Annotated in this window: 54 protein-coding genes (2 of these 54 only partly in view); 27 read left to right on the forward strand and 27 right to left on the reverse strand. The window is 68.0% G+C overall.

Annotated features, from left to right (window positions below):
- The 3 genes in view from KIH07_RS22015 to KIH07_RS22025 are tightly spaced (at most 20 nt apart) and all read right to left on the reverse strand, a layout consistent with a single transcriptional unit that may run on beyond the window.
- A protein-coding gene (locus KIH07_RS22015) for an HAD family hydrolase (RefSeq protein WP_226494004.1) crosses the window boundary here: on the reverse strand, positions 1 to 68 show its 5' portion. 655 nt of this gene lie to the left of the window's left edge; 68 of the gene's 723 nt are visible here — the first part of the coding sequence; its start codon is at positions 66 to 68; its stop codon lies off the left edge, out of view.
- Positions 65 to 751 (reverse strand): DnaA regulatory inactivator Hda, encoded by a 687-nt coding sequence (hda, locus tag KIH07_RS22020; RefSeq protein ID WP_226494791.1) that lies wholly within the window; start codon positions 749 to 751, stop codon positions 65 to 67. Before hda ends, KIH07_RS22015 begins: the two co-directional genes overlap by 4 nt.
- A 20-nt stretch (positions 752 to 771) precedes the next feature.
- Positions 772 to 1,887, reverse strand: a complete 1,116-nt coding sequence (locus tag KIH07_RS22025; protein ID WP_226494005.1) for an AI-2E family transporter — start codon at positions 1,885 to 1,887, stop codon at positions 772 to 774.
- 196 nt (positions 1,888 to 2,083) lie between these two features.
- Between KIH07_RS22025 and purM the strand changes: the two genes are divergently transcribed.
- The 11 genes from purM to KIH07_RS22080 all read left to right on the forward strand — a co-directional run bounded on the left by purM (position 2,084) and on the right by KIH07_RS22080 (position 13,530).
- On the forward strand, positions 2,084 to 3,121 hold the full coding sequence (gene purM, locus KIH07_RS22030; protein WP_226494006.1) for a phosphoribosylformylglycinamidine cyclo-ligase: 1,038 nt from the start codon (positions 2,084 to 2,086) through the stop codon (positions 3,119 to 3,121).
- Positions 3,122 to 3,433: 312 nt separating this feature from the next.
- Positions 3,434 to 5,200 carry a type IV secretion system protein gene (locus tag KIH07_RS22035; RefSeq protein WP_226494007.1) on the forward strand — a complete coding sequence of 589 codons (1,767 nt, stop codon included), beginning with the start codon at positions 3,434 to 3,436 and terminating at the stop codon, positions 5,198 to 5,200.
- Between the two features lie 13 nt (positions 5,201 to 5,213).
- On the forward strand, positions 5,214 to 5,825 hold the full coding sequence (locus KIH07_RS22040; protein ID WP_226494008.1) for a hypothetical protein: 612 nt from the start codon (positions 5,214 to 5,216) through the stop codon (positions 5,823 to 5,825).
- Complete coding sequence (locus KIH07_RS22045) at positions 5,822 to 7,525, forward strand: phospholipase effector Tle1 domain-containing protein (protein ID WP_226494009.1); 1,704 nt, start codon at positions 5,822 to 5,824, stop codon at positions 7,523 to 7,525. Before KIH07_RS22040 ends, KIH07_RS22045 begins: the two co-directional genes overlap by 4 nt.
- A gap of 76 nt (positions 7,526 to 7,601) precedes the next feature.
- Entirely contained in the window at positions 7,602 to 7,955 is a 354-nt protein-coding gene (locus tag KIH07_RS22050) for a hypothetical protein (protein WP_226494010.1), read from the forward strand.
- Positions 7,956 to 7,958: 3 nt separating this feature from the next.
- Positions 7,959 to 8,711, forward strand: coding sequence for a hypothetical protein (locus KIH07_RS22055; protein WP_226494011.1), 753 nt, complete (start codon positions 7,959 to 7,961; stop codon positions 8,709 to 8,711).
- 6 nt (positions 8,712 to 8,717) lie between these two features.
- Positions 8,718 to 9,257 carry a hypothetical protein gene (locus KIH07_RS22060; protein WP_226494012.1) on the forward strand — a complete coding sequence of 180 codons (540 nt, stop codon included), beginning with the start codon at positions 8,718 to 8,720 and terminating at the stop codon, positions 9,255 to 9,257.
- A gap of 56 nt (positions 9,258 to 9,313) precedes the next feature.
- Entirely contained in the window at positions 9,314 to 10,045 is a 732-nt protein-coding gene (locus KIH07_RS22065) for a hypothetical protein (RefSeq protein ID WP_226494013.1), read from the forward strand.
- Between the two features lie 3 nt (positions 10,046 to 10,048).
- Positions 10,049 to 11,740 (forward strand): hypothetical protein, encoded by a 1,692-nt coding sequence (locus KIH07_RS22070; protein ID WP_226494014.1) that lies wholly within the window; start codon positions 10,049 to 10,051, stop codon positions 11,738 to 11,740.
- Between the two features lie 154 nt (positions 11,741 to 11,894).
- The gene (locus tag KIH07_RS22075; RefSeq protein WP_226494015.1) at positions 11,895 to 12,449 is read left to right on the forward strand and encodes a cysteine hydrolase family protein; all 555 of its coding nucleotides are present in this window, start codon (positions 11,895 to 11,897) and stop codon (positions 12,447 to 12,449) included.
- Positions 12,450 to 12,546: 97 nt separating this feature from the next.
- The gene (locus KIH07_RS22080) at positions 12,547 to 13,530 is read left to right on the forward strand and encodes a GlxA family transcriptional regulator (RefSeq protein WP_226494016.1); all 984 of its coding nucleotides are present in this window, start codon (positions 12,547 to 12,549) and stop codon (positions 13,528 to 13,530) included.
- Positions 13,531 to 13,533: 3 nt separating this feature from the next.
- Here KIH07_RS22080 and KIH07_RS22085 read toward each other — a convergent pair whose 3' ends face one another.
- The 5 genes from KIH07_RS22085 to murJ form a co-directional block, all read right to left on the reverse strand.
- Positions 13,534 to 14,166, reverse strand: a complete 633-nt coding sequence (locus KIH07_RS22085; RefSeq protein ID WP_226494017.1) for an NAD-dependent dehydratase — start codon at positions 14,164 to 14,166, stop codon at positions 13,534 to 13,536.
- A 71-nt stretch (positions 14,167 to 14,237) separates the two neighbouring features.
- On the reverse strand, positions 14,238 to 15,140 hold the full coding sequence (locus tag KIH07_RS22090) for a PA2778 family cysteine peptidase (RefSeq protein ID WP_226494018.1): 903 nt from the start codon (positions 15,138 to 15,140) through the stop codon (positions 14,238 to 14,240).
- Positions 15,141 to 15,196: 56 nt separating this feature from the next.
- Positions 15,197 to 15,592 (reverse strand): PA2779 family protein, encoded by a 396-nt coding sequence (locus KIH07_RS22095; RefSeq protein ID WP_226494019.1) that lies wholly within the window; start codon positions 15,590 to 15,592, stop codon positions 15,197 to 15,199.
- A gap of 176 nt (positions 15,593 to 15,768) precedes the next feature.
- A complete protein-coding gene (locus KIH07_RS22100) occupies positions 15,769 to 16,626 on the reverse strand; it encodes a SirB1 family protein (protein WP_226494020.1) in 858 nt (285 codons plus the stop codon).
- 41 nt (positions 16,627 to 16,667) lie between these two features.
- Positions 16,668 to 18,233 (reverse strand): murein biosynthesis integral membrane protein MurJ, encoded by a 1,566-nt coding sequence (murJ, locus tag KIH07_RS22105; protein ID WP_226494792.1) that lies wholly within the window; start codon positions 18,231 to 18,233, stop codon positions 16,668 to 16,670.
- A gap of 120 nt (positions 18,234 to 18,353) precedes the next feature.
- Between murJ and rpsT the strand changes: the two genes are divergently transcribed.
- Entirely contained in the window at positions 18,354 to 18,653 is a 300-nt protein-coding gene (gene rpsT / locus KIH07_RS22110) for a 30S ribosomal protein S20 (protein ID WP_226494021.1), read from the forward strand.
- Positions 18,654 to 18,774: 121 nt separating this feature from the next.
- On the opposite strand, the gene KIH07_RS22115 is transcribed toward rpsT, so the two are convergent.
- A complete protein-coding gene (locus tag KIH07_RS22115) occupies positions 18,775 to 19,260 on the reverse strand; it encodes an AAC(3)-I family aminoglycoside N-acetyltransferase (protein ID WP_226494022.1) in 486 nt (161 codons plus the stop codon).
- The gene (locus tag KIH07_RS22120; protein ID WP_226494023.1) at positions 19,253 to 20,068 is read right to left on the reverse strand and encodes a TIGR00266 family protein; all 816 of its coding nucleotides are present in this window, start codon (positions 20,066 to 20,068) and stop codon (positions 19,253 to 19,255) included. The genes KIH07_RS22115 and KIH07_RS22120 overlap by 8 nt, the downstream gene beginning before the upstream one ends.
- A gap of 281 nt (positions 20,069 to 20,349) precedes the next feature.
- Here KIH07_RS22120 and KIH07_RS22125 point away from each other — a divergent pair, with 281 nt between their 5' ends.
- On the forward strand, positions 20,350 to 21,537 hold the full coding sequence (locus KIH07_RS22125; protein WP_413465784.1) for an MFS transporter: 1,188 nt from the start codon (positions 20,350 to 20,352) through the stop codon (positions 21,535 to 21,537).
- A 30-nt stretch (positions 21,538 to 21,567) separates the two neighbouring features.
- Here KIH07_RS22125 and KIH07_RS22130 read toward each other — a convergent pair whose 3' ends face one another.
- Positions 21,568 to 21,894 carry a DUF3579 domain-containing protein gene (locus KIH07_RS22130; protein WP_068174010.1) on the reverse strand — a complete coding sequence of 109 codons (327 nt, stop codon included), beginning with the start codon at positions 21,892 to 21,894 and terminating at the stop codon, positions 21,568 to 21,570.
- Positions 21,895 to 22,175: 281 nt separating this feature from the next.
- Between KIH07_RS22130 and KIH07_RS22135 the strand changes: the two genes are divergently transcribed.
- The 8 genes from KIH07_RS22135 (at position 22,176) to kynA (ending at position 28,965) form a co-directional block, all read left to right on the forward strand.
- The gene (locus KIH07_RS22135) at positions 22,176 to 23,381 is read left to right on the forward strand and encodes an aspartate aminotransferase family protein (RefSeq protein WP_226494024.1); all 1,206 of its coding nucleotides are present in this window, start codon (positions 22,176 to 22,178) and stop codon (positions 23,379 to 23,381) included.
- Positions 23,378 to 24,325: an ornithine carbamoyltransferase gene (gene argF / locus KIH07_RS22140; RefSeq protein ID WP_226494025.1), complete on the forward strand. Its 948-nt coding sequence runs from the start codon at positions 23,378 to 23,380 to the stop codon at positions 24,323 to 24,325. The genes KIH07_RS22135 and argF overlap by 4 nt, the downstream gene beginning before the upstream one ends.
- 8 nt (positions 24,326 to 24,333) lie before the next feature.
- Entirely contained in the window at positions 24,334 to 24,645 is a 312-nt protein-coding gene (locus KIH07_RS22145; RefSeq protein ID WP_226494026.1) for a YkgJ family cysteine cluster protein, read from the forward strand.
- A 4-nt stretch (positions 24,646 to 24,649) separates the two neighbouring features.
- Complete coding sequence (locus tag KIH07_RS22150; protein ID WP_226494027.1) at positions 24,650 to 24,970, forward strand: YkgJ family cysteine cluster protein; 321 nt, start codon at positions 24,650 to 24,652, stop codon at positions 24,968 to 24,970.
- Between the two features lie 2 nt (positions 24,971 to 24,972).
- Positions 24,973 to 25,890: a class I SAM-dependent methyltransferase gene (locus KIH07_RS22155; protein ID WP_226494028.1), complete on the forward strand. Its 918-nt coding sequence runs from the start codon at positions 24,973 to 24,975 to the stop codon at positions 25,888 to 25,890.
- Positions 25,891 to 26,004: 114 nt separating this feature from the next.
- The gene (kynB, locus tag KIH07_RS22160) at positions 26,005 to 26,667 is read left to right on the forward strand and encodes an arylformamidase (protein WP_226494029.1); all 663 of its coding nucleotides are present in this window, start codon (positions 26,005 to 26,007) and stop codon (positions 26,665 to 26,667) included.
- A 141-nt stretch (positions 26,668 to 26,808) separates the two neighbouring features.
- Positions 26,809 to 28,083, forward strand: a complete 1,275-nt coding sequence (kynU, locus tag KIH07_RS22165) for a kynureninase (protein WP_226494030.1) — start codon at positions 26,809 to 26,811, stop codon at positions 28,081 to 28,083.
- A gap of 12 nt (positions 28,084 to 28,095) precedes the next feature.
- Positions 28,096 to 28,965, forward strand: coding sequence for a tryptophan 2,3-dioxygenase (gene kynA / locus KIH07_RS22170; RefSeq protein ID WP_226494031.1), 870 nt, complete (start codon positions 28,096 to 28,098; stop codon positions 28,963 to 28,965).
- A gap of 102 nt (positions 28,966 to 29,067) precedes the next feature.
- Here the strand turns inward: kynA and KIH07_RS22175 are convergent, their stop codons facing one another.
- Complete coding sequence (locus tag KIH07_RS22175; protein WP_226494032.1) at positions 29,068 to 29,214, reverse strand: hypothetical protein; 147 nt, start codon at positions 29,212 to 29,214, stop codon at positions 29,068 to 29,070.
- Positions 29,215 to 29,429: 215 nt separating this feature from the next.
- Here KIH07_RS22175 and KIH07_RS22180 point away from each other — a divergent pair, with 215 nt between their 5' ends.
- On the forward strand, positions 29,430 to 30,521 hold the full coding sequence (locus tag KIH07_RS22180; protein ID WP_226494033.1) for a DNA glycosylase AlkZ-like family protein: 1,092 nt from the start codon (positions 29,430 to 29,432) through the stop codon (positions 30,519 to 30,521).
- Between the two features lie 107 nt (positions 30,522 to 30,628).
- On the opposite strand, the gene KIH07_RS22185 is transcribed toward KIH07_RS22180, so the two are convergent.
- The 10 genes from KIH07_RS22185 to KIH07_RS22230 all read right to left on the reverse strand — a co-directional run bounded on the left by KIH07_RS22185 (position 30,629) and on the right by KIH07_RS22230 (position 41,728).
- On the reverse strand, positions 30,629 to 31,600 hold the full coding sequence (locus tag KIH07_RS22185; RefSeq protein WP_226494034.1) for a Bug family tripartite tricarboxylate transporter substrate binding protein: 972 nt from the start codon (positions 31,598 to 31,600) through the stop codon (positions 30,629 to 30,631).
- Between the two features lie 146 nt (positions 31,601 to 31,746).
- Entirely contained in the window at positions 31,747 to 32,970 is a 1,224-nt protein-coding gene (locus KIH07_RS22190) for an FAD-dependent monooxygenase (RefSeq protein WP_226494035.1), read from the reverse strand.
- Between the two features lie 73 nt (positions 32,971 to 33,043).
- Positions 33,044 to 34,111, reverse strand: coding sequence for a VWA domain-containing protein (locus KIH07_RS22195; protein ID WP_226494036.1), 1,068 nt, complete (start codon positions 34,109 to 34,111; stop codon positions 33,044 to 33,046).
- Positions 34,108 to 35,235, reverse strand: a complete 1,128-nt coding sequence (locus KIH07_RS22200; RefSeq protein WP_226494037.1) for a DUF58 domain-containing protein — start codon at positions 35,233 to 35,235, stop codon at positions 34,108 to 34,110. Before KIH07_RS22200 ends, KIH07_RS22195 begins: the two co-directional genes overlap by 4 nt.
- Before the next feature lie 13 nt (positions 35,236 to 35,248).
- The gene (locus KIH07_RS22205; protein ID WP_226494038.1) at positions 35,249 to 36,250 is read right to left on the reverse strand and encodes an AAA family ATPase; all 1,002 of its coding nucleotides are present in this window, start codon (positions 36,248 to 36,250) and stop codon (positions 35,249 to 35,251) included.
- A 16-nt stretch (positions 36,251 to 36,266) separates the two neighbouring features.
- Positions 36,267 to 37,199 (reverse strand): S1C family serine protease, encoded by a 933-nt coding sequence (locus KIH07_RS22210; RefSeq protein ID WP_226494039.1) that lies wholly within the window; start codon positions 37,197 to 37,199, stop codon positions 36,267 to 36,269.
- A 62-nt stretch (positions 37,200 to 37,261) separates the two neighbouring features.
- Positions 37,262 to 40,165, reverse strand: coding sequence for an aconitate hydratase AcnA (gene acnA, locus KIH07_RS22215; protein WP_226494040.1), 2,904 nt, complete (start codon positions 40,163 to 40,165; stop codon positions 37,262 to 37,264).
- A gap of 177 nt (positions 40,166 to 40,342) precedes the next feature.
- Positions 40,343 to 41,200, reverse strand: coding sequence for a hypothetical protein (locus KIH07_RS22220; protein ID WP_226494041.1), 858 nt, complete (start codon positions 41,198 to 41,200; stop codon positions 40,343 to 40,345).
- A complete protein-coding gene (locus KIH07_RS22225) occupies positions 41,200 to 41,358 on the reverse strand; it encodes a DUF3309 family protein (RefSeq protein ID WP_226494042.1) in 159 nt (52 codons plus the stop codon). The genes KIH07_RS22220 and KIH07_RS22225 overlap by 1 nt, the downstream gene beginning before the upstream one ends.
- A 37-nt stretch (positions 41,359 to 41,395) precedes the next feature.
- Entirely contained in the window at positions 41,396 to 41,728 is a 333-nt protein-coding gene (locus KIH07_RS22230; protein WP_226494043.1) for a collagen-like protein, read from the reverse strand.
- 373 nt (positions 41,729 to 42,101) lie between these two features.
- Here KIH07_RS22230 and KIH07_RS22235 point away from each other — a divergent pair, with 373 nt between their 5' ends.
- Entirely contained in the window at positions 42,102 to 42,890 is a 789-nt protein-coding gene (locus KIH07_RS22235; RefSeq protein ID WP_226494044.1) for a Crp/Fnr family transcriptional regulator, read from the forward strand.
- A gap of 22 nt (positions 42,891 to 42,912) precedes the next feature.
- On the opposite strand, the gene KIH07_RS22240 is transcribed toward KIH07_RS22235, so the two are convergent.
- Complete coding sequence (locus KIH07_RS22240) at positions 42,913 to 45,261, reverse strand: penicillin-binding protein 1A (RefSeq protein WP_226494045.1); 2,349 nt, start codon at positions 45,259 to 45,261, stop codon at positions 42,913 to 42,915.
- A gap of 177 nt (positions 45,262 to 45,438) precedes the next feature.
- Here KIH07_RS22240 and yegQ point away from each other — a divergent pair, with 177 nt between their 5' ends.
- The 4 genes from yegQ (at position 45,439) to KIH07_RS22260 (ending at position 49,316) form a co-directional block, all read left to right on the forward strand.
- Positions 45,439 to 46,827: a tRNA 5-hydroxyuridine modification protein YegQ gene (gene yegQ, locus KIH07_RS22245; protein ID WP_226494046.1), complete on the forward strand. Its 1,389-nt coding sequence runs from the start codon at positions 45,439 to 45,441 to the stop codon at positions 46,825 to 46,827.
- A gap of 132 nt (positions 46,828 to 46,959) precedes the next feature.
- Complete coding sequence (locus KIH07_RS22250) at positions 46,960 to 47,706, forward strand: MgtC/SapB family protein (protein ID WP_226494047.1); 747 nt, start codon at positions 46,960 to 46,962, stop codon at positions 47,704 to 47,706.
- 34 nt (positions 47,707 to 47,740) lie between these two features.
- Positions 47,741 to 48,334 carry a DUF1566 domain-containing protein gene (locus KIH07_RS22255; RefSeq protein WP_226494048.1) on the forward strand — a complete coding sequence of 198 codons (594 nt, stop codon included), beginning with the start codon at positions 47,741 to 47,743 and terminating at the stop codon, positions 48,332 to 48,334.
- A gap of 115 nt (positions 48,335 to 48,449) precedes the next feature.
- Complete coding sequence (locus tag KIH07_RS22260; RefSeq protein ID WP_226494049.1) at positions 48,450 to 49,316, forward strand: Rossmann-like domain-containing protein; 867 nt, start codon at positions 48,450 to 48,452, stop codon at positions 49,314 to 49,316.
- 86 nt (positions 49,317 to 49,402) lie between these two features.
- Here KIH07_RS22260 and KIH07_RS22265 read toward each other — a convergent pair whose 3' ends face one another.
- From KIH07_RS22265 to KIH07_RS22280, 4 genes are all read right to left on the reverse strand, one after another.
- The gene (locus KIH07_RS22265) at positions 49,403 to 51,337 is read right to left on the reverse strand and encodes a DUF3592 domain-containing protein (protein WP_226494050.1); all 1,935 of its coding nucleotides are present in this window, start codon (positions 51,335 to 51,337) and stop codon (positions 49,403 to 49,405) included.
- 117 nt (positions 51,338 to 51,454) lie between these two features.
- Positions 51,455 to 54,043 carry a bifunctional aconitate hydratase 2/2-methylisocitrate dehydratase gene (gene acnB / locus KIH07_RS22270; RefSeq protein ID WP_226494051.1) on the reverse strand — a complete coding sequence of 863 codons (2,589 nt, stop codon included), beginning with the start codon at positions 54,041 to 54,043 and terminating at the stop codon, positions 51,455 to 51,457.
- Entirely contained in the window at positions 54,037 to 54,627 is a 591-nt protein-coding gene (locus tag KIH07_RS22275; RefSeq protein WP_226494052.1) for a hypothetical protein, read from the reverse strand. The genes acnB and KIH07_RS22275 overlap by 7 nt, the downstream gene beginning before the upstream one ends.
- A gap of 14 nt (positions 54,628 to 54,641) precedes the next feature.
- Positions 54,642 to 55,613: the 3' portion of an HpcH/HpaI aldolase/citrate lyase family protein gene (locus KIH07_RS22280; protein WP_226494053.1), read on the reverse strand. The gene runs 33 nt beyond the window's last position; the window shows 972 of its 1,005 coding nt (coding positions 34-1,005); its start codon lies off the right edge, out of view; the stop codon is at positions 54,642 to 54,644.

Genomic DNA, 55,613 nt, shown 5'->3' on the forward strand with positions numbered 1-55,613 from the left:
AGCGCGAGCCGCAGCCCTGCGGAGGATGGCTCGCCGGGCGTCCGCCCGGCGGTCGTCGTGTCGGTCATTCGTTTTCCAGCATGGACTTGATCAGCGGAATGGTGATGGCGCGCTGGGTGCGCAAGGCATAAGCGTCGAGCTGGTCGAGCAGCATCATCAGGCTGGAGAGATCGCGCGAGAAGCGGGTGAGCATGAAATCCATCACCTCGTCGCCCAGGAACACGCCGCGTTCGTCGGCGGCGCGGCGCAACACGGCGCGGCGCTCGGTTTCGCCCAGCGCGTGCAACTGGAACACGTGGCCCCAGCCCAGGCGGGTGCGCAGGTCCTCGCGCAACTGCAGATCGGCCGGGGGCCGGTCCGCCGCCGCCAGCACCCAGCGCGCGGGGCCATGGGCCGGGCTCTGCGCATTGACGAACCAGTTGAACGCCGCGGCCTGCTGCTCGGCGGTGTAGATCTGGCAATCGTCGAACAGCACGGCGTCCCAGTGTTCGTCGTATTCGACGGGGTGCAGCGTGGTCGCGTCGATCCAGCCCACCCGGCTGCCGTGGTCGCGCAAGGCCTCGCGCACCGCGCGCAGCAGGTGCGACTTGCCGCTGCCGCCCTCGCCCCACAGGAAGGTGGGCACGGGCGAGCGCATGGGGTTGCCGGCCCACAGCCGCAAATGCTCCAGCGCAGCCTCGTTGCCCGCGGCCACGAAATTGCTCAGCGTGGACACCGGCGCCAGGCCGATGTCCAGCGCCATCTGTTTCATGGGCGGCTGCTTGCCTGTGCTCATGCCAGGTCGTCCTGCGCGGGGGCGGCTTGCGCGGGCGACGCCGGGCGCGAGCCTTCCAGATACAGACCACTGCTCATGTAGCCGCCTTTGGCGCGCCGCATGGCCACCAGCAGCACCGCGCTGACCGGCAGCGCCACCAGAATGCCCACGAAGCCGAACAGGTGGCCAAAGGCCATCAGCGCGAAGATCACGGCGATGGGGTGCAGGCCGATGCGCTCGCCCAGCAGTCGGGGCGTGACGTACATGCTCTCGACCACCTGCCCCACCGTGTAGACCAGAGCCACCAGGGCCACGCCCGTGAGCGCCTGGAACTGCAGCACCGCGGCCAGCAGCCCCAGCACCAGGCCCAGACCAAAGCCCAGGTAGGGCACGAACACCGCCAGCCCGGTGAACACACCGATCGGCAGCGCGAGTTTCAGGCCCACCAGCGCCAGCCCCACGGTGTAGAACACCGCGAGCACGCCCATGACCAGCAACTGGCCACGCAGGTACTGACCCAGCACGCCGTCGGTCTCGTCCAGAAAGCTCTGCACGCTGGCGCGCCAGCGCGGCGGGATCAGCCCTTTGCTGCGCTCCACCAGATTCGTCCAGTCCAGCAGCAGGTAGTAGGCCACGATGGGCGCCAGGATCAGGTTGCCGAACACCGCCGCCAGCGCGCTGCCGCCGATGCGCAGCGACGACAGCAAGCCGTCGATGAGTTCGCCCTCGTGGCCGCTGATGAGCTTTTGCATCCACCCGCGCACCAGCGTCACGTCCACCTGCAGCTCGATGCCGAAGCGCGCCAGCAGCGGCACCAGCCGGGTGTTGACGCTATCGAACAAGGCGGGCACCTGCTCGCGCAGCAGCGGCACCTGCTTGGTGATCACCGGCACGATCAGCAGCAGCACCGCCACCAGCACCAGCGAGAGCAGCGAGATCGCCAGGCCCGCACCCAGCCAGCGCGGAATGCGCCGCGCTTTCAGCCGCTCCACCAGCGGGTGCAGCGCATAGGCCAGCACGGCGGCCAGCAGAAATGGCATGAGCACCGGCGCCAGCAGCGACAGCAGCAGCCAGATCACGAGCGCAATAAGGCCCCAAGTGGCGGCGCGGATCTGGTTCGGTGTGAAGGTCATGGACAGCAACGTCGGGGTGAACGACCGGGCCGCGGAGGCAAACCCTTAAAATCTGGGGCAAATTCTAGTCCGCCGCCTCTTGCGGCACCGCAACCGCCCGCCAGACACCGCCGCCCATTCCATCTGGCGGGGCGCCCACCGCCCGATCCGACCGCTCACACGACACCCCCGGCCTCACCGCCGGCACCCGCACCCCATGACCTCCAGCACCACCCCCCTCTCCTACAAAGACGCCGGCGTTGACATCGACGCGGGCGACGCGCTCGTTGAACGCATCAAACCCCTGGCGAAGAAGACCATGCGCGAAGGCGTGCTCGCCGGCATCGGCGGCTTCGGCGCGCTGTTCGAAGTGCCCAAGCGCTACCAGGAGCCGGTGCTGGTCTCCGGCACCGATGGCGTGGGCACCAAGCTCAAGCTGGCCTTCGAATGGAACATGCACGACACGGTGGGCATCGACCTGGTGGGCATGAGCGTGAACGACGTGCTGGTGCAGGGCGCCGAGCCGCTGTTCTTCCTGGACTACTTCGCCTGCGGCAAGCTCGACGTGGACACCGCCGCGGCCGTGGTCGGCGGCATCGCCAAGGGCTGCGAACTCTCGGGCTGCGCGCTGATCGGCGGCGAAACCGCGGAAATGCCCGGCATGTACCCGGCCGGCGAATACGACCTGGCCGGCTTCTGCGTCGGCGCGGTCGAGAAAAGCAAGATCCTCACCGGCCAGAACGTGAAGCCCGGCGACGTGGTGCTGGGCCTGGCCTCGCACGGCGTGCATTCCAACGGTTTCTCGCTGGTGCGCAAGTGCATCGAACGCGCCGGCAGCGAGCTGCCCGCCACGCTGGACGGCCAGCCCTTCAAACAGGCCATCATGGCCCCCACCCGTCTGTACGTGAAAAACGTGCTGGCCACGCTGGCCAAACACCCGGTGAAGGCGCTGGCCCACATCACTGGCGGCGGCCTGCTGGAGAACATCCCCCGCGTGCTGCCCGAGGGCACGGCCGCCCACCTGAAGAAGGGCAGCTGGCCGCAGACCGAGCTGTTCGCCTGGCTGCAAAAAACCGCCGGCATCGACGACATCGAGATGAACCGCACCTTCAACAACGGCATCGGCATGGTGGTGGTGATCGCCGCCGAGGAAGCCGCCGCCTGCGCGGCCACGCTGCGCGAGCTGGGTGAGACGGTGTATCAGATCGGCGTGATCGCCGCCAAGGGCGAGGGCGCGGCCGTCACGGTCAACTGAAGCCCCTCCGCTTTGCATTCAGGAAGGCCCGGCAACGGGCCTTCGCCGTTTCCGGGCCCCAATCCCCGCCTCTGTTTCCAGCGCTGTCAGGTCTGACAGGGGCCGGCTCGGCCGCATGCACGCTTTCGATCTACATTCGGCGCGCGCACCCCACGGTTGACAGCGTGCGAGGGCATGTCAACAGAACAAGAAAAATACATCTAAAGATTTATTATTAGAATCAGAATTGGGACTTAATTGGCCTTGGTTTAAAACAAAAATGCCAACCAAGGCGATTCGGTCAATCCAACAAAAACGCTCAGGGAAACATACATGCCATCGTCCGATCTGGGGTTCCTGTCATCGCCCCCGACCTGCAGCCCATTCAATCTGGGCGACGACTACTTCACCAACTTCGCCATCAATTCGGTGGTGTCGGACGCTCTCACGGCCATCCTGCCCGAGCGCTATGTGAACGCCCTGCAGGACGCCACCTTCTTCTGCAATCTGAAGAAGTTCATCCTCTACGACGCCATCCTGGACAAGTGGATGTTCTTCGTGGTGAACAACCTGGCCAAGGTGATCATGGCCGCGTCCGTCGCCTTCGTCACCGTCTGGGTGCTGCTGGCCGGCCTGCGGATCATGACCGGAAGCCAGCGCGAACCCATCGTCCAGCTGCTGTTGCGCGGGGCCAAGATCGTCCTGGTGATGTCGCTCATTTCGGCCCTGACCAAAAACACCGACACCGTGATCCACACGGTTCTGGGGCTGGAACGGTCGATCACCCAGATCGTCACGGGTTCGAGCCTCACGGTGGACCGCCTCATCGACATGAACCTGGCCATCGGGCAGTTCATGAACATGGTGGTGGAAGACGTGACCAATTCGGTGGCCGACCAGAGCAGCCGGCGCGGTTCGTTCACGGTGTTCGCCGGCGCGCTGGGGCAGACGGGTCCGGCCATCCTGACGTCCATGCTGGTGATGCTCTCGCAGATCGCGATCTGTTTTGCCCTGATGCTCGCGCCCCTGTTCCTGTTTTTCCTGCTGTTCAAAGGCACCACATCGCTGTTCTGGGGTTGGCTCAAGTTTCTGTTCTCGACGTTTCTCGCGCTGGCTTTCCTGTCCATCGTGTCCACGATCGCCATGTCATCGACCGTCAGCTACGGGCTCATGATCGCCTTGTCCTCCGTGCTCAACAGCGCGGCCGATGCGGGGGGAACGCTGGGGACCATCGCGGAAGTCGCCATCCGCTTCCTCACGGGCAACCTCACACTGGGCACCGCCGCCCGGGTGGACCTGGGCGGCGCGGCCACCAACCTCGCGGGCATGGGTGCCCTCTTCGCCCTGCTCATCGTGGCCACCCCCCCGCTGATCATGCAGCTCTTCAATGCGTCCATGGGCTACGCCTCCAACCTCACCGGGGCCATGGGCATGCCACGCGCGGGCCTGGGCGGCGGCTACGCGGGAGCGGGAGCGGGCCAACAACCCGGCTACAGCCCCGCCGCACTGGGCCACCAGGGGGCGGCAGCGACCTCCGGCAACCAGAACCACGCCAGCGAGTCCGACCACAGTTTCTCGGGCACCATGACCCGCCAACTCCTCAACCACGCGAACGGGTCGAACCGAAACGGTGGCACCGAGGCGGCCACATTGCCCGCTATCTCGACCAGTGGCACACGAGGCCAGCTGTCCCCTGAATATGCCAACGGTCACAGCAGCCCGGGAACCGCCAGGCTTCCCGCTGGCGCCATGGGCAGCCATGCGAACCCTTCGGCGACCGGAGTCGGCAACACAGGCCAGGCCACGGCGGCCAACCCGGATACCCCCAGGCTTTCCGGCAGCCACGCAGAGAACGCATCGAACAGCCCCCCCGGCGCGGGAGAAACCGCCGATGCCCGGCACACGGTTTCCGACGCCAAGATCATCAAAGAGTATGGCCAGCGCAGCGGGCAGATGGCCACACAGGACCTGTTGAATCACTCACGTGCCAACAACCCGCCCCGCACGCAAGGATTGCGAGAGCACGTTGCATTCCCCTTCGGCAACAGGCCCTCCGGCCGCGGAACGGCCCACGGTCCACAGAACCCGCCCAACGATTGAAAGGATGGTTTCAATGCACCCCAAGATGCCCGGTTTCAAAAAGCCCTTTTTTCGGCCCTGGCTTGTCGCCTGTTTTCTGGGAGTGCTCATGAGCACACAAAACGCCTGCAGCGAAGACCGCATTGTTTTTCATGGCTTCTCATACAACCCGGCGGTCGACAGCCCGGACATCGAATTGCTCGATTGCCTGTATGGAGAAACCCTGGGGACGCACACGGCCCACGAAGTGCAGACGGGGCAAGCCCGCCGGGGCGAGTGTTTCAACGGCGCCGGAAAAATCCTCCTGGGGGATTCCCTGTACGTCAAATGGCGCGACAAAAACACGCAGAAGGTTTACGAAGACCGGGTGGACCTCCGAAGCCGGTTGCCATCGCCCAAGGAGATGCACAAGCAGGATATCTACTTCCTGATCGACAACAACCAGCTGTATGTGTATCTGATCCCGGACCGGGATTGGGATACCAAACGCAATCACCGACCGGCCGACAAGCCCGCCAATGGGCCGGATGGGCTGGAGTACCTGGACGTCAAGACCCTCTACCCGGACAACGCCCCACCCAAAGTCCGGGGAGGCTGGCCCAGCGCGAGAGCGGCGCGCGAAGCCGCTGAGCGGGGCAAACCATGACCGAGGTCGTCAAGCAGCTCAACGAGGCCGAGCTCGCCCGGATGTCTGCCCAGGCGCAGGGCATCGCTCAGAGTGCGGCGCCCAAACTGGCGCTTGGCAACGGCGAACAATTCGTGTTCGTGGCGCACTTTGACGGCACCAACAACGACAAGGACAACCTGGCGCTCTCGGGCAACCCGCAGCCCACCAACGTGGCGGAGTTGTATGAGCAGATGAAGCCAAACGAAAAGGGGAATCCGAACTTCCGCACGGTGTATTACCCTGGCGTCGGCACCGATCCGGGTGCCAAGGGCTACCACGACGTCCTGAGACCTACCGCAGACATGCAGGACACTGCGCAAAAGGCTTACGACAAGTTTCAAGATCAAGCCACCATATGGCTGCGCGGCCACCCCCAAGCCAATCCTACCGAATCCCTGCAAGTCATGGCCACCGGCTTCAGCCGGGGCGGAGGCACAGCGGCGGTGTTCAGCCAGTTGCTCTATGAACGTGGCCTGAGCGATCCAAATACCGGCAAGATGCTGGTACCGCCGGGGCAACTGGGTCTGGCCGGGGCCATGGTCCTCGACCCGGTGACCACAGGTTACGAGGGCAACACGGCGTTCTCGCCGGCCTCGAAAAACGTCACCGTCGTGCGCGCCCAGAACGAATACCGCACCTGGTTCAAGGGCGTGGACCACGGCGGCCACCCCGGCGTGAACACGGTTGACATCACCGGCAACCACTGCAACATCGGCGGTGGCTACGACCGGGGCATCGGCGCCCACGTGCTCGAAGCCTCCACCGAGTGGTTCAGGAAAACCGGGGTGCCCATCAGCGACGTGCCCGCCGCCAAACGCCACGACGGCAGCGCCACCGTCTACCACGAGCGCGACATCCCCAAAACCGACGAAGCCATCCAGATCAGCCACCACCCGGCCATGCGCACGCTGCTCCCCAAAGCCAGCGTGATCGCCGAGGCGGCGGCGCGAAACGCCGACTACCCCGTCACCCACGACCCGCGCAAAGGGCTCGATGCCCCGCGCCAGCTGGACCCTTCGGCCCATCCGGAGCGCCAGAGGGCCGACGGCTGGAGCCGCTTCAACGGCGCGCAGGGCGCGGTCTGGCGCAAGGACTACACATCAGACAAGGGCGTACCGCTGCGCGCCGTGGTGATCGAGCGCGACCCACCCGGCACGCAGAACGACCGGGTGGACATGGTGCTGATGCGCCGCGACGGCCCAGGCCAGCTGCTGATGGACAAACGCCTGCCAGCGGGCAGCGGCACGGCACTGCGCGACTCACTGGACCAGCGCCTGGACCCCATCAAAGTGCAGGCGGCACCAGCGCGCCAGGGCCCCAGCGCCGAACAACACAGCCAGGCCCAGCACTTCAAAGACCAGCTTGGCCCCCGGCTGGCGCAACTGGGCATGAATGAACAACAGATCGACACCCTGTCGGCTGCGGCGGCCAAGGAGCAAACCCGGTACGCCGCTCAGGGTGAGGCGCAGGACTTCTACCTCAGCAAGGACGGCAACACCATCGCCATGCGCCAGGACTTGGCACCGCTGCGCGAGTTCAGCGTCGCGCAGGCCCTGGGCCAAAGCGAACAAGCGCACTGGCGCGAGGCAAACGCATTGTCCCGGAATGAGGTCGATCCGCCCACCCGAATGGCCGATTCTTCCATGCAGCAAGAACCCTCCGCACTGGTTCGTGCGTGAGGGGAGCGAATTCGGGCCCGGGGTGCGAAACCCGCCACTCTGTTATCCATCACTTTTTCACGCAAGGGAGTTTTCCATGACATTCAAAACCATCAACCTCAACCGTCGACACTTTGCATTGACCGCCCTGGGTGGATTCACCGCCCTTTCTCTGGCTGCCTGCGGTGGAGGCGGTGGTGACGGCAACGAAACATCCACCATCAATCTGCGGGCGGCTTTTGACAAGATTCAGTACCGAATGACCAAGGATGAGGTTAGGGCTATTGTTGGAAGACATGAAGACGATGAAAACGGAGTTAGTTGGACCGAAGGCAACCAACAACTTATTGTGACCTTTGCAACCAACGATCAGATGGTGGCTGGCGCCAATAGAGTCAGGTGGTTTTCAGGCTCAACTCAGCTGGACCGATCGTTAGATCTAGGAGAATAAATAATGAAAATATCAGCCTTTACAGCACTTCTAATATGCTGCACAAATGCATCAGCCCAATGGGCTGTCTATGACGAAAAGGTCTTCACCGAAGTTGAAAAAGCCACAAAGGAGCTCATCAAGATCAATAACATTAAAAAACTAGATACCGATCACACCACACTCGACAAAACCTACAAAAGCGAATTAAGCACCGCCACCGACAAGCCTCAGGACCTGACCTTGGGCGAAGGAGCCAACAAGGCGGTGATCAAGGGCCTGGACACCAAGTTTGAAGACCTGACTGACCTGACGCCCGAAGAGAAAGCCAAATACATTGGCAGCGCGGAAGACTGCGGAGAAGAGCAGACCAACCCCAACATGTACAAAGCCTGCGTGGGCCTGCGCAATTTGCGGATTCAAACCCTCAAATCAACCCAGCAAGCACTGCGCAACCTCTACGACAAGCGCAAACAAATCGGGAACTTGGTCGAGAAATCACGCACCGTCACGGGCGACGAAATCGCCTCCGGCGTCATGCAGCGCTACCACTTCGAGCTGCAGAGCCTGCAGGCGCTGATGCAGGCCGACACCGACCAGATTCGCCTGGTGATGGAAGGCTACCGCTACCGCGAGAAGCTGTACGAGGTGCAGCAGGCCGAGGCCCAGCGCGGCATGCTCAGCCGGGGCGCCAGGTTCGACAAGTCGGGCAAGGCGATCGTGAGCAAACCGCTGCCGTTCTTCCCGCCGCCCTCGGTGCTCTACAAGCCCAGTTGAACGGCGATGCTGGCTGAAACATTGCAGCGGTGGCTGGGGACGGCATGGCGGCGCTGGCCTTCCTGGAAAACGGTGCGAACGTGGTGGATTCGCCTTTGCCTGGGGGTCGCGGCACTGGCCTGCGCTTTCATCACCTTTCGGCTGTGGCACTGGTGGCCAGACAGCCTGATGCCGCTTCAATGGGCCTACATGATCAAGAAGGGGAATGGCTCTGCCACCCTGGGCAACAAGCATCAGGTGTTCTGCCTGCTCCCGGCGGGGACCAGCCCCGACGCGATCACCGCCTATCTGACGCCGGAAATGAAGAGCGATCTGGATTTCTGGGTGGGGCTGACCGCCCGCCCCGCCTCGGGCGAATGGTGGTTGGCCGTCCAGCGCGAGCACGGCGAAAGGAGCTTGCACCGCATGTCGGGGCAGTTCCGTCCTGGCATCACCGAGCCCCTCTGTGCCAACGGCCAGCGACTGACCGTGTATGGGCTGGCGTCCACCCCCAGCGCGCAGCATCCGACGGGGCAGACGTTTCAGGTACGGGTTTTGGCGCCTTGAGCGCTGGTTTTTTTACGCGATGGACAGCGCATCGCATGCCCAGGATGAGATGGACGATGAACGATATGCACCGAAAGAACGGCCAGGGCCTGGCCACACCGCGAAAGCGCGCATCCCGGCCGCGCGCAACCGCGGTGGCCTTGTCGCTCTGCGCCAGCCTGCTGCTCGGCGGCTGCATGGCGCCGGCCCATATCGCCACGGAACTGGAGAAGTCCGGCAACGACAAGGCCCTCAAGGGCGGCATGGCGGTCCTGAGGCAACACATTCAGACGCTGCAGGACAAGGGCGACCCGTTGGGCGACTATTTCTACGCGCTGGGCAACTCGGACGGCTGGATCAAGGACGTGAGCGATCCCCAGGCGATCACGGAACTGTTCGAGAAGGCCGCGGCCAGGGGTTCGATGGACGCGAAGATTCTGCTGGCGCTGCAGAAGGCCGGCGGCGATCCCAAACCCGGAGCGTTGGATACCTCCCATGGGCCAAGCGGGAACCTGCTCGCCTGGGAAGCCGGTTTGGCAGAGTTGCTGCCCCTGTTGCAGAAACAGTGTTACGCCCGCCGACTGGTGATCGGCGGGCCAGTGCTCGGCGAGGCACGTCCCCGGGTTCGTTATTACTCCATCGCCTACTATGTTTGGCCTGAGTTTCGGGACGGCTATTACCGCTACAACCCCGACGGAACGCGAACGCTGCTCAAGGACGCCGAACGCCAGAAGCGCTGGGAAGACATCGACGACAAATGCGACCGACCACAAAACGAGTGGCTGGACACCCTCTACCAAAGAGGGTGAGCGATGGACACCAGCGCACAACCCACCGGTCCAAGCCACAAGCCTCTCAACCGCCTGGACGCGCGAGTGGCCATGGCCTTGTCGTTCTGGGCGTACCCGCACCAGAACGTGGAAGAGGCCAGAAAAATCGTTGAATACCCGGAACCCTGGTCCTATGCGACTCCCGGCAGAGATCTGCCTCCTGACTGGCCCACCGCCCAATACGACGCCAGCGGCCAACTGACCCAGGAAGGCTGGAACACCCAGCACAACGCCGAGGGCGAACTGGAGAACCAGTTCAAGGTCTCCATTAACCGCAAGACCCACGAAATCACCTTCGATTTCAAAGGCTCGGACGCCTGGAGCAACTGGAAATCCGACCTGGGCAACGCCGGTGCCAGCGAGTTCGCCAAGATTGAGGCCAAGGCACAGGCTGCCTATGAAGCCCTCAAAAACGACGAACGGTTCAAAGACTACCGTTTCGCCGCCACCGGCCACAGCTTGGGCGGTGGCATGGCGCAGAGCTTTGCGCTGAAGAACAAGCTCGACGCCTACGCCTACAACAGCCTGCCCATCGCGCGCGACACCGTGCACGGCGACTACTTCAAGGATGTGGGCGGCTTCGATGCGGCGCTGGAGCGCTACAAGGCCGCCGGCCGGCAGGTGCACGACGTGCGCACCCCCAACGACATCGCGACCTACACCTTCGACGGCGTGATGAACAACCGGTACCTCAGCGGCCACGTCGGCCCGGGCCCGACCCAACTGCCGGGCTCGTCTCTGCCGACCGTGCTCAAAACCGCGCTCATGCTCAGTGGCTCGGGCACGCTGGTGGCGGGCGCGGTCATGGGCCAGGACCACGCCAACCAGGCGCTGTTTGATGCCCAACAAGGCCTGTCGGTCGATGCCCAGGGCCGCTACCGCATTCCCGAAGGCCATGCCGACTTCGCCCGTGTGCCGCCCGAAGCGCGCAAGCTGTTTGCCAGGCTCGGCGAATCCCCGGTGATCAAAGCCAGTTGCGTGGCCGTCAGCGACGACGTGTCGCCGTTCGACCGGTTTCACGTCCGGCACGAAGATGGCAGTCAGGAGCACATCGCGGTGAATCCGCGTTCGGGTGACATCGAGATCCACCACCACGACAGGAACGGCCAACGTTCGCTGATCGAGATGAACGGTCGCCGTGCCCAGCCGGCCCGGGTCACCGAGTTCGACGCCGAGGGCAAGCCCATCAAGACCGAAACGGTGGCCATGCGCGAACAGGCTCCCGAGCCAGAAACCACCGGCACGACGCGCGTCGCCCGGGCCGACGAGGCGCAAGGCACCGGTGCGGCGCAAAGCCTGCGACCCGAGCAGCAAGCGCAATTCCTGATGGCGTATCGCCAGACCGGGGACGCCCTGCAGCGCTTGGGCCTGAGCACCACGCAGGTGGGCCAGGTCTGTGCCGCGGCGGTGACGCACTGCACCCGCCACGGCCATATGGGGGCGCCCGAGCAGTTTTACCTGAGCCGGGACGGCCAGCGTCTGGCGGTGATGCACCAGAGCCAGCAGCTCAGCGAGATGGCGGTTGCGCCGGCCCTGCACCAGAGCGCCTGGGCGCATTTCAGCGAGGCAGCACAGATCCGTGCGCAGGTCCATGCAGGGGATGTGGCGCCGTCCTCGCTGCAGCTCGCAGCGCATCCGGCCACCTCCCCCAGCGCTTCCAGGGCCATGGCCTGAAGTGTCCGGAAAATTCCGCCGTATGGCGATCATCATGGCCAACTGATGGACAATGCCCATGTCCTGAAATGATCGGTTCTTGTCTGGCCGCGAGCAGACGCCAGCGCCGGCCATCGGCATGATCAAGGCTTCAACAACCCCGACGGAGCCCCCCATGAAAACCGCCCTGCTGGTCATCGACGTGCAAGAGTCCTTCCGCCACCGCCCCTCCTTCACCGAACGGGATCTGCCCGCCTACCTGGCCGCGCAGAACGCGCTGATCACCGGCGCACAAGCCGCGGGCATGCCCATCGTGCGCATCTTCCACGTGGAAGGCCCGCAAGTTCCGCAGAACCCCTTTTCGCTGGAATCCGGCGCCGTGCGCCCGCTGGATGGCTTGGCCCCGTTCGAGGCCGCGGCGACCTTCCACAAGTCGCGCCACAGCGCGCTGGTGGGCACCGGGCTGGAGGTGTGGCTGAACCGCAATGCCATCCAGCGCCTGATCGTCAGCGGCATCCGCACCGAACAGTGCTGCGAAACCACCACCCGGCACGCCTCCGATCTGGGTTACACGGTGGACTTCGTGACCGATGCCACGCTGACCTTTGACATGGTGCAACCCGACGGCACGCCACTGAATGCAGCCGACATCACGGCCCGCACGGCCACGGTGCTGAAAGACCGCTTTGCGCGCCTGTGCACGCCCGCGCAAGCGCTGGAACCGGCATGAACGCCCCCGCCCTCGACAGGTTCGCAGCGCCAGACCTGGCCAGCATGGCGCTCGCCGGGCGCACGGCCCGGCAGATGGCGCCCCGGTGGACCCGCGCATGACCCAAGGCCCAGAGCCCATCCAGGTGGCGTTCGTGCTCATGCCGGACAGCCTCATCCTCGACTGGGCCGGCCCCGCCGAGGCGCTGCGCATCGCCAACCAGTGCCTGCGCGCGGCCGGCAAGCCCGATGCGTTCGAGCTGCGGTTCATCGGGCCCGAGAGCCAGACGAGCAGCTCGGTGGGCGCCACGATCAGCCAGATCGGACCCTTGCCGCCCGGCCTGCCCGAGCCGGCCTGGGTGGTGCTGGTGGGACAACCGGGGCGAACCGTCGATGTGGACAGCGACAGCGCACGCCAGCTCATCCGCTGGCTGCGCGACCTCGAGCTGGCGCCGGACCGGCTGGAGCTGCTCACCGTGTGCGCGGGCGCCCTGCTGGCCGCGCACGCCGGGCTGCTGGACGGGCATCGGGCCACCACCCACCACGAGCACCTGGACGAATTGCACGCCGTGGCGCCCCGCTGCGAGACGGTGTCGAACCGGGTGTTCGTGGTCGATGGAGCGGTGTGCAGCAGCGCGGGCGTGACCACCGGCATCGACCTGTTCCTGCACCGCATCGCCGACCTGTGCGGGCCGGCCCTGGCGGCCCAGGTCGCGCAGACCATGGTGGTGGCGCTGCGGCGCGGGCCCAACGACCCCGAACTCTCGCCCTTCCTGCGATTTCGCGCCCACCTGCATCCGGCCATCCACCGGGTGCAGGACGCCATCGGCCAGCGGCCGCAGGCCGACTGGTCGCTGCAGCACATGGCGGACGTGGCCTGCACCTCGCCGCGCCACCTCGCGCGCCTGTTCATCACCCACGCGGGCATTGCCCCGCTGGCCTACCTGCGCAGCATCCGGCTTGATCTGGCCGACGCCGCGCTGCGATCGGGCCACAGCGTCACGCTGGCGGCCGAACTCGCCGGCTTCAGCTCCGACACCCAGCTGCGCCGCACCTGGCACCAGCTCGGCAAGGCGGGCTCACCGGCGCACCGCGGGCACTGACGACTACAGCAGCACCTCCGACGGCAGCACATGCACCCCCGGCGTGGCGGCCAGCGCGGCCTGCAGCAGGTGGTGCGCGATGCGCTGCGCGGGGACCACGCGGTAACGCCGCGGCAGCAAGGGCTGCACCCACTGCGAGAGGCGCACCGCGAGCTGTTCGGCCGGCCGGCTCTCCAGCCGCACACCCCCGATCAGGCCCGGGCGCACCAGCGTGAGCGAGGGGTAGCCCACGGCCTGCAGATCGCGCTCGGTCTCGCCCTTGGTGCGGGCATAGAACACGCGCGAGGCCGCGTCCGCGCCCAGGGCCGAGTTGAAGGCAAAGGCCCGCGCGCCGTGGCGCCGCGCGAGGTAGGCCACCTCCAGCGGGTGGTCGTGGTCCACCTTGTAGAACGCGGCCTGCGAACCGGCCTTGGCGATGGTGGTGCCCAGGGTGCAGACCACGGCGTCGACCGCCCACCATGCGGCGTCTTCGGGCAGGCGCTCGAAGTCCACCAGCGGATTGAGCAGCTTGGGGTGCGGCACCAGCGACTTGCGGGTCGGTGCGACCACCCGGGCCACGGCAGGGTCGGCCAGGGCCTGCTGCAACACGGCCTGCCCCACCAGGCCGGTGGCCCCGACCAGCATCACGGTTGTCATGGGTGTTCCTGCGATCTCGAAACGCCCATTGTCGAGCCGATTCGGAGCTGCAATGCCCCGCACAAAATACTTCACTTCAATCTCTGTTCGATGGTGTGTTGCAGGGCCAGGTAGTCGGCCCGACGCGGGCCACCCAGCGCCACCGCGCGGGAAACCGCCTCGTGCGCGGCCTGCGGCCGGCCCAGCTCCAGCCGGACCTGGGCCAGGTTGTTCCAGGCGTCGGCGAAGTCCGGGTGCGTGCGCGTGGCAGCGTCGTAGGCCTGTTCGGCGCGTTCGCGCTGGCCGGTGGCGTAGGCCGCATTGCCCAGGCCGAGCATGCTGATGCGATGCTCGGGCCACTGCTGCAGCGCGGTGTGCCACCCGGTGTAGGCGGCCGCGGCGTCGACGCGTTCGAGCGCTGCGACGGCCGTGGCCCAGGCGTCGGCCCGCGCGGTGGCTGGGAGTTGTGCCGGCGGCGTCACGCGCACGGCCCAGTGGTCCGAGCGGGCCCAGGTGCGCTCGAACGTGGCCAGGGGCACGACCGTGTTCGCCGTGGTGCCCGAGTGCAGGATCAGCGTCTGCTGTTGCAGGTCGAAACCCACCACCACGGCGTAATGCCACAGCGGGGCCATCGGCAACGAGAGGTTCTGCAGCACCAGCACGGGATGGCCTGCGGCCACCTCCTCGATCAGCGCCGACAGCTCGGGCGCCAGCACATAGGCCACCAGGCCCTGGCGACGCGCCGCCGCCAGCATTTCCACCTGCAGCGCGCCCTGGCGCCCGGGCAGGTAGACCTGCGGGGTCAGCTCGTCGGGCGTCACCGGGCGACCGGCCGCCTGCGCCACCATGGCGAGCGAGGCGGGCCCACACAGGTGATCGTCCTGCGCGAAAAAAGGCACCGTGGTCAGCCGCACCCGATCGGGCCAGGCTGTGGGCCACCCGCCCTGCAGGGCCGCGAGCTGGGGTGGCGCGGCGCAGCCGGTGAACAGCAACACCGCGCAAAGCAGAACCCCCGCCAGGGCGGGGGTTCTGCGGCGACTCGACGGACCGCTCACTGGATCGGGCGGGTGAACGGGAACACCTGGGTGAAGCCCAGGATGTCGGTCACCAGCAGAATCACGAAGACGGCGAACAGCACGCCCAGCACGTCGCCGCCGGCCGGCGCCTGGTCCACCCGGTCGGCCAGCTGGGCCACTTCGGCATCCGACATGGCCTTCACGCGGGCGATGGCGTCGTCGGCGCTGGCCCCCTGGGCCTGCAGCGCGGCGCGCACTTCGTCGCGCGCGAGAAAGGCGGTGACGCGTTCGCGGCTGGCATCACCGGCGGGCGTCACCATGGCCTGCTCGGTGGTGACGATGGCGGCCTGGGCCGACAGGGGCATGCCGCCCAGGGCGATGCAGGGCATCAGGACGGCGACCAGCATGCGGTGAAAGATTTTTTTGAACATGTGAACACCTCCGTGAACGGCACCCGGCCAGAAAACGGCTCAGGTATTGCGGGAATCCGCATGGTGTTCAACGCATCGGCTGTAGTCAACATGACTTACACCGCGAAACACGCCAGGGCATCTGCTCACACTCGCTCACGCGCGGGCAGGGCTGACCCGCGACAGCGCAAGGAGGCTCAGTTCAACGCGCGTTTGAGTTCCTGCAGCCGCTGGTCCATGGCGTCGCGGTCGAGCGCGTCTTCGGTGTGCAGGATGTAGATTTCCAGATCGCTCACCGCGAGCCGCGCGTCGCCCATTTCGGCCCAGGCCAGCCCGCGGTCGCGGTACTCGACCCAGGCCTCGGGCAGCAGCACCAGCAGGCGGTCCTGCACCGCGATCAGGCGCAGCCAGTCTTCCTGCGTGCGGTGGATTTCCTTGAGGTTGCGCAGCATGCGCGCCAGGATCTCGCGCGACGGCGACGCCTGCAGGTACAGGCCCACCGGCACGTCGAAATCGTCCACCAAGCCATTGCGGCGCTTGTACGGTTCGAGCCGTTCGGAGAGGTCCTCGCGGCTGAGCGATTGGCCGGTGAACGGGTCGATCACCACCTGCCCGTTGGGCAGGTTGACCTTGACCATGAAGTGCCCGGGGAAGTTGACGCCACGCGCCTTGAGCCCCAGGCCCTGGGCCAGTTCGAGCCACAGCACCGCCAGCGAGATGGGGATGCCGCGGCGCGTGCGCAGCACCGCGTTGAGGTAGCTGTTGTCGGGGTCGTAGTAGTTGTTCACGTTGCCGCCAAACCCCATGTCGCGAAAGAAGAACTGGTTGAGCGCGCGCAGCCGCTGCAGGGGATCGGTGTCGTTGCCGCAGCGCCGGCGCAGGCGGGCGAGCAGCTGGTCAACATCGCCCAGCACCTCCTGCACGTCCAGGTCGGGGTATTCGTCCTGGGCCAGGGAGGTGGCGGCCTCCAGCAGCGGCAGGTTGTCGTCGTCCCCCACCAGAGCGGCGAAATAACCCAGCGGAGTGGGTGTGGAGAAGTCGAAGACGAAGGGCATGAAAGTCACCGCCTGAAAGCGCCAAGGTGCCGCAATGAAAGCTATTTTCTGACGAATTGGCGCAACTGCAAACCGGCCAGCATCAGGGTCAGAAAATACACCACCACCGCCCCCCCGATGCACAGCGCCAGCAGGCCCACCCTTTGCAGGGCATGGCCATCAAACGCCAGCCATTTGACCTGTTCGGCGCTCCACATCAGGAACACCGCCAGCAGGGCGCTGGCCGCCACCACCTGCAGCCCGAAACGCGCCCAGCCGGGCGTGGGCGTGTAGGCACCGCGGCGCATCAGCCCGATCAGCAGCCACAGGGCATTGACCATGGCGCCCAGGCCGATCGCCAACGCCAGCCCGGCATGCTTCAGATAAGGCACGAACAGCAGGTTCATGCCCTGCGTGAGCAGCAGCACGACGATGGCGATCTTCACCGGCGTGCGGATGTCCTGGCGGGCATAAAACCCGGGCGCCAGCACCTTGATGGCGATCAACCCGAGCAGGCCGGCGCCGTAGCCCATCAGGGCCAGCGAGGTCTGCCGCACGTCCGCGTCGGTAAAGGCGCCGTAGTGGTAGAGCACCGCCACCAGCGGCCGGGAAAAGGTGAGCAGCGCAACCGCGCAGGGCACGGCCAGCAGCACCACCAGGCGCAGGCCCCAGTCGAGCAGGTTGCTGTAGCGCTGGGTGTCGTTGGCGGCCCGGGCCGCGGCCAGCTGCGGCAGCAACACCACCCCCAGCGCCACACCCAGCATGGCGGTGGGGAACTCCATCAGACGGTCGGCGTAGGTGAGCCAGCTCACGCTGCCGGTGACCAGGTGCGAGGCGATCTGGGTGTTGATCAGCAGCGAGATCTGCGCCACGCTGACCCCCAGCAGGGCCGGCAGCATCAGCGTGGTGACGCGCCGCGTGCCGGGGTGGTTCCAGGCGACGCGCAGGGACGACCAGCGCAGGCGAACGTGCGGCAGCATGCCCAGGCGGCGCAGCGCGGGGATCTGGACCCCGAGTTGCAAGGCCCCGCCCAACAGCACCCCGCCGGCCATCGCGTAGATCGGCGGCAGGCCGAGGCGGCCGAACCAGGGCGCCCCCCAGTAGGCGGCGGCGATCATGGCCACGTTGAGCAGCACCGGCGTGGCCGCGGGCACGGCAAACCGCCTCCAGGTGTTCAGGATGCCGGCCGAGAGCGCCACGAACGACATGAAGGCGATGTAGGGGAACATCCAGCGCGTCATGAAGACGGCGGCCTCGAAACCGTCGGGGCTCTGCTTGAGGCCACTGGCCATGGCCCAGACCAGCACCGGCGCACCGGCCACGCCCAGCACACAGGTGAGCGTGAGCGCCCAGGCCAGCACGGTGGCGATCTGGTTCACCAGTTGGCGGGTGGCGTCTTCGCCCTCCGCTTCGCGCGCGCCGGCGAGCACCGGCACAAACGCCTGGCTGAATGCGCCTTCGGCAAACAGGCGGCGCAGCAGATTGGGGATACGAAAGGCGACGTTGAACGCGTCGGTGAGCGCGCTGGCGCCGAAGGTGGCCGCCATGAGCAGTTCGCGCACCAAGCCGGTGATGCGGGACAGCAGGGTCAGCAGCGAAACGAGGGAGGCGGACTTGAAGAGGGACACGGCGCTCAGTGTAACCACGCCCCGGGGTCGGCCATCCCGGGAGGCTTCACAGCGCGGGCCGGCGTGCTAAAATCGCGGGCTTTGCTGGCATCATCCCCAAACATCTGAAGGAAATTCACCATGGCAACCAAGCCGAAGAAAAAGAACCCCCGTCTGGCCTCTGGCCGCAAACGCGTCCGCCAGGACGTCAAGATCAACGCCGCGAACACCTCGCTGCGCTCCAAATACCGCACCGCCGTCAAGAACGTTGAAAAAGCCGTTCTGGCCGGCGACAAGACCAAGGCGACCGAACTGTTCGCCAAGATGCAACAAGTGGTGGACATCGTTGCTGACAAGGGCATCTTCCACAAGAACAAGGCCGCTCGCGACAAGAGCCGCCTGTCCAGCAAAGTCAAGGCCCTGGCTCTCGCCGCCGCCTGACACCCACCCGGCCTGACCCGTCAGGCCACCAGCCCGGACCCCTCGGGGTCTGCCGTTTGAAACCGGTGCGCTGCCAGCAAAAATGCAAAGAACCGCCGTGTCGCAAGATCCGGCGGTTTTTTCATGGGCGAAGCGGCACCGGCAGGTCAAAGTGCAGCACGTCCTCGCGCCGCCCCAGCTTTGCGTAGAGCGCCACGGCCGGTTCGTCGGGCGGGTCGGCCTGCACAAAGATCACCCAGGCCCCACAGGCCGCCGCGATGCCCTGGAGGTGTTCGATCAGCCGCGTGGCGATGCCCTGGCGCCGGTGCACGGCGTCCACCGCCAGGTCGTAGATGTAGATCTCGCTGCGGGCCTGCTCGAACTTTTCCAGCTCGTAGGCCACCAGCCCACCCACCACCTGGCCTTCGTCGTCCTCGGCCACCAGGGCCACGAAGGTGGTCTTGCCCAGCAGCCGCTCCAGATAGTCCCGCTCGGGGCGTGCGGCGCTGTAGCTGTCGGGGTCGTCAAAGGCCTGGCTGAACAGGTCCAGCAGCGCGTGCAGGGTGCCGACGTCGTCGCGCCCCAGGCGGAACACGGACAGATCGCGCCGGATGCCTCGGTCAGTCATCGCCGCCGGTGAGACTGCCCAGCAGACCGCCGGTGAAAAAGCCCCCCTGCTCGCCGCCGGAACCGCCACCGCCCTTGGTCATGGGCGCGGCGGCAAAGATGCGCGAGGCCAGGCGGGCGAACGGCAGCGACTGTATCCACACCGTGCCCGGGCCGCGCAAGGTGGCGAAGAACAGGCCCTCGCCACCAAACAGCGCCGTCTTCACGCCGCCCACGAACTGGATGTCGAAGTCCACCCCCGGCGTGTAGGCCACCACGCAGCCGGTGTCCACGCGCAGCACCTCGCCCGGCTGCAACCGCCGCTCCAGCACCGTGCCCCCGGAGTGGACAAAGGCCAGGCCGTCGCCTTCAAGCTTCTGCATGATGAAGCCCTCGCCGCCGAAAAAGCCGGTGCCCAGCTTGCGCTGGAACGCAATGCCCAGCGACACGCCCTTGGCCGCGCACAGGAAGGCGTCGCGCTGGCAGATCATGGTGCCGCCATGCTGGCTCAGGTCAAACGGAATGATCTTGCCGGTGTAGGGCGCGGCAAACGCCACCTTCTTCTTGCCCTGGCCGTCGTTGGTGTAGACCGTGGTGAACAGCGATTCGCCCGTGATCAGGCGTTTGCCGGCACCCAGCAGCTTGCCGAACAGGCCCCCGGCACCCGAGCCGGCCGAGCCGTCGCCGAAGACGGTGTCCATCCGGATGCCGTCCTCCATGTACATCATGCTGCCCGCCTCGCCGATGGCCGCCTCGCCGGGGTCCAGCTCGATTTCGACGAACTGCATGTCGTCGCCGTGCAGGAAATAGTCAACTTGGTCCATGGCCATGGGGTTCAGCTCCAGATTCAAATGGGGTTGGGGAAAGCGGTTGTTACAAAAACGCCGCGTCACTATATCCAAAGCCCCCAGGCGCCGCCCCACGATGCAGGGTTTCTACCAAGCTCTCGCACGCCCAAACGCCGGCCATGCCACGATCGCCGGTTCGCAGCCCGAATCCCGTCCAGCGGGCCGCACCCATTCACTCCTCCGCTCACGTGTCCCACGCCCCCACCCCAGGTTTCGCGCCAACGTCCCTCACAACCCCCACCGCGGCCCACCCGGGCCGGGCCATGCTGGCCCTGGGCATCGGCAGTTTTGCCATCGGCACGGGGGAGTTCGTCATCATGGGCCTGCTGCCCGAGGTGGCCCGGGACATCGGCGTCACCATTCCGCAGGCGGGCCACGTCATCAGCGCCTACGCGCTGGGCGTGGTGATCGGCGCGCCGGTGCTGGCCGTGCTGGCCGCCAGCTGGGGGCGCCGGGCCCTGCTGGTGGCGCTGATGGCGGTGTTCGCCCTGGGCAACTTCGCCAGCGCACTGGCGCCGGGCTACCTCTCGCTCAACTTGCTGCGTTTCCTGGCGGGCATGCCGCACGGCACCTATTTCGGCGTGGCGGCGCTGGTGGCGGCCGCGCTGGCGCCGGCGGGCCAGCGGGCGCGCGCGGTGGGCCTGGTGATGACCGGGCTCACGCTGGCCACCCTGCTGGGCGTGCCGCTGGCGGCCTGGCTGGGGCAGCACTTCGGCTGGCGTGCGGCATTCGTGCTGGTGGGCGCCATCGCGCTGCTGGCCGCCGGCATGATCCACCGTGAGGTGCCCGCCATGGCCGCGCCGCCGGGGTCCAGCCCGCTGGGCGAGCTGGGCGCGCTGCGCAACAAACAGGTCTGGCTGACGCTGGGCATTGGCGCCATCGGCTTTGGTGGCCTGTTCGCGGTGTTCAGCTACGTCAAGCCCACCATGATCGAAATGGCCGGCCTGCCGCTGTCCGGTGTGCCGGTGGTGCTGGCGCTCTTTGGCCTGGGCATGGTGGTGGGCAACGTGCTGGGTTCGCGCCTGGCCGACCGCGCGCTCATGCCCACGGTGGGGGGCATGCTGGCCTGGTCCGTCGTGGTGCTGGTGGCGTTCACCTTCACCGCCCAGCACGTGGTGGCGGGTTCGATCAACATCTTCCTGATCGGCACCGTGGTGGCCGTCGGCCCGGCCCTGCAGATCCGGCTGATGGACGTGGCGGGCGAGGCCCAGGTGCTGGCCGCCGCGCTCAACCACTCGGCCTTCAACGTCGCCAACGCGCTGGGCGCCTGGCTGGGCGGGGTGGCCATCAGTGCGGGCCTGGGTTGGACCTCGACCGGCTGGGTGGGTGCGCTGCTGGCGCTGGCCGGGCTGGGCGTGTTTGCCTGGGCACGGGCCGATGCGCGAGCGCATCCGGTGGCGGGTCACAAGGGGCCGGAGCGGGTGGCCACGTCGGCCAGCGGTCAGGCCTGAGCGGCTGAGATCGGCCGTTTTTCCAGGGTTTCAGGGCTTGGCGGGCCGGTCTGGCAGCAGACAGCCTTCCACCACCTGCAGGTCGTTGTCGCGCGCGAAGTGCATGACGAAGTCCCAGGCCATGGGCTCGGCTTCGCGCAGGTCGGTGTGGACGATGACGACTTTCACCCCGTTCATCACCGTGGGCACGCACCAGGGCGAATAGGCGATGTGGCTGCCCTGCCGGACCACGCCGCCACCCGGGCGGAACTGGCTCATCACGCCGGCCAGACGTTCGGCCCAGTCGCTGGGGCGAAAGGTGCGGCCACTCTGGGTGACGCCCTGGATGAACACTTGTTTGGCAGTCGGAGAAACCATCGGGGAAGCCTTCGGATGGAGGGCCCTGGAAGGGAGGCATGGCCACCGCCAGGCCGAGGATCGCTGGCCGGGATGGCTGGCAGGTATTCTATCTTATATAAGACTTGAAGTCAGGGATTACCCGGCCCCGGGCCAGTGGGTGGGGCACCGGCCCGGCGGCATGACAGCGATGCCCAACAAGCAATGATGATGCCCGCTGCTGCCCCTAAAATCGCTTTTCAACGGCTCAACCTTCGTTGAGCCGCTTTCTTTTGGTCTGTCCCCCAACCGGAGTCCCCCGCATGAATGCCGCTGCGCCCGCCGCCACCTCGCCCCATGTGATGAACACCTACGGCCGCCTGCCGATCGCCATGTCACACGGACGAGGCTGCCGCGTCTGGGACGTGAACGGCAAGGAGTACCTGGACGCGCTGGCCGGCATCGCCGTCAACACCCTGGGCCACGCCCACCCCAAACTGGTGCCCGCGCTGCAGGACCAGGTGGCCAAGCTGATCCACTCCAGCAACTACTACCACGTGCCCAACCAGGAGGTCCTGGCCCAGATGCTGGTGGAACGTTCGGGCATGACCAACGTGTTCTTCTGCAGCACCGGCCTGGAGGCCAACGAGGCCGCGCTGAAGCTGGCACGCAAGTACGGCCACGACAAGGGCATCGAACGCCCGGAGATCGTGGTCTATGAAAAAGCCTTCCACGGCCGCAGCATCGCCACGCTGAGCGCCACCGGCAACCCCAAGGTGCAGGCCGGCTTCGGCCCGCTGGTCGAAGGCTTCATCCGCGTGCCGCTCAACGACATCGACGCCCTGAAAAAGGCCACCGTGGGCAACCCCAACGTGGTGGCGGTGTTTTTTGAAACCATCCAGGGCGAAGGCGGCGTGAACCCGATGCGCGCGCAGTACCTCCAGGAGGTGCGCGCGCTGTGCGACGCGCAGGACTGGCTGCTGATGATCGACGAGGTGCAGTGCGGCATGGGCCGCACCGGCAAGTGGTTCGCCCACCAGTGGGCCGGCATCAAACCCGACGTGATGCCGCTGGCCAAGGGCCTGGGCTCGGGCGTGCCGATCGGCGCGGTGGTGGCCGGCCCCAAGGCCGCGAACATTTTCCAACCGGGCAACCACGGCACCACCTTCGGCGGCAACCCGCTGGCCATGCGCGCCGGGGTCGAGACCATCCGCATCATGGAAGAAGACGGCCTGCTGGAGAACGCGGCCACCGTGGGCGCGCACCTGCGCAGCGCGCTGGAAAAAGGCCTGGCCGGCAACCCGGGGCTGAAAGAGATCCGGGGCCAGGGCCTGATGATCGGCGTGGAGCTGAACAAGCCCTGCGGCGTGATCACCCAGCGCGCGGCCGACGCCGGCCTGCTGCTCTCGGTCACGGCCGACAGCGTGATCCGCCTGGTGCCGCCGCTGATCATGACCACCGCCGAGGCCGACGAAGTCGCCGCCATCCTGTTGCCGATCATCACCACCTTCCTGACGGAAAACCCATGAACCTCCGCCACTACCTCCAGTTCAAGGACCTGAGCGCCGACGAGTACGCCTACCTGCTCACGCGCGCCGCGTTCATCAAGGCCAAGTTCAAGGCCGTCGAAAAGCACCAGCCGTTCGCCGACCCGGACCGCACCCTGGCCATGATCTTCGAGAAGGCCAGCACCCGCACGCGTGTGAGCTTCGAGGCCGGCATGTACCAGCTCGGCGGCTCGGTGGTGCACCTGACCACGGGCGACAGCCAGCTCGGCCGCGCCGAGCCGATCGAGGACAGCGCCAAGGTGATCAGCCGCATGGTGGACCTGGTGATGATCCGCACCTTTGAGCAGAGCAAGCTGGAGCGCTTCGCGGCGCACTCGCGCGTGCCGGTCATCAACGGCCTGACCAACGAGTTCCACCCCTGCCAGATCCTGGCCGACCTGTTCACGATGGTCGAGTACCGCCCGGCCGCCAGCGGCAACCCGCTGGATGCCATCAAGGGCAAGGTCGTGGCCTGGGTGGGCGACGGCAACAACATGGCCAACACCTGGCTGCAGGCGGCCGAGCTGCTGGGCTTTACCGTGCACGTGAGCACACCCAGCGGCTACGAAGTCGACCCGAAGCTCGCCGGCGTCTCCAACCCCGCCTGCTACAAGGTGTTCAAGGACCCGAAGGAAGCCTGCACCGGCGCCGATCTGGTGACCACCGATGTCTGGACCAGCATGGGCTACGAGGCCGAAAACGAGGTGCGCCGCGCCGCGTTCGCGCAGTGGTGTGTGGACGAGGCCATGATGGCCGTGGCCAAACCCGACGCGCTCTTCATGCACTGCCTGCCGGCGCACCGCGGTGAAGAGGTGAGCGCCGAGGTGATCGACGGCCCGCAATCGGTGGTGTGGGACGAGGCCGAGAACCGCATGCATGTGCAGAAGGCGCTGATGGAGTACCTGCTGCTGGGCCGCCTGGGCTGAATCGGCCTGTGAGCGCCTGCACCGCTTGCGGCGCCTGCTGCGCCAGCTTCCGCGTGGACTTCTCGGTGCATGAAACCCAGTCCGAAGGGGGCAGCGTGCCCGACGGGCTGTGGGTGCCGGTGACCGACAGCATCGCCCGCCTGCGCGGCACCGACCATGGCCGCCCGCGCTGTGCGGCGCTCTCCGGCAAGGTCGGCGAAAGAGCCACTTGCGGCATCTACGAGTGGCGGCCCAACCCCTGCCGCGAATTTGAAGAGGGCAGCGATGCCTGCGGCCAGGCGCGCCGCCGCCACGGCCTGCCCCCCTTGCCCGCGCGCTGAACCCATGTCCCAGTGCCAGACCTGCGGCGCGTGTTGCGCCGCCTATCGCGTCCAGTTTTCGGTGTACGAGCTGGACGACATGGGCGGCGCGGTGCCTGTGACCCTGACCGAAACCGTCAACGGCAGCACCTGCCGCATGCGGGGTACCGGCGAGGTGCCGATCCGCTGCGTGGCGCTGTCGGGCAGCGTGGGCACCGCGGTGGGCTGCACCATCTACGCACTGCGCCCCCGACCCTGCACCGAACTGCAGGAAGGTTCCTACGCCTGCAACAAGGCACGCCAGCGCCATGGCCTGCCGCCGCTGGATGAACGGCCGGAACACTGAATATGCAAGCCCTGCTCGACACCATCGCCACGATGGCCATGCCCACCGATGCCCAACGCCTCTTCCACGGCCGGGGTGGTCTGCACCCGGGCTGTGAAGCCTGGACGCTGGACGCCTACCCGCCGGTGTGGGTGTTGACCCGATTTGGCGAAGCCAGCGACGACGAACTGGCCACGGTGTCGGCCGCACTCGCCGCGCGCCACGAGCAGCTCGCACCCGACCAGCCACTGAACTGGGTGTTCCAGAGCCGGCACGAGGGTCGCAGCGACACCCGGCTGATGACCGGCAGCGTGCCCGAGCCGCACGTGGTGACCGAGCGCGGTACGCGCTACCTGGTGCACGTGCTCAAAGGGCAGAACCACGGCCTGTTCCTCGACATGGCCGATGGCCGCCAGTGGGTGCGCGAACACGCGGCGGGCGCCAAGGTGCTCAACCTCTTTGCCTACACCTGCGCCTTCTCGGTGGCAGCGCTGCAGGGTGGCGCGAAGCAGGTGGTGAACGTGGACATGAGCGCGGGCGCCATCGCGCTCGGACAACAGAACCACGCGCTCAACGGGCTGCAGGCCGGTGCCAGCTTCCTGGCCCACGACATCTTCAAGACCTGGGGCAAGCTCACACGCTCAGGGCCCTACCACCTGGTCATCGTCGATCCGCCCAGCTATCAGAAAGGCAGCTTCGTCGCGACCAAAGACTACCTGCGCCTCATGCGCCGCCTGCCGGACCTGCTGCGCCCGGGCGGCCGGGTGTTGCTGTGCCTCAACGCGCCCGAGCTGGACACCGGTTTTTTGCAGGACCAGATGCGCGAGGCCGCACCCGAACTCGTGTTCGAGCAACGCCTGCCCAACCCGACGAGCTTCGCCGACGCGTCGCCCGAACGCGCGCTCAAGGTGCTGGTATACCGCGCGCCGGACCTCCCCTGAAAAGGAACACCCCTGCCGCGCTCCGGGCCATATGGTTTAGACCTAAAATAATTTCGGTAGCGTTGGAAATTACCGACACCATGGCTTTTTCTCCGGTGCTACCTTCATCGCACCATGAAAAAGCTCTGGGACATTTCCCCTCCGATCCATGCGGGTGCACCGGTTTTTCCGGGCGACACGGCCTACACGCAGCAGTGGGTGGCGAGCATCGAGCCGGGTTGCCCGGTCAACGTGAGCGCCATCACGCTCTCGCCCCACGTGGGCGCGCACGCCGACGCGCCGCTGCACTACGACGCAGCGGGCGCGGCCATTGGCGCGGTGGACCTCGACGCCTTTCTCGGCCCCTGCCGCGTGGTACACGCCATCGGCTGCGGCCCGCTGGTGCGGCCCGAACACATCGCGCATGCGCTGGGCAAGCCGCCCAGCGGCGGGGCATGGAGCCTGGACGCCCTGCCCCCTCGCGTGCTGGTGCGCGTCTACCAGCACCAGCCCCAGGACCGGTTTGACGACGCCCTGCCCGCCTTTGCGCCGGACACCGTGGAACAACTCGCCGACCTCGGCGTGAAGCTCATCGGCATCGACAGCGCCAGCATCGACCCCGCCGACAGCAAGACGCTCGACAGCCACCAGGTGATCCGCCGGCGCGGCCTGCGTGTGCTGGAAAACCTGCTGCTCGACGACGTGCCCGAGGGCGACTACGAGCTGATCGCCCTGCCCCTGAAGCTCACCACGGCCGACGCCAGCCCGGTGCGCGCCATCCTCCGAAGTCTCGAATAACCCCCCGCGCCGCCTGCGGCGTCACCCCCCAGGGGCGACACCAGCGGCCCGTCCTGAGCTTGACGAAGGGCTGTGCCGCGGTGGACCTGGAATGAAAAGCCCCGCACCGCATACCCACACTGTTTGATGGAGACAAACCCCATGACGATCCAACAAGACTGCCTCGCCCTCGACGTGCAAGACCCGCTGCGCCAGCTGCACGACCTCTTCAACATCCCCGCCGGCACCATCTACCTCGACGGCAATTCGCTCGGTGTGATGCCCGCCGCGGCCCCGGCCCGCGTGGCCGACGTCGTGACCCGTGAGTGGGGCACCGACCTGATCCAGAGCTGGAACAAGAACGGCTGGTTCGCCATGCCGCAGAAAGTGGGCGACAAGATCGCGCGCCTGATCGGCGCCGGCCCAGGCGAGGTGGTCGCCACCGACAGCACCTCGGTCAACCTGTTCAAGGTGCTGAGCGCGGCCATGAACATCGCCGCCGCCGACGCGCCGCAGCGCAAGCGCATCGTGAGCGAACGCAGCAACTTCCCGACCGACCTCTACATCGCCGAAGCGCTGTGCCGGCAGCACGGCATGGAGCTGGCGCTGGTCGAGCCCGAAGAGATCGCCGCGTCGCTCAGCGCCGAGGTCGCCATCCTCATGCTCACGCACGTGAACTACCGCACCGGCGCGATGCACGACATGGCGGCCGTGACCGCGGCGGCGCACGCCGAGGGCATCCTGGCCGTGTGGGACCTGGCGCACAGCGCAGGCGCGGTACCGGTGGACCTGAAACAGGCCCGGGCCGACTTCGCCGTGGGCTGCGGCTACAAGTACCTCAATGGCGGCCCGGGTGCGCCCGCCTTCGTCTGGGTCAACCCGCTGCACGCCAACCGTTTCTGGCAACCGCTGGCCGGCTGGTGGGGCCACGCCACGCCGTTCGAATTCACGCCGGACTACAAGCCCGCACTGGGCATCACGCGCTACCAGTGCGGCACCCAGCCCATGATCAGCCTGGCCGCGCTCGAATGCGGGGTGGACACCGTGCTGGCGGCCGAGGCGCTGGGCGGCATGGCGGCGCTGCGCGCCAAGTCGCTGGCGCTGACCGACCTGTTCATCGCACTGGTGGAAGAACGCTGCGCGGGCCACGGCCTTGGATTGGCCACTCCACGCGGCCACTCGCAGCGCGGTTCGCAAGTGTGTTTGACAAGAGACGAGGGTGCCTACGCCATCGTGCAGGCCCTGATCGCGCGCGGCGTGATCGGCGACTACCGCGCCGGCGACGGTGGACGGCACAAGGACATCTTGCGCTTCGGCTTCACCCCGCTCTACATCGGCTTCGCCGATGTGTGGAACGCCGTCGAACAATTGAAACAGGTGCTCGAAACGGCGGAATGGAAGCGCCCCGAGTTCAACCGCAAACACGCCGTGACCTGAAGGAGACGCGCCATGACCTGCCCCCACCACGACAGCGCCCCCGCCTCGGCCACCGAAACCATCGTCGCCGAAGAAAAGGCCCAGCTCGATTTCAGCAACGACATGAGCTACGGGGACTACCTGCAGCTCGACGCCATCCTGGGCGCGCAGAAACCGCTCTCGCCCGCGCACGACGAGCTGCTGTTCATCGTGCAGCACCAGACCAGCGAACTCTGGATGAAGCTCATGCTGCACGAACTCAACGCCGCCATCCGCCACATCGCGGCCGACGACCTGAACCCTGCGTTCAAGCAGATGGCCCGTGTCTCCAGGATCATGGAACAGCTGGTGCACGCCTGGGATGTTCTGGCCACCATGACACCGCCCGAATACAGCGCGATCCGGCCCTACCTCGGCCATTCCAGCGGTTTCCAGAGCTTCCAGTACCGCTGCATCGAGTTCGCGATGGGCAACAAGAACGCCGCCATGCTCAAGCCCCATGCGCACAGCCCCGAGCGGCTGGCGATGGTGCAGACCGCGTACGAGGCCCCATCGCTCTACGACGAATCGCTGCGCCTGCTGGCGCGCCGCGGCATCGCCGTGCCGGCGAGCCGCACCGAGCGCGACTGGACCAAACCCTACGAAGCCAGCGACGCGGTGGAACAGGCCTGGCTGCAGGTCTACCGCAACCCCAAGGAACACTGGGACCTGTACCAGCTCGGCGAAGAACTCACCGACCTGGAAGACGCCTTCCGCCTCTGGCGCTTCCGCCACGTGACCACGGTGGAACGCGTGATCGGTTTCAAGCGCGGCACCGGCGGCACCGGCGGCGTGAGCTACCTGCGCAAGATGCTGGACGTGGTGCTGTTTCCCGAGATCTGGCGCTTGCGCACGGATCTTTGAGGCGCCTGACCACCTGCGGTCTGGCCCCGACCGAGGACCGCTGCTCGATCCCCTGAAAACCGTGTCCACCGCTGCCGTCGGCGGCGGGTGGGCGGGCCTGATTCAGCAGTTGCCCTTCTTGGCTTGGCCCGGGGGACAGAACTTGCCGGGATGGCCGGCGGGGTCGACGACCACCGAACCAGACGGGGTGTAGACGGCACAGCCAGCGACCGCGGCGGCGACAACACACAGGGCAATGAGCGCTTTCATTTCGTTTCCTTGAAGGGAGTGATGCGATCGAGTTTATGCGTTGGAGACCCAGCGCACGCATGGCCCGTGCACATCGCCACAAAGACAAAAGTTGTCCTGAGCCAAGTGCGATTCCAGCGGGATCGGCGCCGACATGCTGCGGCCTCGCGACGTGCCCACCTGGACCCTGCCGGCCCATGGGTGCAGACGCAAGTCGACTGCGGCATGATGAGCGCATGGCCACCATCACCCTGCCCGATCTGCGCCGCTACGCCATCGCCCGCAGCCTGTTCACGCCCACCACCCTGCCCAAGGCCATCGAACGGCTGGGCTTTGTGCAGGCCGACCCGATCCGTTCGCCCGCCCGCGCGCAGGACCTGACGCTGCGCCAGCGCGTGAAGGGTTACCGGGCCGGCGATCTGGAGCGGCGCTACCCGCAGCTGGCGGTGGAAGAGGACTTCTTCGTCAACTACGGTTTCGTCACGCCCGAGCTGCACGCGCGCATGCACCCGCGCACCGCGCGCAGCGAGTGGCCGGCCGAGCGCTGGGCGCAGGCCCAGGCGGTCTGGCACTACGTGCAGGCGCGGGGCGAAGCCCACCCGCGCGAGGTCGATGCGCACTTCGCCCACGGCCACACCACCAACGGCTTTGGCGGCCGGTCCAAGGCCAGCACCCAGCTGCTGGACGCCATGCACTACCGCGGACTGCTGCGCGTGGCGCGGCGGGACAACGGCATCCGCCTCTACGCGGCGCACACACCGCGGGAAGCGCCCGAGAGCGTGACGGAGGTGCTGGACCAGCTGGTGGATGTGCTGGTGAACAAATACGCGCCCTTGCCGCTACCCGGCCTGCGGCAGCTGGTGGCCATGCTCAAACACGCCGTGCCGCAGTGGCAGGACCAGTTACGCGCCGCGCTGCAGCGCGCCGTCCAGCGCCTGCCCCACGCCGAGGTGGACGGGGTCGCGTGGTACTGGCCGCAGGGCGAAGACCCCCACTCACGCCGCTGGAGGGCGCCCGAGGGTGTGCGCCTGCTCGCGCCGTTCGATCCGGTGGTCTGGGACCGCGACCGCTTCGAGCGCCTGTGGGCCTGGGCCTACCGCTTCGAGGCCTACACACCACCCGCGAAACGCGTGCGCGGCTACTACGCCATGCCGCTACTGTGGCACGACCAGGTCATCGGCTGGGGCAACCTGTCGGTGGTGGGCGGGCAGCTGCAGGCGGACATCGGCTACGTCGGTGGCCAAGCCCCGAGCGATACAAGCTATCGCTCAGCGCTGGCAGCAGAACTTGCGGATATGGCCGTTTGTTTGAACGCTGAGCGGGGGTGATCCTTCTCCGGCGTGAAATGTCCGAACCGGGAACGCGGCGGAACTGGCTTTGCCAGGCCGCTCGCGTTGCCCCCTTGAGGGGGTCGCGCGCAGCGCGGCAGGGGCGGTCAGGGCCTGATGTTGTTCTTCTGAATCACGTCCGCCATGGCGGCGGTGTCGGAAGCAATGCGCCGGGCCAGGCCCTCGGGCGAGGTGCCCGCCACCTGCCAGCCCTGGGCCAGGATCTTCTGCCGTACCTCGGGGCGGCGCACGATCTCGGCCAGCAGCACGGCCAGCCGGTTCACATGGGCCTTGGGCAGGCTGTTGGGCGCGGCCACGGCGTTCCAGATTTCCAGCTGCAATCCCTTCACACCGGCCGCGGCCAGGCTCGGCACCTCGGGCACCACGCTGCTGCGCCCGCTCGACGTGACCCCGATGGCCTTGAGCTTGCCCGCGCGCACCTGGGCCATGGCCAGGCCCGGCGGCAGCAGCGACATCTGGATCTGCCCACCCAGCAGCGCGGTGATGACCTGCGGGTTGCCCGGGTAAGGCACGTGCACCGGCGCGATGCCCGCGCGCGATTTGATGAGCTCCATGCCCAGGTGCGCCACCGTGCCCACGCCCGGCGTGCCGTAGTTCCAGCGGTCGCCCGACGCGCGCGCCGCAGCGAAAAAATCGGCGCCGCTGGTGGCGGTGTCGCCCGGCACGCTGAGCACCAGGGGCGCCACGGCGAGCAGCGAGACCGGCGCCAGGTCTTTCAGTGGGTCGTAGAGGGTGGCCGGGTTGAGGATCTTGGCGATCGTCAGATTGCCGTTGATCATGAGACCGATGGTGTGGTCGTCGGTGGCGCGCGCCACCTGGTTGGCCGCGATGTTGCCCCCGGCGCCGACCTTGTTTTCCACCACCACCGGCTGGCCCAGCGCCTGCGACAGCGGCTCGGCGATCAGGCGCGCCATCAGGTCGGGCGAGGAGCCGGCGGGAAACCCGACCAGCATCTTCAACGGTTTGCTCGGCCAGGGGGTCTGGGCGAACACGGTGGACCCACCGCAGGCCATGGCGATGGCGGCAGCGATGACATGACGGCGTTGGGCGTGGCGCATGCGGCGATTCCTAGAAGTTGCAAACAGGCCCGCAGGTTAGCAGCCCGCACGCCGGCATTCCACCAAGACACACCGTGGAACGGGCTTCGCCCGGCCACTGGTGTGGTCCCCCTGGGGGGAAGACGCGAAGCGGCGCAGGGGGCTGGCTATGCAGGCACCGGTGGCCCGCTGTAGAGCCAGGGATTGTCCAGCAGATTTTCACCCAGCAGGCCCATGGCGGTGTTGCGCCCCCAGCGCAGCAGACCGTCGGCATGGAAGATGGTGCCGTTGCGCTGCGAGCGGCTCTGCACGCGGGCGTTGCGCTGCCAGCGGGTCTGCGCAAAGCGCTGCAGCAGCGCGGGCCAGTCGGGTGTGGAGCCGCCGGGTTGGGACTGCAGCAGCCGGCCCAGCGTCCAGGCGTCTTCGATCGCCATGGCGGCGCCTTGCGCGAGGTAGGGGCGCAAGGGGTGGGCCGCGTCTCCCAGCAAGGCCACCCGGCCCTGGGCGTGTTCGTTCGGGCCGGCCATGGGTGCGCGGTCGTTCAGGGCCCAGAGTTTCCAGGCCGACACGGCGTCGATCATGCGCATGAGCTCGCCGCAGGCCGGGCCCAGGGCCCACTTGAGATCGGCGGTCTGGGCCTCGTGGCTCCAGCTCTGGGGGTCGCAGCCGGGCGGCCCCCCATGCCCCAGCCCCAGCATGCCTTCCACCACCGCCACCACGTTGAACCAGTTGCCGCAGCGCACCGGGTAGTGCACCACGTGCAGCCGCGGGCCGAGCCAGGCCGTCACCAGGTTCTGGCGCAGGCGCTCGGGCAGATCGGTGGCGCGCACCATGCCGCGGTAGGCCAGATGGCCGCTCACCCGCGCCGGCTGCGCGCCCAGCATCTGCGCCCGCACACGGCTCCACAGGCCGTCGCAGCCGATGAGCGCGTCGCCCTCGACCACGGTGTCGTCTTCGCAGGTCACGCGCACCCGCTCCCCCGCCTGCTCGTAGGCCACCAGGCGGGTGTCCAGCCGCAGACTCACACCGCTCTCGCGCCGGGCGGCGCGCAGCAGCAGCTCGTGCAGGTCGGCTCGGTGCACCGTGGCGTAGGGCTCGCCGTAGCGCGCGCGCGCCAGTGGCCCGAGCCGCAACCGCCCCAGCGTGCGGGCGCTGTGGGCGTCGCGCACCTGCAGCGCGTCGGGAAACGCCGCGCAGGCGTTGAGCTCGTCCAGCAAGTCCCACTCGTGCAGCACGCGCACCGCGTTGGGCCCCAGCTGCAGCCCGGCCCCCACCTCGGAAAACGCCCCGGCCTGCTCCAGTAGATGCACCGAAACCCCGGCACGCGAAAGGGCCAGCGCACAGGCCAACCCACCGATGCCACCACCGGCTATCACCACTTGTTGTTTCATGGCCCGGGATTGTGCTCCGGCCGGTGGCCCGTGCTTTGACCCATATCAGCACCGTGGCGAGCCGCCCGGGCTTTCAGAGCACGCGCTGGAACCAGAGCAGGGACAGCCCGGCCGAGAGCAGCACCAGCAGCGAAGCCGCCAGCGCGAGCAACGCGGAGATCTCGGTTTCCTTCTTCTCCACCGTCAGGCGGGTGCTGAGGGTTTCGTACACCTTCTTCAGGTTGTCCGCGGTGCCGGCGTAGTAGTACTCGGCCTGGGTCATGCGCGCCACGTCCTTGAGCGTGTCCTCGTCCAGCCGCACCCGCATCGACCAGCCTTCGAAGCCGATCACCTCGCCGTCCACCGTGCCCACGCCGACGGTGTAGACGCGCACGCCGCGGTCGGCGGCCAGCTTGGCGGCCTCGGCGGTGTCCACGCCGGTGGTGCGCTGGCCATCGGTGAGCAGGATGATGGCGGCCGAGGTGTAGGAGCCCGGCGCCACCGGTTCAAAAGCTTTCTGCTCCGTCTGCGGCTGGTCGATGGCCCGGCCCTGGGGGGCGAACGGGTCGCTCTGGCGCCCGTAGGTCATGTTCGCCAGGTCGATCCCCTGCCCCGGAAACAGCTCGGACAGCGCCACCACGATCGCGCTGCCGATGGCCGTGGCCCGTTGCAGCTGGAACTTGTCGATGGCGGCCACCAGGTCTTCACGGCTGAGCGTGATGGGCTGCACCACCTGGGCCGAGCCAGCGAACGCCACGATGCCCACGCGCACATGGCGCGGCAGCTCGGCCAGGAAGGCCTTGGCCGCGTTCTGCGAGGCCACCAGCCGGTTGGGCTCCACGTCGGTGGCGCGCATGCTGCCCGAGACGTCCATCGCCAGGATGATGGTCTGCTGCTGCGAGGGCAGCAGCACGACGGCCATGGGACGCGCGGACGCCAGCAGCATGGCCGCGAAGGCCAGCAGCAGCAGCAGCGGCGGCACGTGGCGGCGCCAGCCCGGCCCCCGGTCCATGGCCTCGCGCACGATGGACAGGCTGGCAAACCGCAGGGCGGCGCGCTTGCGCCGGCGCAGCAGCCACACATAGGTGATCACCAGCAGCGGCAGCACCAGCAACAACCACAGCAGTTCGGGCCAGAGGAAGGTGACGGGTGGGTGGGTCATAAAGCGCCCTCCGTGCTGCGCACTGCGGCGGCCGGGCGGGGGCTCGTGGCCCGCGCGCCCAGGTGTCCGCCCAGGCCGGCGCGCAGGCTGCTGCGGCGCCGGCGCAGCTCCACGAAGCGCAGCACCGCGTCGGCCAGGTCGTCGTCGGTGGCGAGCTCCAGCGTGTCCACGCCGGCGCGCGCCAGGCTCTCGCGCAGCTGCGCCTCGCGCTGGGCCGCGATGCGCGCGAAGCGCTGGCGAAAGCCCTTGTCGTGGGTGTCCACCAGCAACTGCTCGCCGGTCTCGGCGTCGCGGATGGGGATCAGCCCGAGGTCGGGCAGCTCCAGCTCCAGTGGGTCGAGCAGGCGCACCGCCACCACATCGTGCCGGCGCGCCAGCTCACCCAGCGGCTGCTCCCAGCCGGGCTCGCTGATGAAGTCGGACACCACGAACACCGTGGAGCGCTGGCGCACGGTGTGCACCGCCGCGCTCAGCAGATCGGCCAGCCGCGTGGGGCCACCAAATGCCGATGCGCTGGATCCCGACTTTGCCAGGGACACCGCCGGGCCGGCTTTGCCGGACGGCTGGTGTCGCCCCCTTGAGGGGGGCGTGCGCAGCGCGGCCGGGGTGTTCAGCAAATGCATCAGGCGCAGCAAGTGCACGCGCCCGCCGCGCGCGGGCAAGACCTCGTCCACACCGGGCTGGCCGCGCGATCCGTACAGCAGCGCCCCGACCCGGTTGCCGTGGCGCGTGATGAGCCGGGCCAGCACCGCCACCACGTCGCGCAGCACCTCGCTCTTGCGCTGATCGCCCGAACCGAAATCGACCGAGGGGCTGAGGTCCAGCAGAAACCAGGCGGCCATCTCGCGGTCTTCGGTGAACACGCGCACATGCGGTGTCTGCAGCCGGGCGGTGACGTTCCAGTCGATGTGGCGCACGTCGTCGTGGTGCTGGTATTCGCGCAGGTCGGCCAGATCCAGCCCGCTGCCCCGCATGAGGGTGCGGTAGTCGCCCTGCAGCAGGCCGTCGAGCCGGCGGATCACGGTCCACTCCAGGCGGCGCAGCAGGGCGTCTGCCTTTTCGACCGGCGCCACGACCGAAGGCGGCGGCTGCGCCGGGCGGGATTTGAAGAGGCCGAACAGCATGCGACGCTCCCGTTCAAGCCGCGCGCTTTTCGTGTTCCAGCGGCTTCGCTGGTGGCGTCACGGCGTCCATGATGCGCGCCACCAGGTCGTCGGCATCAAGCCCCTCCGACAGGCCCTCGTAGGACAACACCAGCCGGTGCCGCAGCACGTCGGGCACGAGGTCGCTCATGTCTTCGGGCAGCGCGTAGTTGCGTCCGCGCAGCATGGCCAGCGCGCGCGCGCCCTCCACCAGGCCGATGGTGGCGCGCGGGCTGGCGCCGTAGGTGAGGAGGCGCGCGAAGTCTTTCAGACCGTGTTTCTCGGGCGTGCGCGTGGCCGACACCAGGCGCACCGCGTACTGCACCAGCGACGGGTCCACATAGACCTCGCGGCACAAGGCCTGCAGCGCGGCGAGCTGATCGGTGGTGGCCACGGCCTGCACCTGCACCGCCGGGCCGGTGACGCGTTCGACGATGACGAACTCCTCTTCGTCGCTCGGGTAGTCCACCAGCACCTTCATCATGAAGCGGTCCACCTGCGCCTCGGGCAGCGGGTAGGTGCCTTCGGTCTCGATCGGGTTCTGCGTCGCCATCACCAGGAAGGGGCTGGGCACCGGGTGCGACACACCGGCGATGGTGACCTGCCGCTCCTGCATCACCTCCAGCAGCGCGCTCTGCACCTTGGCCGGCGCGCGGTTGATCTCGTCGGCCAGCAGCAGGTTGGCGAACACGGGCCCGAGCGAGGTGCTGAACTCGCCGGTCTTCTGGTTGTAGATGCGCGTGCCCATGAGGTCGGCGGGCACCAGGTCGGGCGTGAACTGGATGCGCTTGAACTGCCCCTGCACCACGTTGGCCAGCGTCTTCACGGTGAGCGTCTTGGCCAGCCCGGGCACGCCCTCGACCAGCAGGTGGCCCTGGGCCAGCAGGGCCACCATGACCCGCTCCAGGAACCGGTCCTGCCCGACCACCACGCGCTTCACTTCGTAAAGGATCTGCTCCATGAGCAGGGCGGTGTCGGGGCTGCTGTTCTCGCTCATGAAACGCTCCTGGGATTCAGAAAGGGGGAAGGCCGGCCGCAGACGCCGCGCTTTCGATCGGCACGGCAAAACCGATGCCGACGAAGGTGCGGTGGTTGCTGGGGTTGAGGATGCCGGTGACGATACCGATCACCTCGCCTTCCATGGTGACCAGCGGCCCGCCCGAATTGCCGGGGTTGGCCGCCGCGTCGAACTGGATCAGGTCGCTGATTTCCTGCTCGCCCTCGGGCGCCTTGAAGGACCGCCCGAAGCCGGAGATCACCCCGGCCGAGGTGGACGGGCCGATGCCGAACGGGAAGCCCACGGCCACCACCTGGTCCCCCGGCAACAGGTCGCCGGTGCTGCGCATGGTGGCCGCGTGCAGGTCGTCGGGGATGGTGTGGGCCTGCAGCACGGCCAGGTCGTTTTCGGCCTGCACACCGGTGACGCTGGCGCCGGACTCCGAGCCGTCGGCGAACACCAGCGCCACCTTGTCCGCGCCCTGCACCACGTGCAGATTGGTCAGGATGATGCCCTTGTCCACGATCACCACCCCGGTGCCCACGCCGTGCTCGACGGCTTCGCCCTGCTTGTTCTTCATGTAGGACACCACCCGCACCACGGCGGGCCGGATCTTCTCGGCCGCGCGCGCCGCGGGCGAGGGCAGGTTCTGCGTGCTCAGGGTGCGCAACACCGCCGCGTCGACGTCCTTCTGGGTGAGCGCCTTGGCGCCCATCGGCCCAGGCGCCCAGAGGCTGGCCAGCAGCAGCGCGCCCAGCAGCGCCAGCGCGGCCCACATCAGGCGGGGGCTCACCGCCGCGCGAGCCAGCCCGGCGCGCCAGCGGCCCGGCGCACGGGGCGCTGGCGCCGCCGCTTCGCTCGCCAGGGCCGGGTCGGGGCGCACGCCGGGCGCGCGCGGCGCCGCAGGGGCGGCGCGAACCGATCGGCTGTACAGGGCGGGCTTTCGCATAGCGACTCCTGAAACGCCTGGCGGGGCGGTGTGTCACATCATGCCGCGTTGCGGCGCCGGGCTCAAGCGTCGAGCAGTTGGCGCAGCACGTAGGGGAGGATTCCGCCAGCCCGGTAATAGTTCACCTCCACCGGCGTGTCGATGCGCAGCGTGAGCGCGACCTCGCGGCGCTGGCCATCGGGGCGGGTGATGACCATCGTGGCCTCGCTCTGCGGCAGCAGTTGCGGGTGGGGCAACACGTCGATCTGTTCTTCACCCGTGAGCCCCAGGCGCTCCCAGTTGTCGCCGGCCTTGAACTGCAGCGGCAGCACGCCCATGCCCACCAGATTGCTGCGGTGGATGCGCTCGAAGCTGCGCGCCACCACGGCCCGGATGCCCAGCAGCTGGGTGCCCTTGGCCGCCCAGTCGCGGCTGGAGCCGGTGCCGTATTCCTCGCCCGCGAACACCACGGTGGGCACGCCCGCGGCCTGGTAGCGCATGGCGGCGTCGAAGATGCTCATCTTCTGGCCCTGGCCCACGCCATCGCTCTGGTAGATCGTCCAGCCGCCCTCCTCGCGCGAGCCGTCCGCGCCGGGCGCGAGCATCAGGTTCTTGATGCGCACGTTGGCGAAGGTGCCGCGCATCATCACCTCGTGGTGGCCGCGGCGCGCGCCGTAGCTGTTGAAGTCGGCCTTCAACACGCCGCGCGCCAGCAGCCACTGGCCGGCGGGCGAACGCTCCTGGATCGAGCCCGCGGGCGAGATGTGGTCGGTGGTGATGGAGTCGCCGAACAGGGCCATGACGCGCGCGCCGCGCACGGCCGGGGCCTGCTCGGCCGGTGGGGCCAGTTCGAAGTGTTCGAAGAACGGCGGCTCGGCGATGTAGGAGCTGGCCGGCCAGGTGTAGGTGTTGCCGCTCACGCCGTGGATGCGCTCCCAGAGCTTGCCGGGCTCGCTGGCGACCCGCGCGTAGTTCTCGCGGTAGGCCTTGCCGTTCATCGCGAACCGCATCAGCTTGTGGATCTCGTCGCTGCTCGGCCAGACGTCGCCCAGGTACATCGGCTTGCCACCCTTTCCCAGCCCCAGCGGCTCGGTCATGAGGTCTTTCATGACGTTGCCCGCGATGGCGTAGGCCACCACCAGCGGCGGACTGGCCAGGAAGTTGGCCTTGAGGTTGGGGTGGATGCGCGCCTCGAAGTTGCGGTTGCCCGAGAGCACGGCCGCGCACACCAGGTCGTTCTGCGTGATCACGGCGTTGAGCTCGGGCGTGAGGTCGCCCGCGTTGCCGATGCAGGTGGTGCAGCCATAACCCGCGAGCGAAAAACCCAGCTTCTCCAGGTAGGGCAGCAGACCGGTGGCCGTGAGGTATTCGGTGACGATGCGCGAGCCCGGGGCCAGCGAGGTCTTGATGTGCGGCTGCACCTTCAGGCCCGCCTCCACCGCCTTCTTCGCCAGCAGGCCGGCGGCCAGCAGCACGCCGGGGTTGCTGGTGTTGGTGCAACTGGTGATGGCGGCGATCAGCACGTCGCCGTTGCCGATGGACAGCGTTTTCTGCACGGCGTGCGACAGCGGACCGGCCTCGGCATGGGCCGTGGCGCGCGCCGGCTTGTTGCCCTCCATCTCGGCCTCGAAACGCGGCGCGCCAGCCGGGGTGGGCGTGGCCTTTTCGGGTGCCGGGGGGTCGGCCGGCTGGCCCAGCTCGGGCTGGTAGCGGGTGTGCAGCAGCTCGGCCGGGCGGTTGAAGCCGTTCTGCGCGTTGGGCTTGCTGAACAGATCGGCGAACTGCTGCGCCACCTGGCCCAGCTCGATGCGGTCCTGCGGGCGCTTGGGGCCGGCCAGGCTGGGGGTGACCTGGCCCAGGTCGAGCCGGACCACCTGCGAGTAGTCGATGTCGCCCGAGGCCTGCGAGGCCCCCGCGGCGCCGGGCACGCCGAACAGGCCCTGGGCGCGGAAGTAGGCCTCGAAGGCCTCGATCTCGGCCTTGCTGCGGCCAGTGCCGCGGAAGTAGTCGAGCGTCTTGTCGTCCACCGGGAAGAAGCCCATGGTGGCGCCGTATTCGGGCGCCATGTTGGCAATCGTCGCGCGGTCGGGCAGCGAGAGCGAGGCCGTGCCTTCGCCGAAGAACTCGACGAACTTGCCCACCACCTTGTGCTGGCGCAGGATTTCCGTCACGGTGAGCACCAGGTCGGTGGCGGTGCAGCCTTCGCGCAGGCGCCCGGTGAGCTCGAAGCCCACCACGTCGGGCGTGAGGAAGTACACCGGCTGGCCCAGCATGGCGGCCTCGGCCTCGATGCCGCCCACGCCCCAGCCCACCACGCCGATGCCGTTGATCATGGTGGTGTGGCTGTCGGTGCCCACCAGTGTGTCGGGGTAGTACAGGCCGCCCTTCAGATGCACGCCGCGCGCCAGGTACTCCAGATTCACCTGGTGCACGATGCCGAAGCCCGGGGGCACCACGCCAAAGGTGTCGAAGGCCTGCATGCCCCATTTCATGAACTCGTAGCGCTCGCGGTTGCGCTGGAATTCGAGCTTCATGTTGAGGTCGAGCGCGTTCTTCGTGCCGTAGTAATCGACCATCACCGAGTGGTCCACCACCAGGTCCACCGGCACCAGCGGCTCAATGCGTTTGGGGTCCTTGCCCAGGCGCTGGGCCACGCTGCGCATGGCCGCCAGATCGGCCAACAGCGGCACGCCGGTGAAGTCCTGCAGCACCACGCGCGCCACGGTGAACGGAATCTCCTGCGTGCGCGCCGCGCTCGGCTGCCACTGCGCAAGCTGGGCCACGTGTTCCGGCGTCACGCGCTCGCCGTCGCAGTGCCGCAGCACGCTTTCCAGCACGATGCGCAGCGACACCGGCAGGCGCTGCACGCCGGGAAACTGGCGGGCCAGCGCGGGCAAGGAGTAGAAGCGACCGGTTTTCCCCGATGCCGTCTTGAAGGTTTTGACCGTGGACGCAAAAGGGTGGGAAAAGGCGGCGCCTTGTGCCATGGAAAACTCCTGTCGGTATCGGTGGGTTGCGAGCCATTCTGTCAGCAGCGCGCTTTACCGTGCTGGCAGTAATGGTTTGCGGCACATCCCAAAAAGCCCCGCGGAAACGGGTTCCGAGGGGCCGGCGTGGCGTGGTCGGGTGCCCTGGGCACCCCTGGCTTCTACCCCTGGCTGCTTTCAGCGGCGGGGGCCGTTGTTCTTCTCTTCGTCGGGCTGTTGGCGCGAGGGCGCGACCCGGGCCGGTTTTCCGGGCCGACAACCCGGTTCGCCCGGCTCGCAGGCGGGCCCCACCTGCGGCTTGGGCTGCACCGGCTTTTGCGGCCTTGGGCCGGCCTGTGCCGGCGGCGTGGGCCGTTGCGGGGCGGGTGCGATCCTGTCATCACGTGCCGGGCCGCGCTGCGGCGCCACCGGTTCGACCCGGCGCGGCGCCTCCGGGACCCCCGCCCTGAAGTGCTCGCGCGTCACCGCTTCTCGCGGCGCATGGCGGTAGTTTTGCCGGAGGATCTCGCGTTGCTGCTCCACCGCGTTGGGGTAGCGATCGCCGGGGTACTTCTGCTGGTAGCGCGGCAACGGGGCGGCCGCGGGTGTCTTGCTGCGGTCCCAGCGGTCCCATCCGGGGCGGCGCTGCGCCCAGTCAGGGCCCCAGTGGTCGTCCCACCGGGGTGGTGCGTCCACGCGCCAGCCGCTGAAATAGGGTGGCGGGTGCCGGTAGTAGCGCACGGGGATGCGCAGCACGAACAGGGGCACGTAGTCCCGGCTGGTCAGCGCCCATGGGCCGTTGTACCAGCTGCTGGCGTACCAGTTGTCGTCGACATAGACCCAGTACAGGCCGTCATAGAAAAAGTAGTTGGCGCTGGCCTGGGGGGCGTAATAGACCGGGTACCCGGGCACGGCGACCAGCGTCGGGTACGCAGGCAGGTTCACCCCGATGTGGATGCCCACGCTGACCTGGGCCTGCACCGCCGCGGCCGGGGCCAGCGCCAGCAACAGGGCCAGGCCCAGCGAGCGCACCCGGGGGTGGTTGACGATGGCCATCACATGCGCCCCGTCAGCACCATCACGAGCAGGATGACGACGATCAACCCCAGCACGCCGCTGGGACCGTAGCCCCAGCTCCTGCTGTGCGACCAGGTCGGGATGACGCCGACCAGCATCAGGATCAACACGATCAACAAAATGGTTCCGAGTCCCATGGTGTTCTCCTTTGGATGGGTGCGTGCGAAGGGGTGATCAGTTCGTGGGCGCGGGGGGCGGGGGCACCACGATCACGCGGGTGGTGCCGCCGGTCTTGCCCGTTTCGCCGGTGTCGCCGGTACTGCCCGTGGCTCCGGTGTTGCCCGTGTTGCCGGTGGCCCCGGTATCGCCTGTGTTGCCGGTAGCACCCGTGTCGCCGGTGCTGCCGGTGGCGCCGCTGGAGCCGGTGGCGCCGGTTTCGCCGGCAGGACCGGCGGGGCCGGGCACCACCACAGTGGCTGGCGGCGTGTTCACGACCACCGGTTCGCGATCGCAGGCCACAAGGCCGAAGGTGGAAATCAGTGCCAGCAGCACGAGTGAGCGGTTCATGGGGAGTCCTTCAGGGGTGAACGGGTGTGGTTTCGGCGGTTGCACGGGTCACACCGACCAGCCGGCTCGACAGAGGTGTCCAACCGGCATGGCCCAGCGTAGCCCGATGCGCGCAAAGCCTCTGTGCGCTGGCGAACACGCTGCGCGACCGGTGTATCCAGGGCGCCAGGACCTTTCCGTGGTGTTGCAGTGGTAACCAGGTGTTGCCCTCGTGGCCCTCAGATACCAATCCCTGTCTTTGAACACATTGGCGCTGGAACCGCCGGTCAGGATCGGCATTCAACCCAGGCCCGGGCCGTGGCGGCGAGCCTGCTCCGTGCAGGCCACCCACTTTTCGCAACGCCCGGGTCACAAACCACAGGAGGGCCCATCCATGACCGCAGTCACGTCGATTCGCGACAAAAACCAACTCCTCGCCGCACTGCCATCGGCCGAGTGGCAACAGCTGCAACCCGACCTGGAGTGGGTTGAGCTGGCGCAGGGGACCGTGCTGCACCAGACCGGCGCGGCCCTGCGCCACGTGCTTTTCCCGACCACCGCGACGGTCTCGCTCGTCTCCTCGATGGAGGACGGCGCCTCGGCCGAGGTGGCCGTGGTCGGCAGCGAGGGCATGGTCGGTGTGTGCGCCTTCATGGGGCACCCGCACGCGCTGAGCGACGCCGTGGTGCAACACCCCGGCCACGGCTACCGCATGAGCACCCAGGCCATCGTGCGGCACACCCAGCGCTCGCAGGCCGTCATGCACCAGTTGCTGGGCTACACGCAGGCGCTCTTCACCCACATGGCGCAGTCCTCGGCCTGCAACCGCCACCATTCGCTGGACCAGCAGCTGTGCCGCTGGCTGCTGCACCACCTGGACCGCCAGAGCAGCCCGGACATGCTGGTGACGCAGGAGCGCATTGCCGGCCTGCTGGGCGTGCGCCGCGAGGGCGTGACCCACTGCGCTCTGAAACTGCAGAAGGCGGGGCTGATCCACTACAGCCGCGGCCACATCGCCATCCTGGACCGCGATGGCCTGGAGGCCCGCAGCTGCGAGTGTTATGCCGTGGTCCGGCACGCCTACGACCACCTGTCGAGCGCGCCCGCCGCGCCGCACCTGCACCTGTGCCGCGACAACCGCCAGTCCGCGCCGGTGGTGACGCGCCAGTTGCGGGCCGCGTGACCGCGGCCACCGGGCGGACCGCTCAGAACATCCGGTCGATGAAGGACTTGAGCCGGTCCTCCAGGCTGTCGGGCGGCGGTGCGTTGGGGTCGGGCGGGGCCGGGATCAGGCCGCGGTCGATCGGGTCATCGTCCATGCCCAGTTCCTCGATGTAGCCCCCGTCGGCCCACTCGGTGTAGCGCCAGCCGCCGTCCGCCACCTGCACCACCCCTTCGGGAGCCAGCAGCGCTTTTTCGGGCTTGCCGCGCAGCGCGGTGGCCATGAACTGGATCCACGCCGGCAGGGCCAGCGAGGCGCCGGAGGCGTGGCTGCCCAGGCTGCGCGGGGTGTCGTAACCCAGCCAGACCACGGCCACCAGGTCGGGCTGGAAGCCCGCGAACCAGGCGTCGACCACGTTGTCGGTGGTGCCGGTCTTGCCGTACAGGTCGCTGCGGCGCAGCTGCGCCTGCGCCCGGGCCGCGGTGCCGCTGCGCGTCACGCCGTTGAGCAGTGTGGCGGTGAGGAAGGCGTTGCGCGCGGGCAGCGTGCGCTGGGCCTCGTTGACCACCGGTGCCGGGGCCTCGAACACCACCTCGTCGGCGCCGTTGGTGATGCGCTGGATCAGCAACGGCTCGACCTTCAGCCCCCCATTGGCGATCACCGCGTAGGCGCTGGCGAGCTGCAGCGGCGTGGTGGCGCCCGAGCCCAGGGCCAGGGTGAGGTTGTCGGGCTGGCGGTTCACGTCGAAGCCGAAGCGGCCGGTCCATTCGCGCGCGGCCTGGGGGCCGAGCAACTGCACCAGGCGGATGCTGACCAGGTTCTTGGAACGGGCCAGCGCCACGTCCAGCGGGATCGGGCCGTCGGCGCTGCCATCGGAATTGGCCGGCACCCAGGTGCCGGTGTCGGTCAGCGGCGCGTCGTTGACCAGGGTCTGCGGCATCACGCCGTTTTCCAGCGCGGCCGAATACAGAAAGGGCTTGTAGGCGGAGCCCGGCTGGCGCCAGCCCTGCGTCACGTGGTTGAACTGGTTGCGCTGGAAATCAAAGCCCCCCACCAGGGCGCGCACCCGGCCGTCGTGCGGGTCCAGCGCCACCAGCGCGCCCTCGGCCTGCGGCCACTGGGTGATGACCCAGTCGTCGCTCTTGAGAACCAGGCGTACCACCGAACCGCGCTCGATGCGCAGCGCCTTGGCCGCACCCTGGGCCAACCCGGGGCGCGCCTGGCGCAACCCCTTGCCACGGATGCTCACGACCTCGCCCGACGACAGCACGGCGGTGACTTCCTTGGGGCTGGCGCTGCCCACCAGGGCCACGCGCAGCGTCTCGTCGTCGCTGTGCTCGGCCAGCTTCTGGCTCACGGCCGGGTCGTCCAGCGGGGTGTCGGCGTCCAGCGCTTCGTGTGCTTCAGGGCCGCGCCAGGCCAGGCCGAGCTCGCGGTCGATCAGGGTCTTTCGCACCGCCTTCCAGGCCGCTTTCTGCTCGCGCGAGTCCAGAGTGGTCACGACTTTCATGCCCGAGGTGTAGGCGGCTTCCCCGTACTGGGCAAACACCTGTTGGCGCGCCGCCTCGGCCACGTGCTCGGCGTGCAGCTCGGTGTCGTCCGGGTTGCGCACCACCAGTTCTTCACTTTTGGCGGCCTCGTAGGTGGCCTGGTCGATCACGCCCACGGTGTGCATGCGCGAGAGCGCCACCAGCTGGCGCGCCCGTGCCCGCGCGGGGCTCTTGATCGGGTTCACGGTGGCCGGGCTTTGCGGCAGGCCGGCCAGCATGGCGCACTCGGCGGCGGACAGCGCGTCCAGCGGTTTGCCGAAGTAGGTCTGGGCCGCCTCGGCAAAACCGTAGGCGCGCGAGCCCAGGTAGATCTGGTTCATGTAGAGCTCCAGGATCTGGTCCTTGCTCAGCTCGCCTTCGATCTTCAGCGAGAGCATGGCCTCCTTGAGCTTGCGCGAGAGGGTGCGTTCGTTGGTGAGGAAGAAGGTGCGCGCGACCTGCTGGGTGATGGTGGAAGCGCCCTGGGAACGGCCACCGCTGAGGTTGGCCACCACCGCGCGCGCCACGCCCTTGGGGTCGATGCCGCCGTGTTCGTAGAAGCGTGTGTCTTCCACCGCCAGCAGGCTCTCGCGCATGAGCTGGGGGATCTGCCCGATGCGCAGGTACTGCCGCCGCTCGCTGCCGAAGCCGCCGATCTCCACGCCGTCGGCGGTGTACACGCGCAGGGGTTGTTTGGGCTGGTAGTTGGCCAGGCCGCTGGTGTCTGGCAACTGCGGGTACAGCACCGCGACGCTCACCACCAGGGTCAGCAGGCCAGCGGCCAGCGCGCCCAGCGGGGCCAGCAGCAGCCAGCGGCGGTGCCGGCGCAGCGCCAGCAGCACCGGTGCAAAAGAAAATGCCATGGGGTTCTTGCGCGGGTGGTGGCCGGTGGCGGGCACCGCGGGCGCACGGTTGTATCGGGCCGGCAATTATCCCAGCCAGGCCCGCCGGACACGTAACAAGCTGTCTTGGGCCCCGGTACGGCGTCCGGGCGGCCCGCGTGCGCCTGGCCCACCCCCGATTGCCGGACAATCCGGGGGGTGAACCTCAAAGCCCCCGAACTCCTGCTCCCCGCCGGCACGCTGCAACGCATGCGCGCCGCCTACGACTTTGGCGCCGACGCCGTCTACGCTGGCCAGCCGCGCTACAGCCTGCGCGCGCGCAACAACGAGTTCCGCATGGAACAGATCGCGCAGGGCATCGAAGAAGCGCACGCGCGCGGCAAGAAGTTCTTCGTCACCAGCAACCTGATCGCCCACAACGACAAGCTGCGCACCTACATCCGCGATCTGGCGCCGGTGGTGGCTCTCAAGCCCGACGCCCTCATCATGGCCGACGCCGGGCTCATCATGCTGGTGCGCGAAGAGATGGAGCGAGGCCGCTGGCCCGAGGTGCCGATCCACCTCTCGGTGCAGGCCAACACCACCAACAGCGCGGCGGTGAAGTTCTGGCACCGGCAGGGCGTGGCCCGCGTGATCCTCTCGCGCGAACTCAGCCTGGACGAGGTGGCCGCCATCCGCGACACCTGCCCCGATGTCGAGATCGAGGTGTTCGTGCACGGCGCGCTGTGCATCGCCTACTCGGGCCGCTGCCTGCTCAGCGGCTACTTCAACCGCCGCGACCCCAACCAGGGCACCTGCACCAACGCCTGCCGCTGGGAATACAAGACCCACGGCGCCCACACCGACAGCGACACCGGCGAAGCCGTGCCCGCCGAGCGTCTGGGCAGCGACTTCAATTTCGCCCAGGAAGACGAACACGCCGCCCGCCAATTCGCCGCCACCTGCGGCGGCGGTGCACGCCACCCGCTGGCCGACCGCGTGTGGCTGCTCGAAGAGAAAGAGCGCTCCGGCGAGCTCATGCCCATCATGGAAGACGAGCACGGCACCTACATCATGAACAGCAAGGACCTGCGCGCGGTGGAACACGTGGCCCGGCTGGTGCGGATCGGCGTGGACTCGCTCAAGATCGAAGGCCGCACCAAGAGCCACTACTACGTGGCGCGCACCGCCCAGGTGTACCGCCGCGCCATCGACGACGCGGTGGCCGGACGGCCGTTCAACCCCGATCTGCTGCGCGAGCTCGAAGGCCTGTCCAACCGCGGCTACACCGGCGGCCTGCTGGAGCGCCGGCCCAGCCAGGACTACCAGAATTACCAGAGCGGCAGCTCCGAGAGCCAGCGCAGCCAGTTCGTGGGCGAGGTGCTGCGCGTGCGCGAAGACGGCTGGGCCGAGGTGGAGACCAAGAACCGCTTCGCCGTGGGCGACCGGCTGGAGGTGATCCACCCCGGCGGCAACCGCCTGGTGCAGCTGAGCGCCATGCGCAACCAGGAGGGCCACGCCATCGAGGTCGCGCAGGGCAGCCCGATCCGCGTCTGGGTGCCGCTGGGCGCACCGGCCGAAGGCGCGCTGCTGGCCCGGTTGCTGTAGACCCCGGAGCGCCCTCCGGCCGCCCTGCCCTCTGAGCGGCGCTCAGCTTTTCCCCGACCCGGTCGATACAAAGGTTCAAGACCACCCCGCACAGCGCGGCGGTGGCCAAGGAATCATGGGAAGGGTTGGATCATGCTTTCGTGGCAATGGATGGCTTCGTTCTGGTCGGCGCCCATCGTCGAGGCGAACCTGGTCGTGTTCCTGAACCTGTCGGGGGCGCTGCTGCTGGGACTGGTGGTGGGCTACGAGCGCTCCTACCATGGCCGCGCCGCCGGCATGCGCACCTACGGCATCGTGTGCATGGCCTCGGCCGCGCTCACGGTGTTCGTCGGCTACCCGGGCTTCTGGTACGGCGGCCATGGCGGCATGACCGGCGTGGCGCTGGACCCCACGCGGGTGGTGCAGGGCATCGTCACCGGCGTCGGTTTTCTCGGCGCCGGCGTCATCATGAAAGAGGGCCTGAGCATCAGCGGCCTGACCACGGCGGCCTCCATCTGGGCCTCGTCGGCCATCGGCGTGCTGGTCGGTGTCGGTCTGTACGGCGCGGCCATCCTGCTGACCGCTCTGTCCACCGTGCTGATGGTGTGGGGCTCGCGCCTGGAATCGCACCTGCCCTCGCGCCACGCCATCGGCATCACCCTGCGCTTTGGCGCCACGCGCGCGCCGACCGAGGCGGAGCTTGCCGGCTGGCTGAAAGACTGCGGCTACGAGCTTGCGCCCGGGTCCATCGCCATCCATGTGGAAAACGCGCTGGCTCAGTGGCACTTTGTGGCCGTGGCCGTGGACCGGCGCCGCTGCTGGTCCTTGCCCCGGCTGGCCCAGCAGTTGGGCGAACGGTCCGAAGTCGAGCTGCTGGGTGTGGCCCACGCCCGCAACTGAACCCACCCCCAACCGAACCACATTCGGTGATCACATGAAAACCCACACACCCTGCACCATCCGCCGTCTGCTCCTGGGGGCTCTGTGTGTCGTGTGGCCCGCAGCCTTCGCCGGCACCAGCGACGAGGTGGCACCGCCCGACTGGGACTTCTCGAAGGACGGCAGCCTGATCATCCACCGCAGCGCCCGCGTGGCCTGGCCCCGCTGTGTGGAAGGCATGCAATGGAATGGCCAGCGCTGCACCGGCAAGGCCTTGTTGCTCGACCACGCCGAAGCGCTGGCGCGGGTCAAGGACCACCAGAAGGCCGACGGCGTGGCCTGGCGCCTGCCCCATATGAAAGAACTGCAGCAACTGGCCTACCAGAACGCCCGGCCGACCGCGACGGGACAGCCGCTGTTGCCGCCGGCCACTCATGGCTGGTGCTGGACCGCCACAACCACCATCAACATCCAGCCCCTCAACAACTACAACTACAACAACATCCAGCGCGGCCTGAACGGGCAGAACATCAACCAGATGAAGTTCCTGCACGGCTGGGCCGTGAACACCGCCACGGCCGAGGCGCAAGGCGACGTGCTCAAGCGCAGCAAACTGCTGGTGCGGCTGGCGCGGCCGTGGAAGGAATAACCCCACCACTTCATTCACCACGGATCACGCTCCGGCGCCCGCCCCAGTGCCAGAATCGGACCACCGGTGCCTCCCCGCAGAGCCCGCACCACCGTCCTGCCATCCTCCAGCCGCCATGAACCCGACACCTTCCATCGCCTCGGCCATCCTCTTGCAGCTCGCGGCCATCGCGCAGCGGCATCCCGCGCCCCGGGTGCGCCGTCTGCACGTGCCGCGCCGGTCCGGCGCCGCCGGTGAGCACGATGCCGAGTTCTGTGCCATCGAGCTGGAAGACGGCGGATTTGGCCTGTCCTATGTGCTGCTCGGTGACACGCTGGCCGCGCTGCTGCGCACGCACGGCGGCGGCAACGTGCCCTTGCAGGGCGCGGACCCGCTGGCCCTCGCGCAGCGCCTGGCCGGTGGCAGCGCGGTGGAGCGCGCCATCGCGCTGGCCGCCGTCAACGCCCTGACCGACTCGGTCTGGCGCCGGGTGGGCTACGAGCCGCCGCCCGCGGGCAATTCGCTGGGCGACGTGCAACTGGGTGCGCAGGACCACCTGGGCATGATCGGCTTCTTCCCGCCGCTGGTGAAGCGCGTGGCCGAGGCCGGCGGGCGGCTCTCGGTGGTGGAGATGAACGCCGAGATGGTGGCGCGTCAGCGCGAGCGTTTCCCGAACGTGCACATCACGCTGGACCGCGCCGACCTCGCCCCCTGCAACGTGGTCGTGGGCACCTCGACCATGCTGCTCAACGACACGCTGGACGCGATGCTCGCCGCAGCGCCAAACGCGAAGCGCTTCGCGGTGATCGGCCCCTCGGCCGGGCTGTGGCCGGACGCCCTGTTCGAGCGCGGCGTGACGCTGCTGGGCGGCACGCGGGTGACCGACCCCCGGGCCTTCAGCGATGCCATGGCCGAGGGTGCCTCGTGGAGCGAAGCCACGCGCAAGTTCGCCATCGCGCGCGAGGGCTGGCCGGGCTGGCGCACGCTGACCGGCCTGGCCTGACCCCACGGACTCGCCGCCCCAGGCGTCTCGGACGGCTTGGGCAGAGCCCGCCGCCAGACGGCTGCCCTGCCCCCGACACCGGCCCTTTACAGCCAGCGAGGCCCTGCGGCCAGCAACAGCAACCACAGAGCCCAGACCAGCCAGCCCGCGGCAGGCCGCCACGATGCACCGGACCGCGCGCGCAGGGCGCCGGGGGTGAAGCGCCCGACCCGGTGCTCCCGGGCCACCTGCAGCGCCCGAGCCACCGCGATGACCGATGCCGCCCCGGGCAGGCCCGGCGTCAGCCGGACCGAGGGCCCGGTGGCCGCCTCGCGGGCGTGCAGCGCGTGAAACGCCGTCATGGCCTGTCCGCTGCTCTGCGTGTAGAGCAGCTTGTGGAACAGGTGATCGAGCGAGGCCAGCGAAACCACCCGCGTGCGGCGCCACATCCAGGAGACCACCTCCCGCTCCACACCGTCGTCGCGCACCCGCAGGCGCCATTGCCGCGTGCCCGCGTGCAAGGCCAACAGCAGCAGGAGCGCCACGCCCCACCAGGGGCCGGAGCCCAGCGCATCGAGCCAGGAAGCGCGCGGCGCCGACCGCCACCACAGCACCGAGAGAATCCCCGCCGGCACCATCGCCAGCGCGGCCACCCAGCGCCACCCGACCTGACGGAACCGCATTTCCCAGACGTCGGGGCGCTCGACCACCTGGACCGAGTCCGGCAGCGGCAAGGAAGCGTCGCCGACCGACCACCCCTCGTGGCGCGGCGGAATCGCTTCCTCGCGCCCCCAGGCCGCCCGGTGGTCAAAACGGTCGGGCGCGGCCCTCGGGTGGCCCGCAGACCGGGCTGGCGTCTCTTGAACCGGTACGTCGTACGACACCTCGACGGCCCCCTCCGCGGCCAGGATCTCCAGCCGCCAGTCGACCCGCTCGCCCGAGCGTCGGCCGCCATGGGTGGGCGCATCGGCGGGCAGCTCAAAACGCGCATGCCACCGCTCACCGCCGGCCATGTCCGGCATCACCGTCGCGGCCCGCTCAAAGGCTTCCACCCGCCGCTCCTGGGTACCGGAGCCGGCGTCGTCCACCCGGTACTGTGCAAGCCGCAACCGCCGGCCCGCAGGCGTTGCGTTCCGCAGCGCGCGGGACGACAGCGCCAGTTCCACCTCGAAGGCCTCCCCGGCCCGTGGCCCGGCCGGCTCGAACCGGACCGAGGTCCCGGCAAAGCGCCAGGCCCGCACCGACTGGCGCCAGGCCAGCGTGAGCACGCCGATACCGATCACCACGAAGACCGACACGAAAGCCTTGCCCCACCACGGGGACCCACTCATCCAGAACAGCGCCGCCATCGGAAACGAGATGCCACACCAGAACAGCGCAAAAAACCAGAGAAACCCCTGGCCTCGGCTGGCCGAGCTCCGGGGGGGCGCGCCGCCGGCCAGTTGCGCCGCCGCATCGGCGGTGGTCCTGGAGCGGCGCAGACGGGCGGCATCGAACGCGCCGGCATCACGCCCCGTCAATGCACGCCAGAACATCCACAGTGCCCCCAGGCCAACGCCCGTGAACACCAACGCAAACGGCAGGTGGAAGATGGCCTTGGCCCAGCGGATGTGCGGGTCCAGCACCGACCGCGTCGGGTCCTCGGGGTCCACCCAGACCGTGACCGTCTGACCCCGGTCCCGGGCCGAACTCAGCCGCGTGTGCCATCGCTGGTGCCAGTCCCCGATGTTGTCCGAACCGGCCTCTGGGTCCAGCCCGATGCGGGTGGACTCGTGGGTGCGGCCACCGGCGGTGTACCGGTAGCGGGCCCGGACCGCATAGGTGGTGCCATCACCGTCGTGGTTCGACGTGAGCTGGCTCGACAGCACCTCGGCCGCCACCGCCTGCCAGGACCGGACCTCCCAGGCCGCGCTCATCGTCCGGGCCAGCGGCAGTACGCCGAAATACAGCCCGCCACCGCCAAACGCCAAGGCAAACACCGCGCTGAACAGCAGGGTGCCCAGCCGTACGGCGATGCCCAAAGCAGCCTGTGGTGTGCGCATGCGCCCAGCATAACAAGGCGCCTGCGTCCACCGGAATGGCGATGCGTCAGCGAATACAAAAAGGCCCGGGGATCACTCCCCGGGCCTTTGTCATTCAGCCAGCAAGCGGCTCGGTGCTCAGGCAACCGCCTTGGCGGCCTCCGCGTACTCTTCGATCTGGTCGAAGTTCATGTACTTGTAGATCTGGCTGCCGTCCTTGTTGATCACGCCCATGTCGGCCTGGTATTCGGCCACGGTCGGGATGCGGCCCAGCTTGGACGCGATGGCGGCGAGTTCGGCCGAGGCCAGGTACACAAAGGTGTTCTTGCCCAGGCGGTTCGGGAAGTTGCGGGTCGAGGTGGACACCACGGTCGCGCCTTCACGCACCTGCGCCTGGTTGCCCATGCACAGCGAGCAGCCGGGCATTTCGGTGCGGGCACCGGCCGCGCCGAACACGCCGTAATGGCCTTCCTTGGTCAGCTCCGAAGCGTCCATCTTGGTCGGCGGGGCGATCCACAGCTTGACCGGAATGTCGCGCTTGCCTTCGAGCAGCTTGGAGGCGGCGCGGAAGTGGCCGATGTTGGTCATGCAAGAGCCGATGAACACTTCGTCGATCTTGGCGCCGGCCACTTCGGAGAGCAGCTTGGCGTCGTCCGGGTCGTTCGGGCAGCACAGCACGGGCTCGGTCAGTTCGTTCAGGTCGATCTCGATCACGGCCGCGTATTCGGCGTCCTTGTCGGCTTCGAGCAGGTTCGGGTTGGCCAGCCAGGCTTCGACCTTTTCAATGCGGCGCGCCAGCGTGCGGGCGTCGGCGTAACCGTCGGCGATCATGTTCTTCATCAGCACGACGTTGCTGGTGAGGTATTCCTTGATCGGCTCGGGGTTGAGCTTCACGGTGCAACCGGCGGCGCTGCGTTCGGCCGAGGCGTCGGACAGTTCAAACGCCTGTTCGACCTTCAGATCGGGCAGGCCTTCGATTTCCAGGATGCGGCCGGAGAACACGTTCTTCTTGCCGGCCTTGGCCACGGTCAGCAAACCGGCCTTGATGGCGTACAACGGGATCGCGTGCACCAGATCGCGCAGCGTGATGCCGGGCTGCATCTGGCCTTTGAAGCGCACCAGCACCGACTCGGGCATGTCCAGCGGCATCACGCCAGTGGCGGCACCGAAGGCCACCAGGCCGGAGCCCGCGGGGAAGGAAATGCCGATCGGGAAGCGGGTGTGCGAGTCACCGCCGGTGCCCACGGTGTCGGGCAGCAGCAGGCGGTTGAGCCAGCTGTGGATCACGCCGTCGCCCGGGCGCAGGGCCACGCCGCCGCGGCTGCTGATGAACTTGGGCAGTTCGCGGTGCGTCTTCACGTCCACCGGCTTGGGGTAAGCAGCGGTGTGGCAGAAGGACTGCATCACCAGGTCGGCGGAAAAGCCCAGGCAGGCCAGGTCTTTCAGCTCGTCGCGGGTCATCGGGCCGGTGGTGTCTTGCGAACCCACGGTGGTCATCTTCGGCTCGCAGTAGGTGCCGGGGCGCACGCCCTGGCCTTCGGGCAGGCCGACCGCACGGCCGACCATCTTCTGCGCCAGCGTGAAGCCGGCCTTGGTCGCGGTGGGGGTGCTGGGCAGGCGGAACAGGGTGCTCGCTGACAGGCCCAGGAACTCACGCGCCTTGGCGGTGAGCGAACGGCCAATGATCAGGTTGATGCGGCCGCCGGCGCGCACTTCGTCGAACAGCACGTCGCTCTTGAGCTTGAACTCGACCACGATTTCACCGTTGCGCACGATCTTGCCGTCGTAGGGCATCACGTCAACCACGTCGCCCATTTCCAGCTTGGACACGTCCACTTCAATCGGCAACGAGCCCGAGTCTTCCTGCGTATTGAAGAAGATGGGAGCGATCTTGCCGCCCAGCGTGACACCACCGAAACGCTTGTTCGGCACGAAGGGGATGTCCTGGCCCGTGGCCCAGATCACGCTGTTGGTGGCCGACTTGCGCGAAGAACCGGTGCCCACCACGTCGCCCACGTAGGCCACGAGGTTGCCCTTTTTCTTCAGGTCTTCGATGAACTGCATCGGGCCGCGCTTGCCGTCTTCTTCGGGCTTGAAGGCCGCGCCTTCGCGCGTGTTCTTCAGCATGGCCAGGTAGTGCAGCGGGATGTCCGGGCGGCTCCAGGCATCGGGTGCGGGAGAGAGATCGTCGGTGTTGGTTTCGCCCGGCACCTTGAACACGGTCACGGTGATGGACTTGGGCACTTCGGGGCGGCTGGTGAACCACTCGGCGTCGGCCCAGGATTGCACGACCTCCTTGGCCTTGGCGTTGCCGGCCTTGGCCTTTTCGGCCACGTCGTTGAAGAAGTCGAACATCAGCAGCGTCTTCTTCAGGCCCTCGGCGGCCACGCCGGCGACTTCGGCGTCGTCCAGCAGTTCGATCAGCGGGTGCACGTTGTAGCCACCCACCATGGTGCCGAGCAGCTCGGTGGCCTTGGCCTTGGAGATCAGGCCGACCTTCACGTCGCCGTGGGCCACGGCGGCCAGGAACGAGGCCTTGACCTTGGCGGCATCGTCCACACCCGGGGGCACGCGGTGCGTGAGCAGGTCGAGCAGGAAGGCGTCTTCGCCAGCCGGCGGCGCCTTGATGAGCTCGATCAGGTCAGCGACCTGCTGCGCGGTCAGCGGCAAGGGCGGAATGCCCAGCGCTGCGCGCTCGGCCACGTGTTCTCGGTAGGCTTTCAACATGTTTCAACTCCAGAGGTCAAAGGTTGGGATTCGGGGTTGCGGTTGCAGCCGGTGGTGGTGGCTGCCGCGGCGGGAGGGGTTGGCAAGGGCTCGAACAAGCTCGGTGCCGGGTTGGTTTTCAGGGCCTCGGCCACCTGGCGCTGCTGCTCGCCCATGCATTCGTCGGCCAGGCGGCGGCCGAGTTTCTGGCTCATCAACATGGACTTGTTGCCCAGCTGAATCCACACCACGCCCTGCAACGGGTCTTCCAGCCGTATCGCGCCGGTGCGGCTCTCGACCGGGTGCAGGCGGTAGCGGTCTTTGTTCAGGTGCAGGTGGAAAAAGCCGTTGGCCTGCGTGTCGGACTCCAGCCGGACCGTGCTGCCCAGATCGCAGGGGAAGGTACCGACATGCACCCGGGCGGCCACATCCAGATCGCGCTCGGTCAGCACCGGGTCGACCGGCGCGGGCATGGCCATGGGCGCGGGCTTGCGCAGAAGCGCTTTCGGCTTCGACTGGGCCATGCCCGGCCCGCTCGACAAAGCCAGGACGGCACCCAGAACCAGTGCGGTCCAAGCGGTGGTGGAGGTTTGCGTCTGTGCCATTGCCAGTGTCCCCTTCATGGTCGATCAGCCAAAACATTCATTGTGGCAAAAAAGGGGGTCACCTCTTCGGGCATCGGACGCCCGGTCGCGTGCGCGCGCACCAGCACCTGCCAGAAGAATCGGTAGCTCGCGCGGTCGTGCAGACGGCCGCCGTGCTGCACCGGCGCCCAGTCGGCGCGCTGCGCCGCCAGCAGGATGGCAGCGGCCTCCCCGATCTCGTCGGCCCGGGGCGCGAAGGCTTCGAGCACCGGTCGTATCTGGTCGGGGTGGATGCTCCACATGCGGGTGTAGCCGAGCTCACGCGCGACCGTGCGCGCGGCCTGGCCCAGTGCCTGGGTGTCCTTGAACTCGGTGACCACGCAATGCGACGGCACCTTGCCGTGGGCATGGCAGGCGCTGGCGATCTCGAGCTTGGCGCGCAGCACCAACGGGTGGCTGAACTGCCCGGCCATGCTCATGCCCGCGGCCGGAATCGCGCCGCCGTGCGCCGACACGAAGTCCATCAGCCCAAAACTCAGGCTCTGCACGCGCGGGTGAGCCGCGATGTCAAAGGCCCGGTGCACCGCGGCGGGCGACTCGATCAGCACGTGCAGCGGCAGCGCGGTCGCGCCGGCGGCGTCCATGGCGGCCACGGCGCGCTGCACATCGGCCACCGACTCGACCTTGGGCACCATCAGGTGCACCAGCTTCGAAGCGGCCTGACCCGCGATGGTGGCCACGTCGGCGTCGAAAGCCGGGTGGTCCACCGGGTGGACGCGAACGGCCACCCGGGCTTCGGGCGCCGCGCCCAGCGCGAGCGCGGTGACCAGCGCCGCGTGATCCGCTTCGCCGCCCACGGGGGCGCCGTCTTCGCAGTCGAGCGTGACGTCAAACACGCAGGTTCCGAACTCCTCGGTCATCTCGGCCTGCAGCTGCAGGCTCTTCTTCATCCGCGCTTCCACCCCGCTGTAGTGGTCGCAGACCGGCAGCGCGAACGCGCCGGCCTG

The organism is Hydrogenophaga taeniospiralis (genome assembly GCF_020510445.1).
Lineage (GTDB): Bacteria > Pseudomonadota > Gammaproteobacteria > Burkholderiales > Burkholderiaceae_C > Hydrogenophaga.

What these genes read in the sequence shown, in the direction of transcription:
- KIH07_RS22235 (WP_226494044.1), top strand. Translation starts at nt 42,102, where the DNA reads ATGACCGCAGTCACGTCGATTCGCGACAAAAACCAACTCCTCGCCGCA.
- KIH07_RS22155 (WP_226494028.1), top strand. Translation starts at nt 24,973, where the DNA reads ATGCAAGCCCTGCTCGACACCATCGCCACGATGGCCATGCCCACCGAT.
- KIH07_RS22055 (WP_226494011.1), top strand. Translation starts at nt 7,959, where the DNA reads ATGAAAATATCAGCCTTTACAGCACTTCTAATATGCTGCACAAATGCA.
- KIH07_RS22070 (WP_226494014.1), top strand. Translation starts at nt 10,049, where the DNA reads ATGGACACCAGCGCACAACCCACCGGTCCAAGCCACAAGCCTCTCAAC.
- KIH07_RS22085 (WP_226494017.1), bottom strand. Translation starts at nt 14,166, where the DNA reads ATGACAACCGTGATGCTGGTCGGGGCCACCGGCCTGGTGGGGCAGGCC.
- argF (WP_226494025.1), top strand. Translation starts at nt 23,378, where the DNA reads ATGAACCTCCGCCACTACCTCCAGTTCAAGGACCTGAGCGCCGACGAG.
- KIH07_RS22115 (WP_226494022.1), bottom strand. Translation starts at nt 19,260, where the DNA reads ATGACTGACCGAGGCATCCGGCGCGATCTGTCCGTGTTCCGCCTGGGG.
- KIH07_RS22100 (WP_226494020.1), bottom strand. Translation starts at nt 16,626, where the DNA reads ATGCCCTTCGTCTTCGACTTCTCCACACCCACTCCGCTGGGTTATTTC.
- KIH07_RS22040 (WP_226494008.1), top strand. Translation starts at nt 5,214, where the DNA reads ATGCACCCCAAGATGCCCGGTTTCAAAAAGCCCTTTTTTCGGCCCTGG.
- KIH07_RS22240 (WP_226494045.1), bottom strand. Translation starts at nt 45,261, where the DNA reads ATGGCATTTTCTTTTGCACCGGTGCTGCTGGCGCTGCGCCGGCACCGC.
- KIH07_RS22265 (WP_226494050.1), bottom strand. Translation starts at nt 51,337, where the DNA reads ATGCGCACACCACAGGCTGCTTTGGGCATCGCCGTACGGCTGGGCACC.
- KIH07_RS22180 (WP_226494033.1), top strand. Translation starts at nt 29,430, where the DNA reads ATGGCCACCATCACCCTGCCCGATCTGCGCCGCTACGCCATCGCCCGC.
- KIH07_RS22050 (WP_226494010.1), top strand. Translation starts at nt 7,602, where the DNA reads ATGACATTCAAAACCATCAACCTCAACCGTCGACACTTTGCATTGACC.
- kynU (WP_226494030.1), top strand. Translation starts at nt 26,809, where the DNA reads ATGACGATCCAACAAGACTGCCTCGCCCTCGACGTGCAAGACCCGCTG.
- KIH07_RS22225 (WP_226494042.1), bottom strand. Translation starts at nt 41,358, where the DNA reads ATGGGACTCGGAACCATTTTGTTGATCGTGTTGATCCTGATGCTGGTC.
- KIH07_RS22130 (WP_068174010.1), bottom strand. Translation starts at nt 21,894, where the DNA reads ATGGTTTCTCCGACTGCCAAACAAGTGTTCATCCAGGGCGTCACCCAG.
- KIH07_RS22255 (WP_226494048.1), top strand. Translation starts at nt 47,741, where the DNA reads ATGAAAACCCACACACCCTGCACCATCCGCCGTCTGCTCCTGGGGGCT.
- purM (WP_226494006.1), top strand. Translation starts at nt 2,084, where the DNA reads ATGACCTCCAGCACCACCCCCCTCTCCTACAAAGACGCCGGCGTTGAC.
- KIH07_RS22250 (WP_226494047.1), top strand. Translation starts at nt 46,960, where the DNA reads ATGCTTTCGTGGCAATGGATGGCTTCGTTCTGGTCGGCGCCCATCGTC.
- KIH07_RS22045 (WP_226494009.1), top strand. Translation starts at nt 5,822, where the DNA reads ATGACCGAGGTCGTCAAGCAGCTCAACGAGGCCGAGCTCGCCCGGATG.
- KIH07_RS22195 (WP_226494036.1), bottom strand. Translation starts at nt 34,111, where the DNA reads ATGACCCACCCACCCGTCACCTTCCTCTGGCCCGAACTGCTGTGGTTG.
- KIH07_RS22230 (WP_226494043.1), bottom strand. Translation starts at nt 41,728, where the DNA reads ATGAACCGCTCACTCGTGCTGCTGGCACTGATTTCCACCTTCGGCCTT.
- KIH07_RS22260 (WP_226494049.1), top strand. Translation starts at nt 48,450, where the DNA reads ATGAACCCGACACCTTCCATCGCCTCGGCCATCCTCTTGCAGCTCGCG.
- KIH07_RS22095 (WP_226494019.1), bottom strand. Translation starts at nt 15,592, where the DNA reads ATGTTCAAAAAAATCTTTCACCGCATGCTGGTCGCCGTCCTGATGCCC.
- KIH07_RS22185 (WP_226494034.1), bottom strand. Translation starts at nt 31,600, where the DNA reads ATGCGCCACGCCCAACGCCGTCATGTCATCGCTGCCGCCATCGCCATG.
- KIH07_RS22205 (WP_226494038.1), bottom strand. Translation starts at nt 36,250, where the DNA reads ATGAGCGAGAACAGCAGCCCCGACACCGCCCTGCTCATGGAGCAGATC.
- KIH07_RS22025 (WP_226494005.1), bottom strand. Translation starts at nt 1,887, where the DNA reads ATGACCTTCACACCGAACCAGATCCGCGCCGCCACTTGGGGCCTTATT.
- rpsT (WP_226494021.1), top strand. Translation starts at nt 18,354, where the DNA reads ATGGCAACCAAGCCGAAGAAAAAGAACCCCCGTCTGGCCTCTGGCCGC.
- KIH07_RS22210 (WP_226494039.1), bottom strand. Translation starts at nt 37,199, where the DNA reads ATGCGAAAGCCCGCCCTGTACAGCCGATCGGTTCGCGCCGCCCCTGCG.
- KIH07_RS22120 (WP_226494023.1), bottom strand. Translation starts at nt 20,068, where the DNA reads ATGGCCATGGACCAAGTTGACTATTTCCTGCACGGCGACGACATGCAG.
- KIH07_RS22275 (WP_226494052.1), bottom strand. Translation starts at nt 54,627, where the DNA reads ATGGCACAGACGCAAACCTCCACCACCGCTTGGACCGCACTGGTTCTG.
- KIH07_RS22075 (WP_226494015.1), top strand. Translation starts at nt 11,895, where the DNA reads ATGAAAACCGCCCTGCTGGTCATCGACGTGCAAGAGTCCTTCCGCCAC.
- KIH07_RS22060 (WP_226494012.1), top strand. Translation starts at nt 8,718, where the DNA reads ATGCTGGCTGAAACATTGCAGCGGTGGCTGGGGACGGCATGGCGGCGC.
- KIH07_RS22220 (WP_226494041.1), bottom strand. Translation starts at nt 41,200, where the DNA reads ATGGCCATCGTCAACCACCCCCGGGTGCGCTCGCTGGGCCTGGCCCTG.
- acnA (WP_226494040.1), bottom strand. Translation starts at nt 40,165, where the DNA reads ATGGCACAAGGCGCCGCCTTTTCCCACCCTTTTGCGTCCACGGTCAAA.
- kynB (WP_226494029.1), top strand. Translation starts at nt 26,005, where the DNA reads ATGAAAAAGCTCTGGGACATTTCCCCTCCGATCCATGCGGGTGCACCG.
- KIH07_RS22190 (WP_226494035.1), bottom strand. Translation starts at nt 32,970, where the DNA reads ATGAAACAACAAGTGGTGATAGCCGGTGGTGGCATCGGTGGGTTGGCC.
- KIH07_RS22035 (WP_226494007.1), top strand. Translation starts at nt 3,434, where the DNA reads ATGCCATCGTCCGATCTGGGGTTCCTGTCATCGCCCCCGACCTGCAGC.
- kynA (WP_226494031.1), top strand. Translation starts at nt 28,096, where the DNA reads ATGACCTGCCCCCACCACGACAGCGCCCCCGCCTCGGCCACCGAAACC.
- KIH07_RS22150 (WP_226494027.1), top strand. Translation starts at nt 24,650, where the DNA reads ATGTCCCAGTGCCAGACCTGCGGCGCGTGTTGCGCCGCCTATCGCGTC.
- hda (WP_226494791.1), bottom strand. Translation starts at nt 751, where the DNA reads ATGAAACAGATGGCGCTGGACATCGGCCTGGCGCCGGTGTCCACGCTG.
- KIH07_RS22175 (WP_226494032.1), bottom strand. Translation starts at nt 29,214, where the DNA reads ATGAAAGCGCTCATTGCCCTGTGTGTTGTCGCCGCCGCGGTCGCTGGC.
- KIH07_RS22065 (WP_226494013.1), top strand. Translation starts at nt 9,314, where the DNA reads ATGAACGATATGCACCGAAAGAACGGCCAGGGCCTGGCCACACCGCGA.
- KIH07_RS22080 (WP_226494016.1), top strand. Translation starts at nt 12,547, where the DNA reads ATGACCCAAGGCCCAGAGCCCATCCAGGTGGCGTTCGTGCTCATGCCG.
- KIH07_RS22125 (WP_413465784.1), top strand. Translation starts at nt 20,350, where the DNA reads ATGCTGGCCCTGGGCATCGGCAGTTTTGCCATCGGCACGGGGGAGTTC.
- KIH07_RS22200 (WP_226494037.1), bottom strand. Translation starts at nt 35,235, where the DNA reads ATGCTGTTCGGCCTCTTCAAATCCCGCCCGGCGCAGCCGCCGCCTTCG.
- KIH07_RS22135 (WP_226494024.1), top strand. Translation starts at nt 22,176, where the DNA reads ATGAATGCCGCTGCGCCCGCCGCCACCTCGCCCCATGTGATGAACACC.
- acnB (WP_226494051.1), bottom strand. Translation starts at nt 54,043, where the DNA reads ATGTTGAAAGCCTACCGAGAACACGTGGCCGAGCGCGCAGCGCTGGGC.